The 57,671-nt window shown below is 40.6% G+C and carries 46 protein-coding genes (2 of these 46 only partly in view); 24 read left to right on the top strand and 22 right to left on the bottom strand.

The genetic code is table 11. The features are described from left to right. Positions 1 to 1,553, bottom strand: partial view of a TonB-dependent receptor gene (locus MP622_RS11645; protein WP_243791070.1) — the 5' portion only. 595 nt of this gene lie to the left of the window's left edge; the window shows 1,553 of its 2,148 coding nt (coding positions 1-1,553); its start codon is at positions 1,551 to 1,553; its stop codon lies beyond the left edge, outside the window. A gap of 260 nt (positions 1,554 to 1,813) precedes the next feature. Between MP622_RS11645 and tig the strand changes: the two genes are divergently transcribed. The 4 genes from tig (at position 1,814) to MP622_RS11625 (ending at position 6,161) form a co-directional block, all read left to right on the top strand. Next, a complete protein-coding gene (tig, locus tag MP622_RS11640; protein ID WP_243791068.1) occupies positions 1,814 to 3,145 on the top strand; it encodes a trigger factor in 1,332 nt (443 codons plus the stop codon). Positions 3,146 to 3,336: 191 nt separating this feature from the next. Then, positions 3,337 to 3,942, top strand: coding sequence for an ATP-dependent Clp endopeptidase proteolytic subunit ClpP (gene clpP / locus MP622_RS11635; protein ID WP_016168229.1), 606 nt, complete (start codon positions 3,337 to 3,339; stop codon positions 3,940 to 3,942). Positions 3,943 to 3,970: 28 nt separating this feature from the next. Beyond that, a complete protein-coding gene (clpX, locus tag MP622_RS11630) occupies positions 3,971 to 5,281 on the top strand; it encodes an ATP-dependent protease ATP-binding subunit ClpX (protein ID WP_243791066.1) in 1,311 nt (436 codons plus the stop codon). A 166-nt stretch (positions 5,282 to 5,447) separates the two neighbouring features. Continuing rightward, the gene (locus tag MP622_RS11625) at positions 5,448 to 6,161 is read left to right on the top strand and encodes a DUF2846 domain-containing protein (RefSeq protein WP_151504519.1); all 714 of its coding nucleotides are present in this window, start codon (positions 5,448 to 5,450) and stop codon (positions 6,159 to 6,161) included. A 5-nt stretch (positions 6,162 to 6,166) separates the two neighbouring features. Here MP622_RS11625 and MP622_RS11620 read toward each other — a convergent pair whose 3' ends face one another. The 3 genes from MP622_RS11620 to MP622_RS11610 all read right to left on the bottom strand — a co-directional run bounded on the left by MP622_RS11620 (position 6,167) and on the right by MP622_RS11610 (position 9,821). Beyond that, complete coding sequence (locus tag MP622_RS11620) at positions 6,167 to 6,715, bottom strand: DUF2059 domain-containing protein (RefSeq protein WP_016168226.1); 549 nt, start codon at positions 6,713 to 6,715, stop codon at positions 6,167 to 6,169. 107 nt (positions 6,716 to 6,822) lie between these two features. After that, positions 6,823 to 8,349, bottom strand: coding sequence for a fumarate hydratase (locus MP622_RS11615; protein ID WP_016168225.1), 1,527 nt, complete (start codon positions 8,347 to 8,349; stop codon positions 6,823 to 6,825). A gap of 602 nt (positions 8,350 to 8,951) precedes the next feature. After that, positions 8,952 to 9,821: an AraC family transcriptional regulator gene (locus MP622_RS11610; RefSeq protein ID WP_243791064.1), complete on the bottom strand. Its 870-nt coding sequence runs from the start codon at positions 9,819 to 9,821 to the stop codon at positions 8,952 to 8,954. 181 nt (positions 9,822 to 10,002) lie between these two features. On the opposite strand from MP622_RS11610, the gene MP622_RS11605 reads away from it, so the two are divergent. Continuing rightward, on the top strand, positions 10,003 to 10,908 hold the full coding sequence (locus MP622_RS11605; protein ID WP_243791062.1) for a DMT family transporter: 906 nt from the start codon (positions 10,003 to 10,005) through the stop codon (positions 10,906 to 10,908). Positions 10,909 to 10,966: 58 nt separating this feature from the next. Further along, entirely contained in the window at positions 10,967 to 11,575 is a 609-nt protein-coding gene (locus tag MP622_RS11600; protein WP_243791060.1) for a class I SAM-dependent methyltransferase, read from the top strand. A gap of 99 nt (positions 11,576 to 11,674) precedes the next feature. On the opposite strand, the gene pta is transcribed toward MP622_RS11600, so the two are convergent. From pta to MP622_RS11580, 4 genes are all read right to left on the bottom strand, one after another. Next, a complete protein-coding gene (gene pta, locus MP622_RS11595) occupies positions 11,675 to 13,834 on the bottom strand; it encodes a phosphate acetyltransferase (protein WP_151504514.1) in 2,160 nt (719 codons plus the stop codon). Positions 13,835 to 13,884: 50 nt separating this feature from the next. Further along, complete coding sequence (locus MP622_RS11590; protein ID WP_151504513.1) at positions 13,885 to 15,108, bottom strand: acetate kinase; 1,224 nt, start codon at positions 15,106 to 15,108, stop codon at positions 13,885 to 13,887. Positions 15,109 to 15,411: 303 nt separating this feature from the next. After that, a complete protein-coding gene (locus tag MP622_RS11585; RefSeq protein WP_016168218.1) occupies positions 15,412 to 15,813 on the bottom strand; it encodes a hypothetical protein in 402 nt (133 codons plus the stop codon). 128 nt (positions 15,814 to 15,941) lie between these two features. Further along, entirely contained in the window at positions 15,942 to 17,207 is a 1,266-nt protein-coding gene (locus MP622_RS11580) for a glutamate-5-semialdehyde dehydrogenase (protein WP_151504512.1), read from the bottom strand. Positions 17,208 to 17,514: 307 nt separating this feature from the next. Here MP622_RS11580 and MP622_RS11575 point away from each other — a divergent pair, with 307 nt between their 5' ends. Then, positions 17,515 to 18,840 carry an alpha/beta hydrolase gene (locus tag MP622_RS11575; RefSeq protein WP_016168216.1) on the top strand — a complete coding sequence of 442 codons (1,326 nt, stop codon included), beginning with the start codon at positions 17,515 to 17,517 and terminating at the stop codon, positions 18,838 to 18,840. A 71-nt stretch (positions 18,841 to 18,911) separates the two neighbouring features. On the opposite strand, the gene MP622_RS11570 is transcribed toward MP622_RS11575, so the two are convergent. Together MP622_RS11570 and nagZ are read right to left on the bottom strand one after the other, a co-directional pair. Beyond that, positions 18,912 to 19,787, bottom strand: coding sequence for a class I SAM-dependent methyltransferase (locus MP622_RS11570; protein ID WP_151504511.1), 876 nt, complete (start codon positions 19,785 to 19,787; stop codon positions 18,912 to 18,914). 109 nt (positions 19,788 to 19,896) lie between these two features. Continuing rightward, positions 19,897 to 20,916: a beta-N-acetylhexosaminidase gene (gene nagZ / locus MP622_RS11565; RefSeq protein WP_016168214.1), complete on the bottom strand. Its 1,020-nt coding sequence runs from the start codon at positions 20,914 to 20,916 to the stop codon at positions 19,897 to 19,899. Between the two features lie 225 nt (positions 20,917 to 21,141). Here nagZ and MP622_RS11560 point away from each other — a divergent pair, with 225 nt between their 5' ends. Together MP622_RS11560 and MP622_RS11555 are read left to right on the top strand one after the other, a co-directional pair. Next, complete coding sequence (locus MP622_RS11560; RefSeq protein ID WP_044738700.1) at positions 21,142 to 23,331, top strand: carboxy terminal-processing peptidase; 2,190 nt, start codon at positions 21,142 to 21,144, stop codon at positions 23,329 to 23,331. A gap of 274 nt (positions 23,332 to 23,605) precedes the next feature. Continuing rightward, positions 23,606 to 25,654: an EAL domain-containing protein gene (locus tag MP622_RS11555; RefSeq protein WP_151504510.1), complete on the top strand. Its 2,049-nt coding sequence runs from the start codon at positions 23,606 to 23,608 to the stop codon at positions 25,652 to 25,654. A 91-nt stretch (positions 25,655 to 25,745) separates the two neighbouring features. On the opposite strand, the gene MP622_RS11550 is transcribed toward MP622_RS11555, so the two are convergent. Continuing rightward, entirely contained in the window at positions 25,746 to 27,320 is a 1,575-nt protein-coding gene (locus tag MP622_RS11550; protein WP_243793524.1) for a sensor domain-containing diguanylate cyclase, read from the bottom strand. 322 nt (positions 27,321 to 27,642) lie between these two features. On the opposite strand from MP622_RS11550, the gene MP622_RS11545 reads away from it, so the two are divergent. From MP622_RS11545 to rfbC, 11 genes are all read left to right on the top strand, one after another. Further along, the gene (locus tag MP622_RS11545) at positions 27,643 to 28,905 is read left to right on the top strand and encodes a HAMP domain-containing sensor histidine kinase (RefSeq protein ID WP_243791058.1); all 1,263 of its coding nucleotides are present in this window, start codon (positions 27,643 to 27,645) and stop codon (positions 28,903 to 28,905) included. A 317-nt stretch (positions 28,906 to 29,222) separates the two neighbouring features. Beyond that, on the top strand, positions 29,223 to 31,982 hold the full coding sequence (glnE, locus tag MP622_RS11540) for a bifunctional [glutamate--ammonia ligase]-adenylyl-L-tyrosine phosphorylase/[glutamate--ammonia-ligase] adenylyltransferase (RefSeq protein WP_243791057.1): 2,760 nt from the start codon (positions 29,223 to 29,225) through the stop codon (positions 31,980 to 31,982). Between the two features lie 18 nt (positions 31,983 to 32,000). Beyond that, a complete protein-coding gene (locus tag MP622_RS11535) occupies positions 32,001 to 32,927 on the top strand; it encodes a branched-chain amino acid transaminase (RefSeq protein ID WP_016168208.1) in 927 nt (308 codons plus the stop codon). A gap of 74 nt (positions 32,928 to 33,001) precedes the next feature. Further along, on the top strand, positions 33,002 to 33,892 hold the full coding sequence (locus tag MP622_RS11530) for an ELM1/GtrOC1 family putative glycosyltransferase (RefSeq protein WP_243791055.1): 891 nt from the start codon (positions 33,002 to 33,004) through the stop codon (positions 33,890 to 33,892). Between the two features lie 13 nt (positions 33,893 to 33,905). Beyond that, complete coding sequence (locus MP622_RS11525; protein ID WP_026440907.1) at positions 33,906 to 34,715, top strand: polysaccharide deacetylase family protein; 810 nt, start codon at positions 33,906 to 33,908, stop codon at positions 34,713 to 34,715. A gap of 2 nt (positions 34,716 to 34,717) precedes the next feature. After that, positions 34,718 to 35,701 (top strand): glycosyltransferase, encoded by a 984-nt coding sequence (locus MP622_RS11520; protein WP_016168205.1) that lies wholly within the window; start codon positions 34,718 to 34,720, stop codon positions 35,699 to 35,701. 12 nt (positions 35,702 to 35,713) lie between these two features. Continuing rightward, the gene (locus MP622_RS11515; protein ID WP_243791053.1) at positions 35,714 to 36,751 is read left to right on the top strand and encodes an ELM1/GtrOC1 family putative glycosyltransferase; all 1,038 of its coding nucleotides are present in this window, start codon (positions 35,714 to 35,716) and stop codon (positions 36,749 to 36,751) included. 131 nt (positions 36,752 to 36,882) lie between these two features. Further along, a complete protein-coding gene (rfbB, locus tag MP622_RS11510; RefSeq protein ID WP_151504505.1) occupies positions 36,883 to 37,950 on the top strand; it encodes a dTDP-glucose 4,6-dehydratase in 1,068 nt (355 codons plus the stop codon). Between the two features lie 2 nt (positions 37,951 to 37,952). Beyond that, positions 37,953 to 38,846, top strand: coding sequence for a dTDP-4-dehydrorhamnose reductase (gene rfbD / locus MP622_RS11505; protein WP_243791052.1), 894 nt, complete (start codon positions 37,953 to 37,955; stop codon positions 38,844 to 38,846). Beyond that, positions 38,843 to 39,733 carry a glucose-1-phosphate thymidylyltransferase RfbA gene (rfbA, locus tag MP622_RS11500; protein ID WP_243791050.1) on the top strand — a complete coding sequence of 297 codons (891 nt, stop codon included), beginning with the start codon at positions 38,843 to 38,845 and terminating at the stop codon, positions 39,731 to 39,733. The genes rfbD and rfbA overlap by 4 nt, the downstream gene beginning before the upstream one ends. Next, positions 39,723 to 40,271 carry a dTDP-4-dehydrorhamnose 3,5-epimerase gene (rfbC, locus tag MP622_RS11495; RefSeq protein WP_044738711.1) on the top strand — a complete coding sequence of 183 codons (549 nt, stop codon included), beginning with the start codon at positions 39,723 to 39,725 and terminating at the stop codon, positions 40,269 to 40,271. Before rfbA ends, rfbC begins: the two co-directional genes overlap by 11 nt. A gap of 26 nt (positions 40,272 to 40,297) precedes the next feature. On the opposite strand, the gene MP622_RS11490 is transcribed toward rfbC, so the two are convergent. The 6 genes from MP622_RS11490 to MP622_RS11465 form a co-directional block, all read right to left on the bottom strand. Further along, positions 40,298 to 41,317, bottom strand: a complete 1,020-nt coding sequence (locus MP622_RS11490) for a glycosyltransferase (protein WP_347881052.1) — start codon at positions 41,315 to 41,317, stop codon at positions 40,298 to 40,300. Positions 41,318 to 41,356: 39 nt separating this feature from the next. After that, the gene (locus tag MP622_RS11485; RefSeq protein ID WP_243791048.1) at positions 41,357 to 42,292 is read right to left on the bottom strand and encodes a glycosyltransferase; all 936 of its coding nucleotides are present in this window, start codon (positions 42,290 to 42,292) and stop codon (positions 41,357 to 41,359) included. Then, complete coding sequence (locus MP622_RS11480; protein WP_044738714.1) at positions 42,292 to 42,510, bottom strand: hypothetical protein; 219 nt, start codon at positions 42,508 to 42,510, stop codon at positions 42,292 to 42,294. Before MP622_RS11480 ends, MP622_RS11485 begins: the two co-directional genes overlap by 1 nt. A 153-nt stretch (positions 42,511 to 42,663) precedes the next feature. Next, the gene (locus tag MP622_RS11475; protein ID WP_243791047.1) at positions 42,664 to 43,548 is read right to left on the bottom strand and encodes a lysophospholipid acyltransferase family protein; all 885 of its coding nucleotides are present in this window, start codon (positions 43,546 to 43,548) and stop codon (positions 42,664 to 42,666) included. Positions 43,549 to 43,865: 317 nt separating this feature from the next. Beyond that, positions 43,866 to 45,653, bottom strand: coding sequence for an aspartate--tRNA ligase (gene aspS, locus MP622_RS11470; protein WP_044738716.1), 1,788 nt, complete (start codon positions 45,651 to 45,653; stop codon positions 43,866 to 43,868). A 161-nt stretch (positions 45,654 to 45,814) separates the two neighbouring features. After that, entirely contained in the window at positions 45,815 to 46,579 is a 765-nt protein-coding gene (locus MP622_RS11465) for a DUF4184 family protein (protein WP_243791045.1), read from the bottom strand. Positions 46,580 to 46,739: 160 nt separating this feature from the next. Here MP622_RS11465 and znuD point away from each other — a divergent pair, with 160 nt between their 5' ends. Beyond that, a complete protein-coding gene (gene znuD / locus MP622_RS11460; protein ID WP_243791043.1) occupies positions 46,740 to 48,803 on the top strand; it encodes a zinc piracy TonB-dependent receptor ZnuD in 2,064 nt (687 codons plus the stop codon). A gap of 105 nt (positions 48,804 to 48,908) precedes the next feature. Then, positions 48,909 to 50,372 (top strand): phospholipase D family protein, encoded by a 1,464-nt coding sequence (locus tag MP622_RS11455; protein WP_243791042.1) that lies wholly within the window; start codon positions 48,909 to 48,911, stop codon positions 50,370 to 50,372. Positions 50,373 to 50,454: 82 nt separating this feature from the next. Here the strand turns inward: MP622_RS11455 and MP622_RS11450 are convergent, their stop codons facing one another. Further along, positions 50,455 to 50,907, bottom strand: a complete 453-nt coding sequence (locus tag MP622_RS11450; protein ID WP_044738720.1) for a hypothetical protein — start codon at positions 50,905 to 50,907, stop codon at positions 50,455 to 50,457. Positions 50,908 to 51,078: 171 nt separating this feature from the next. On the opposite strand from MP622_RS11450, the gene MP622_RS11445 reads away from it, so the two are divergent. Next, positions 51,079 to 51,507 carry an RcnB family protein gene (locus MP622_RS11445; RefSeq protein ID WP_243791040.1) on the top strand — a complete coding sequence of 143 codons (429 nt, stop codon included), beginning with the start codon at positions 51,079 to 51,081 and terminating at the stop codon, positions 51,505 to 51,507. 80 nt (positions 51,508 to 51,587) lie between these two features. Here MP622_RS11445 and MP622_RS11440 read toward each other — a convergent pair whose 3' ends face one another. From MP622_RS11440 to MP622_RS11425, 4 genes are all read right to left on the bottom strand, one after another. Continuing rightward, the gene (locus tag MP622_RS11440) at positions 51,588 to 52,085 is read right to left on the bottom strand and encodes a phosphate-starvation-inducible PsiE family protein (RefSeq protein ID WP_016168189.1); all 498 of its coding nucleotides are present in this window, start codon (positions 52,083 to 52,085) and stop codon (positions 51,588 to 51,590) included. 116 nt (positions 52,086 to 52,201) lie between these two features. Beyond that, positions 52,202 to 53,983: an acyl-CoA dehydrogenase C-terminal domain-containing protein gene (locus MP622_RS11435; RefSeq protein ID WP_044738722.1), complete on the bottom strand. Its 1,782-nt coding sequence runs from the start codon at positions 53,981 to 53,983 to the stop codon at positions 52,202 to 52,204. A gap of 168 nt (positions 53,984 to 54,151) precedes the next feature. Continuing rightward, a complete protein-coding gene (locus MP622_RS11430; RefSeq protein ID WP_044738723.1) occupies positions 54,152 to 55,954 on the bottom strand; it encodes an acyl-CoA dehydrogenase C-terminal domain-containing protein in 1,803 nt (600 codons plus the stop codon). Positions 55,955 to 56,263: 309 nt separating this feature from the next. Next, a complete protein-coding gene (locus MP622_RS11425; protein WP_104441111.1) occupies positions 56,264 to 56,884 on the bottom strand; it encodes a hypothetical protein in 621 nt (206 codons plus the stop codon). 133 nt (positions 56,885 to 57,017) lie between these two features. Between MP622_RS11425 and baeS the strand changes: the two genes are divergently transcribed. Continuing rightward, on the top strand, positions 57,018 to 57,671 hold the 5' end (the start) of the coding sequence (gene baeS, locus MP622_RS11420; RefSeq protein ID WP_243791039.1) for a sensor histidine kinase efflux regulator BaeS. 1,008 nt of this gene lie beyond the right edge of the window; only the first 654 of its 1,662 coding nucleotides appear in the window; its start codon is at positions 57,018 to 57,020; its stop codon lies off the right edge, out of view.

Here is a 57,671-nt window from a genome sequence, read left to right as displayed (position 1 = left end):
TCTTTAGATATAGTTTTATCTTTAACAACATTAAAGAATGCAGTGGTATTAAAATCGAATCTATCCGAAGGCTGATAATTTAAGCCTACTTCATAATTAACCGAGGTTTCAGGCTTTAAATCAGGATTACCTAGAACTGGGGTGGTTCCTTGCCCACTAAAATTAATTATTCCATTGTGTAAAGCTTTAGCCGAAGGGGCTTTATAACCCGTACTCACACCACCTTTAAGGGTTAAGGCATCTGTTGTGTTCCAGACCAGATAAGCGCGTGGACTAAAATGCCCACCAAAACCTGAGTGGTCTTCATAGCGTCCACCAAAGGTAAAATGCAGACTATCCATCAGGTTCCACTCATCTTCTGCATAGAATGAGTAGGAATCCTTCTCAAACTCAGCTCCTAGACTTGCTATATCATCCACACTTTCAGCTTTTTTATACTCTGTACCCAAGGTCAATTTGTGATTTCTGAGAGTTGTAATGATATGGCTATCCACAACTAAATCTGTATTCTCTAGTGTACGATCGCGCCCCGCATAAGCATTACTAGGGAAAGTATTGGTCGGAATGGTACGCCCAATTGTTTCCGTTTTGGTTTGGCTAATATAAGTGTTCCATGTCCCGAAGTCATAATTACCATCATGACCAAGTGAATATTGTTCGCGGTTAAATTTTAGCTCATCTTTATAGCCACGTGCGCGCGCAGAAGTATCTTGGGTGCCTAGGCGGTTATCTGCATTGCTATAAGTTTGATTTGAATGGAAGGCATCGAGCCAAAGCGAATTTTGGTCATTCAAACTTAGATTTAATTTACCGCCAACATCATAGTTATCCGCTTCACTTGGACGAGGATCGCGTGAAGTCGAGCCAGCAACGATACGTTCAGAACTTTGGCGATCTAAATAGCTGCCACGAAGTTGTAGTCCAAGACGATTTTCAATAAGTGGGCCGTTGAGAAGAAAACTGGTTTTCCATGAGTCAGCTTCAGCTTTATGTTCCATTAAATTGCCACTTACTGTGACATTACCATGCCATTCATTGCTGATTTTTTTGGTAATAATATTAATAACACCACCCATCGCCTCGGAACCATAACGAGTCGCCATAGGGCCTCGAATCACTTCGATGCGTTCAATCGCGGAAAGAGGTGGAAGGAAGCTATTTGATGTTTCTCCAAAGCCGTTTGGCGTAACGTCAGAAGATGTAGTTTGGCGGCGTCCATCAATCAAGACGAGGCTGTAATCATTCCCCAAACCACGCATTTTAATGTTTAAGCCTGCGGTTTTACCTACGCCCGAGCGAATATCAATTCCCGGTACATCAGCCAATAGGTCTGCAATACTTGTGGCATTTTTCTTTTCAATATCTTCTTTGGTGACCACGCTGATGCTGGCAGGTGCATTTTTAATATCTTGTTCAAACCCCGCTGCGGAAACCACAATAGTTGAAAGTTGATGCATCGAAGAGGAGGTTTCTGAACTGCTTTCCGCAAAAGCAGAACTGGTGGATAAACCCAGTAGTGCAAGACTGAGTGGGCGAAGGTTGAACTTACTCATAAATAGAATTCCATAGTTGGACGAGATAAATAACTGAAAATAAATATAAATGTGATATTTTTGCATATAATAATGATAAGACTTATCATTTGCAATAAAAGCCGTTTAAAAAGAGAAAAATGATCGGAAATTTAGAAAGAAAAACAAAAGAAATCAGATAAAATCTTGTGGTTTAACCATCCAGTTTTGTATATCTTTAAATGTTGTCATATAATGTGGCACTTTTTTATAAACTGTTATTACTAAATTTCGAGGAAGCCATGCAAGTAACTTCTGAAGCGGTTTCGGGCGTTGCCCGTCGTTTAAATGTATCTGTACCGACGAGCCGTGTGAACGAGCAATTTGAAGCACGTTTAAAACGCACTGCTAAAACTGTAAAGATTAACGGCTTCCGTCCAGGTAAAGTGCCATTAAATGTAGTTCGCCGTGAATATGGCGCGGGTATTTACCAAGAAGTGGTAAATGACGTTATCCGTGACACAGTATTCGAAGCAATTCAACAAGAAAAAATCAATGCTGTTGGCATGCCAAACATTGATAAAGTAGAAAACAAAGACGACGTCCTTGTATACGAAGCGACTGTTGAAGTTTATCCAGAAGTTGAAGTGAAATTTGACGGTCTAGAAGTTGAACGTAAAGCATCTTCAGTAGAAGACAAAGACGTTGATCAAATGATCGAAAACCTTCAAAAGCAACGTGCTTCTTGGACTGAAACTAAAGGCATGGCGAAAAAAGACATGCAAGTAACTTTCGACTTTGAAGGTACTGTAGATGGCGAGAAGTTTGAAGGCGGTGCTGCTGAAGACTTTAAACTAGTTTTAGGTTCTGGTCGTATGATCCCTGGCTTCGAAGACGGTATCGTTGGTATGAAGAAAGGCGAAGAGAAAGTAATTGACGTTACTTTCCCTGAAGATTACCAAGCAGCGAACCTTGCAGGTAAAGCAGCACAATTCAAAATCACTGTGAAGCTTGTTGAAAAGCAAAAACTTCCAGAAGTTGACGCTGAATTCCTTCAAATCTTTGGTTTAACTGAAGAAGAAGGCGTTGAAAAGTTAAAAGCTGACGTGCGTAAAAACATGGAACGCGAAGTAAAAAATGGTCTTCGTAACCAAGTTAAAGGTGCGACTTTTGATGCATTAGTTGCTGCTAACGAAGTTGAACTTCCTGCTGCAATGGTTGCTCAAGAAATCGACCGTCAACGTCAACAAATGATCCAACAATTCACTCAACAGTTTGGTGCTCAAGGTGCTAAAGCATTTGACAGCAGCATGCTTCCAGATGAATTGTTCAAAGAACAAGCTGAAAAATCTGTAAAACTTGGCGTATTGGTAAGCAAAGTATTGGCTGATGCTAAACTTGAAGTTGACCAAGCTCGCGTTGAAGCTTACATCGAAGACATGGCTTCTTCTTACGAAGATCCAGCTGAAGTTATCGAATACTTCAAAAATGACAAGCAACAACGTTCACAAATTGAAGCTGTTGTATTAGAAGATCAAGTCGTTGATCACATTTTAGCAGCTGCAAAAGTAACTGATAAAACTGTTAGCTATGAAGAATTGTTGAAAGAGCAACAAGCTCGTCAACAAGGCTAATTTAGCTTGAGTTAAAAAAGGCGCTTTGAGCGCCTTTTTTTATCTCATCAAGATATTAGCTTGTCCTATATTCACAAAGCTTATGCAAAAAATATCTGTTATTTAATGGGGAATATTTTGCAATTTCGGTCATTATCCCTCATATTGTGGATATGGGTTAAGTCACAAAAAATCTAGGAATAAATAAACGTATGTATGTTCCAACTATTGAAAACGCGTTAGTCCCAGTTGTAGTTGAGCAATCGTCTCGTGGTGAACGTTCATTTGATATTTTTTCACGCCTTTTGCGTGAACGCGTTATTTTTTTAACGGGTGAAGTGGAAGACAACATGGCTAATTTAATTGTGGCCCAGATGTTGTTTTTGGAAGCAGAGAACCCAGATAAAGATATTCACCTATATATTAACTCACCAGGCGGTTCGGTGACAGCAGGTATGGCAATTTACGATACCATGCAGTTTATCAAGCCAGATGTTGTGACTTACTGTATGGGTCAAGCTGCATCAATGGGTGCATTCTTATTAAATGCAGGTGCGAAAGGGAAACGTTACTGTTTAGAAAATGCGCGTGTTATGATTCACCAACCACTCGGTGGTTTCCGTGGACAAGCATCGGATATTGAAATCCATGCACGTGAGATTCTTTTCATTAAAGAGCGTTTAAACCGTTTGATGGCAGAGCATAGTGGTCAAGACTATGAAACTGTGGCAAGAGATACAGACCGCGATAACTTTATGACTGCACAGGCAGCAAAAGAATACGGTCTTGTGGATGAAGTGCTTAGCAAACGTCCATAAGTTTTAAGATTTTAGTATTGGAGTAAATATGTCCGAACATCCTCAAGGACAAAAGCATTGTTCATTTTGCGGTAAAACGCAGTCTGAAGTCGGGAAACTGATTGCAGGTGAGGACGCATACATTTGTAATGAATGTGTGGACGTATGCTTAGACTTAGTGCAGACCAGTCAACAGGTTGAATCTGGAGACTGGGCTGCGAAGCCTTTGCCGAAACCTCAAGAAATTCGTGCAGCATTAGACCAGTATGTGATTGGTCAAGATGTTGCAAAGAAAACCCTGTCAGTTGCAGTTTATAACCACTATAAACGTCTTAAGGCGACTCATGGTGGTCATAAGCACGACGACGCAGTTGAGATTGCGAAAAGTAATATCTTGTTGGTTGGACCAACAGGTTCGGGTAAAACTTTGCTTGCTCAAACCTTGGCGCGTTTACTCGATGTTCCATTTGCGATGGCAGATGCAACAACACTGACCGAAGCAGGTTATGTTGGTGAAGATGTTGAAAACATCGTGCAAAAGTTATTGCAAAAAGCCGATTACGATGTAGAAAAAGCTCAAAAGGGCATTATCTATATTGATGAGATTGATAAAATCACGCGTAAATCTGAGAATCCGTCAATCACGCGTGATGTGTCGGGTGAAGGTGTACAACAAGCTTTGTTGAAAATGATTGAAGGTACGGTTGCTTCGATTCCACCGCAAGGTGGGCGTAAACATCCGCAGCAAGAATTCATTCAAATTGATACGTCTAACATCTTATTTATCTGTGGCGGTGCATTCTCTGGCTTAGAGAAAATTGTGCAACAGCGTCAAGAGAAAGGCGGTATTGGTTTTACCGCAGATGTGAAGAAAAAAGATGAAAGTAAACAGCTTTCAGATTTGTTCCGTCAAGTGGAAGCAACAGATTTAGTCAAGTTCGGTTTAATCCCTGAATTCATTGGTCGTTTACCTGTTATTGCAACATTGGATGAGCTAGATGAAGAAGCATTAATGCAAATTCTGACAGAACCAAAGAATGCATTAACGCGTCAGTATCAGCATTTGTTCGATATGGAACATGTAGATCTTGTGTTTGAAGATTCGGCATTACGTGCGGTTGCGAAAAAAGCGCTTGAGCGTAATACGGGTGCACGTGGTCTGCGTTCAATTTTGGAAAATGCCTTACTTGAAGTGATGTATGATTTACCAAGCCGTACAGATGTGGGTACTGTTGTGGTGAATGAAGCCGTGATTAACGGTACTGCTAAACCTGAATTACTGCCTGAACGTCAACCGAAAATAGCGACTGAAGATGCAAACAAAGTTGATTTAAAAGTGCTTAACTCAAAATCTGCTTAATTTGTTATTCGTCTGAAACGTGCGGAAATTTATGATTTCCGCACGTTTTTTATTTGCAAGCCAAAAACTGAATGTTAATCTTGGGCAAAGGCGAGGATGCCTAAAAAATGGAATATATCCAAGATCCACCCTAATAAATAAAAGAAATACGCGGTGAGGGAAAATCATGCGTTCGTTTTATCTTATCTTATGCAGCAGTTTATTTTTATTCGGATGCCACAAGCAAGCAGTTTTAGAACACCCTGAATTAAGCTCGACACTCCATCCCGTGGATACCAGTCAGGCTCCTGGAATTGTCGAGCAGTACCGATTTGGGATGACTTCGGTGGGTGGTTGGGTTAATCAAAAATTAGGTCAACGTTACCATCCTGTGCAGGCGCAGCATAATCAGGCTGCTGTGGTTTATCTCTATCGTCCCGACAGTCGTTGGAATCGTCAGGAAATTGTGGCTTCCAGTCTTTTTATCAATAAATATCGAATTCCGAGTTTGCTGAATAATCATTATTACTGGTTGGAACTTCCTGCGGGAACTTATCGTTTATCGAGTAGCCGACCTTTGGGTATTCAGCATTTTCAAAAACCTAAATATTTAGATTTCACCGTTGAAGCGGGTAAGAGTTATTACGTGAAATATGATGAAGAAAATCTGAGTACACGTAAGGAAGTCTCGGGTCCCTTAATTTTGATGCCTAACTCGATTGGGCAAAATGAAATCGCATTTACCCAACTGAAATCTGCAAGTTATAACTTTGTTGCGCAAGACCAACAAACAGGCGAGTTGCGTCATAAAGCACAAAAAATTAAAGCAGCAAAATATGATACTCAATCTGATGTACAACTTACACAACCCTTTAAAATTTGGGATATTCGTACATGGTAATCAGCTTATTTGTTCTTTTTCAACTGTTTGAATAATGGCTCAAGTGTTTTTGCAACTTGCTGATTGATTTCGTTTTGCGTTGCAGGATCTTGCATCATTTGAGCCGACATCTCGATACTGTTGCGCATGATTTCACTCATCATTTTGCTACTTTTCTTATTAATTGATTGTCCAATCGGGGTTTCTAGGAACTGAATATTGGCAAGTACTTCTTCTTCAGTAAAGGTCTGCATATAAACATCTTTTAGCATTTGCATAAATTTTGGATCAGAAATCAATTTATTGCTAAAAGATGCAGTGATATCCGCAATTTGCTGGGCGGCTTTTTGTTGTTCTGTATTCAGCGCGGTTGTTTTGAACATATTTTTGAGCATTTCTTCTGCTTGTTGTTCATAAACAGGACGCATTTCTTGTTGGGATTGAGCCAAAGTCCCTTTAATGTCACCAAGTAGTAGGGCTTTTTCGACAGATGCTTCAGTTGCAGGTTTTGCGAAAGTGCTGAAACTGAGCGTGCAAAGTGTAAGTGTCGTCAGGATGTGGCTTAATTTTTTCATGATATTTAGAATGAACGATAGTTTTAGAAAGAGAAATTTTGGGCAAAAAAATACCCTTAACAAGACCTTAGCATGTTAAGGGTATTGAAAAAAGCAAAACTTAGGGTTTAGCCTGCTGCAGCATCCACTACAGGAATTTTACCAATTTTCGCTTGCCAGATTTTCGGTGCAGTTGCATGTACCGATGTACCATTCACATCAACAGCAACCGATACAGGCATATCTTTCACAACAAATTTGTAGATTGCTTCCATACCTAAGTCAGCAAAGGCAACCACTTCGGCTTCACGAATTGCTTTAGAAACAAGGTAAGCCGCACCACCTACAGCCATAAGGTAAGTTGCTTTGTTATCTTTGATGGCTTCAACTGCCGCTGGACCACGGTCAGCTTTACCAATCATACCGAACATACCAGTCGCTTCTAAAACTTGGCGAGTGAACTTGTCCATACGCGTTGCTGTTGTTGGACCAGCAGGACCAACCACTTCATCGCCTACAGGATCGACAGGGCCAACGTAGTAAATGAATTTACCTTTAAGGTCAACTGGAAGCTCTTCACCATTGTTCAACATGTCAACCATACGTTTGTGCGCAGCGTCACGACCTGTATAGATTGTACCGTTAAGCAATAATGTGTCGCCTGGTTGCCATGCGTTCATTTCTTCTTGAGTAATCGTATCTAGGTCAACACGTTTAGAACTTGAAGAATCCCAAGTCACAGAAGGGTAGTCTTCAAGTTTCGGTGCTTGAATGTGTGCAACACCTGAACCATCTAATTGGAAGTGCGCATGACGAGTGGCTGCACAGTTTGGAATCATGCCGACTGGTTTGCCTGCAGCGTGGCAAGGGTAGTCTTTGATTTTAATATCAAGAACGGTAGTTAAACCGCCAAGACCTTGAGCACCAATACCAAGCGCATTCACTTTTTCGAAGATTTCGATACGAAGCTCTTCAAGTTTGTTCTGTGGACCACGACGAAGTAATTCGTCCATGTTGAGTTCTTCCATGAGTGATTCTTTTGCAAGCATCATGGCTTTTTCAGCAGTACCACCAATACCAATACCGAGCATACCTGGAGGACACCAGCCTGCACCCATAGTCGGAACAGTTTTAAGTACCCAGTCTACAATTGAGTCAGATGGGTTAAGCATTGCAAGCTTAGATTTGTTTTCAGAACCGCCACCTTTGGCTGCAACAGTAATGTCCACTTTGTTGCCTGGAACAAGTTTGTGATAAATCACAGCAGGGGTGTTGTCTTTGGTGTTTTTACGACCAAAAGCAGGATCAGCTAAAACAGATGCACGAAGGACGTTTGAGTTCTCTAAGTAACCTTGGCGTACACCTTCATTGATTGCATCATCGAGGCTCATGGTTAAATCAAATTTAACATCCATGCCCACTTCAACAAATACGTTAACAATACCAGTATCTTGGCAGATTGGACGATGACCTTCTGCACACATACGAGAGTTAATCAAGATTTGTGCAATGGCGTCTTTCGCAGCTTTGTTTTCTTCACGGTCGTACGCACGGCTCATCGCTTGGATGAAGTCTTGTGGGTGATAGTACGAAATGAATTGAAGCGCGTCCTTGACCGAAGTGATCAAGTCATCTTGCTTGATAATAGTTGTCATATCAAATATCTCTTGAGCGGGCTGTTAGCTAGCGGGCTAAATTATAAGGTATAACGTTACGGTTGTGGGTGTTTTGCTGAATTTTTGGGCTAAAGTTTAATGGATAAAATCGGTTATCAAGAACACCATCTTTCACATGAGATATCTCAATCAACGGCTTTATTCATTTAAAAAGTAGCATGATGGATGGGTGATTTAAATTTAACCTATTGAATTGATTGTTTTTAGTGTGTTGATGATTTGAGTGAATTCAAAAATGACAGGATTGTCATAAATTTGTCATAAAAACTTCACATAATAAGTGCATTCCAAATAGAGCATTTTGTTATGATATCTGCAATTCTAATGGTTGTTGGTTTTAGTTGTTTTATTGCGGCAACTTGGTTTTACGGTCAAAAAGAAGATCAGGCTTAAGCTTTATCTTCTTTTTTTGTTTTAAGCTATCTTCAAATCTTCAAATCTTCAAATCTTCAAATCTTCAAATCTTCAAATCTTCAAATCTTCAAATCTTCAAATCTTCAAATCTTCAAATCTTCAAATCTTCAAATCTTCAAATCTTCAAATCTTCAAATCTTCAAATCTTCAAATGTCTCTTTTAAAGACTAGGTTTTTCCCATTTTCAGCATTTGCGAAGGCGAATAGCCAAAGTGGTTTTTAAAACGATGACTAAAATGGCTGCTGGAACTAAATCCATATTGCGTAGAAACTTCTGTGATCGTGGCAGTGGTGGTTTGTAATGTCTGATGTGCCAATTCCAGTCGTCGTAGCATCACATATTGATGCGGTGGCATATGCATAGACTGTTTAAACATATGAGCAAAGTGATACTCACTGAGCTGGGTTTGTTCTGCTAAATCGGACAGGGTTAAACTTAAATGTAGATGCTGATCAATCCATTGTAAAAGTTGTTTAAGGATATAAGGTGATAGGCCCCCTTTGACTTCAGGAGCTTGCCACTCAGTATGACTATAATTTTTAATTAAATGGTTAAGCAGCAGCGTGGTAGCTGTACTCATCTGCAAATGATTTTCACGGTTTTGCCAAGCACTATTGAGTAAAAAGTGTCGATAAATCATCGTAATTTGTGGATCGGCGACAAAACTTTGTGGATTTAATTGTATTTGGCTCGGTTCACGGTCCCAGACTTGTTCTGCTACACGTTTTAAATGTTGTTCAGTGTAGTATAAATGCACGAAGGTCAGTGGATCACGTAGATCCCATGTTGAGTCAAAATCCTGTGGTAACAGACACATATGGTCGGGTCCACCACCATTCTGCCAACCGCGCGCGGTCTTTTGATAACTGTGATATCCACCCTGAATGTACATACTTAAAGTGTGGTGATTGCTACAGACCTGTACACAGTCTTGGTTGTTTTGCCACATGGCGAGCTGCATGCCTGAACCCAATTCTACTGAGTCGAGAAGTTGGGCTTTGTGTTGCTGTAATTGATCTAGAATCTGATATTTCATCTTCTACACGCAGTGCCAAATTGAGTAACTAGTGTAGGACTTCTATTCGGTCTTGTCATCCGTAGGCAAAATTCGGTAAAAAAATCACAAGTTGATGATAGTGACCGCAAGAAGCTGCAAGTATTGAGTGTCTTTGTTTCGAGATAATGTGCTTAAGATCATTAGCTTGGGTTGAAATTGAATGAATGCGCTGTTATATGCTTTGGTTGTGGTAATTTGGGGCACAACATGGATTGCCATTAGCCTGCAACAACAAAGCGGTATATCTGCCAATGTGGCGGTGTTCTGGCGTTTTTTTATTTCAGCAATTGTCTTGTTTGCTTTTATTGCCTTTTGGCGTAAATTGCAAAAACTGACAGTGAAAGATCATCTATTTTGCATGTTACAGGCCTGCTGTATTTTTGGTTTTAACTTTGTTTGTTTTTATTATGCAGTGCAATATGTGAGTAGTGGTTTAGAAGCAGTGATTTTCTCCATGGCAGTCATTTTTAATACCTTGAATGCCAAACTGTTCTTTGCACAGCAAATTCCGTCTCGATTCTATCCTGCGGCTTTACTTGGAGTGCTCGGGATTGTTGCTTTGTTTTGGCAGGATGTGATTGGCACTACATTAAACAGTCAAACCTTACTTGGGATATCACTGTGTATGATCGGAACTTATGGCTTCTCGCTGGGTAATATGATTAGTACACGCCATCAGAAAAATGGATTGGATATTTTTACGACCAATGCCTACGGCATGTTCTATGGTGCTTTTCTAATGGCATTCATTTCATGTGTACAACAGGATGACTTTTTTCCAACGATGCCTTTAAGTGCAATTTCGTCTTTAATTTATTTAGCAATTTTTGGTTCAGTGATTGGTTTTACTGCCTATTTCTATTTGGTGGGGCGTATTGGTTCGGGCAAAGCAGCCTATAGTACTTTGTTATTTCCGTTGGTGGCTCTGGTGATTTCAACAGTGTGGGAAGGCTATCAATGGCATTGGAATGCAGTGATTGGTGTGGTGCTCATTTTATGTGGTAACGCAATTTTCTTTGTTAAAATACCACAGTCAAAGGATGTACAACTTTCTAAACAAAGCTGAGTTGTGGTTAGACCACTAAGCAGATCATTCATGTCTTTAACATAAAATAAGAAACGTGATGCCAAACAATCATTTATCAGAAAATATTATTGAGCTTTATCGGAAATACGCCCGCGAATGGGTGGCATTACGTGGAGAGTGGCTATTTGAAAATGTGTGGTTAGATCGCATGTTGGCTTTGCTGCCAGATCCAGCCAATGTTTTGGATTTAGGTTGCGGGTCGGGGAAACCGATCGCTAGTTATTTAATTGAACAGGGTTGTGCAATTACTGGGGTAGATAGTTCCGAGCTAATGTTACAAATGGCACGAGCAAACTTTCCTGAACAAGCTTGGCTTCAGGTGGATATGCGGCAGTTCAATCTAGAACAAAAATTTGATGCAATCTTGGCGTGGGACAGCTTTTTCCATTTGACACCAGATGATCAACGACAAATGTTTATGCAATTTGCACGACACGCCAAACTAGGAACCGTGCTGATGTTTAGCAGCGGTCCTGCATATGGAGAAGCTATCGGAGAGCTATTTGGTGAACCTTTATATCATGCCAGTTTAGCTCCAGAAGAATACCGTCATCTATTGGCTCAATATGGCTTTGAAGTACTGAATATGGTGGCAGAAGATCCTGAATGCACGGGGCATACGGTTTGGTTGGCAAGAAAAGTTTGAACCACTGTAGATATTCTGGAGTAAATGGGCAATGGGATTTATTGATCAAAGCAAAAAAAACCACTCTCGAAAGAGTGGTCTGGAAAATCGAAAAATTGTTTAAGAAGCTTTGCTGGCTTTGGCTTCAACTTGCTGTTCTGCTTGAATCGCAGTCAGTGCAATTGTGAACACAATATCATCCACCAACGCACCACGGGACAAGTCATTCACAGGTTTGTTCAAACCTTGCAACATTGGGCCGACGCTTACAACATTGGCAGAACGTTGTACTGCTTTATAAGTGGTGTTGCCTGTATTTAAATCTGGGAAAATAAATACATTGGCGCGACCCGCAACTTTAGATTCTGGTGCTTTCGAGCGACCAACACTTTCAACAGATGCAGCATCGTATTGTAAAGGACCATCAATCAGTAAGTCAGGACGGCGTTGTTTTGCAATGGCAGTTGCTTGAGCAACTTTCTCGACATCTGCACCTGCACCCGAAGTTCCAGTAGAGTAGGAAATCATGGCAATACGCGGGTCAATACCAAAAGCTTTTGCCGAGTCTGCGGATTGAATGGCAATTTCCGCCAGTTGCTCTGCATCTGGATCTGGATTAATTGCGCAGTCACCGTATACGTAGACTTCATCAGGTAACAGCATAAAGAACACTGAAGAAACTAAAGAGTATTCAGGTGCAGTTTTGATCAACTGGAATGCAGGGCGAACTGTATTGGCTGTGGTATGTACTGCACCAGAAACCAAACCATCGACTTGATCGAGTGCTAACATCATCGTGCCTAAAACCACGGTGTCTTGTAGTTGTTCACGGGCTTGTAATTCGTTGATTTTGCCTTTACGTGCCTCGACCATAGGTGCGACATAGTTTTCACGAATCAGGTCTGGATCAATAATTTCTAGGTCAAATGGCAATTCGATATTACGTGCTTTCGCGACCTCAACCACAGCTTCTGGTTTAGCCAAAAGAATACAATGGGCAATGCCACGTGATTGGCAAATTGCAGCGGCTTGAATCGTACGTGGTTCATCACCTTCAGGTAACACAATACGCTTTTTGGCATGAATAGATTTTTGTACCAGTTCATGGCGGAAAGCAGAAGGAGACAGACGTGGATTATAAGCACCCTTCAGGAGCTGAGCTAGCCATTCTTCATTAATATGACTTGAGACAAAGCGGGTGACTTGCTCTGCACGCTCAGTGTCATCCACTGGAATTTCATTGCTTAAGTTCATTAAGCTTTGCGCTGTTTCAAACGTACTGAGTGGAGTATGTAAGATTGGTAAGCCTTGTTTAATTGCAGCTTGGCAGAAATCTAGAATTTGGCCATTAGGCGCATGGTGTTCAGTTAATAGTAGACCTGCAAGCGGCGTTCCATTGCTGCTGGCCAAGCTACTTGCCAGCAAAACATCAATACGGTCTGAAGCACTAATAATTAATTCGCCTGCAACAAACTTATCCAGTTCGTGTTCAATATTGGCTGCAATCAGGCTGCTGTGTAGAACACGGCGTTGTAAGGCTTCACCTTGGCTAATCCATTCAGCTTGTAAATTGGCTGCCAAATCAGACATGCGCGGTACACTCAGTGTGTTGCTGAATGGTACCAGACCAATCACAGGTAACTGCGCTGTACCAATATGGGCATGAGTTTTTTGAATATCTGCCACAAATTTGTTGGTATCACTTACTAAGCGTAGGCTTGGATCGAAGGTTAATGGAATTTGCGCAGAACCTTCAGGCAAGCCTTTGGTGCGCATAAATAGCACCCCAGCAGTACGGTCACTTGATGCGCCACCAAAATGACGTAGTTGAGCTTCAACTTTTTCCGCTGATGCAGAGGCTTTATGAATGTCTGCATTACTTACGATGATGACTTTTGCATCTAAGGCTTTTGCTAAAGCAGAGTTCAGTTCAGAGGCAAAAGCATCACGTGCATTTGGTAATAACCCTTCAACAATAATGATGTCATGCTTTTTTGCAATTTGACGATGTAGACGAACGGCTTCTTCGAGTAATTCATCACTTTCGCCACAGTTCAATTGCTGAGTGACGGTTGCATAAGGAATAGGTTCAACTGTTTCACTTTTGGTAAGATGCTGAAAAAGTGCACTGGTGCGATCAGCTTCAATTTTAGTTTCTTGAGAAAAAGGTTTAAGAAAGCCCGCTTTAACACCTTGGCATTCTAAAGCATAGCTTAAACCTAAACATGCCGATGTGAGGCCAACGCCTTCACCAGTTGGGACTAAAAGAATGGTTTTCATAGTCGTTATGTATTCATTAAAAAAAGGAAAGGCAGTCAAGGCGCGATTGCTTAAGCAATCGCGGCAGTTGATTCAGGCTTTTTTGCAGTTGTCTGATTAACCTCATTGTCGACAACACTTGCTGTTTCTTTCGCGATACGACCTTCTTCATCGGTTGGAATCACCCAAATTTGTGGGCCAGTCCCTGCATCAATGCGGCCTTCAGTACCACGTTTGAGGTTGTTATTTTGTTCTTTGTTCAAGTTAAAACCGAAGTGCGGTAAGTAAGCCATGGTTTTTTCACGAATATACGCAGAATTTTCACCAATGCCACCAGTGAAGAATAAACCATCTAAACGAGGTAAGCCACAGCTAAGTCCAGCTAAAGATTTTGCAAGGCGATAGCAGAACACTTCAATAGCCAAAGTCGCATCTTCATTGCCTTGTTCAGAGGCTTCAATCAAGGTGCGCATATCGTTAGACAAATTGTCAGATAAACCGAGTAAGCCACTTTCTTTGTTTAGCATCTTGTCAATTTTATAGACATCCCAACCAAGGTTAGCTGCCAAGAAGCTGTGTAAACTTGGGTCTACATCACCACTACGGGTACCCATCACAATACCTTCGAGTGGCGTTAAACCCATAGAGGTGTCAACACTTTGACCATTCCAGATGGCACAAGTCGAGCTACCGTTACCTAAGTGAGCTGTCAACCAGCCGCCTTGTTTTAAGCTACCTGCCAATTCTGAACCACGTTCAGACACATAAGCATGGCTGGTGCCATGGAAGCCATAGCGACGAACATTGTGTTCAGTGTATAAGAATTTAGGCACTGCATAGCGGTAAGCATGTGCAGGCATAGTTTGGTGGAATGCAGTATCAAATACTGCAACTTGTGGCAATTCAGGGAATAAACGCATCGTTGCATCTATGCCAACAAGATGTGCAGGGTTGTGAAGCGGTGCAAGCGGCGTCGCTTCACGAATACGTTCAATAATTTCTGGGGTGAGTAATTCAGCTTTGGTCAATGTACCACCATGTACAACGCGATGACCAATGGCTTGAGGGTTATAGTGAGAAAGACGCTCTAAAATTGTTTCTAATGCTTTTTCGTGATCAGCATGGGGAATAGACAGTTCTAGTGGTGCGCCACCAACAGTGACACCTTTAATGCGGGCTTCAGCAGAGCCTAAGTTTTCTGCCAAACCAAAAATACGATCTTCACGGCGCTCTGAAACAAGAGCATATTTAATTGAAGATGAACCGCAGTTAATTACTAATACTGATGTAGACACGTTTATATACCCGAATTTTAATTGAAATAAGTCGTCCCTAAAGTGATCTTTATGCAGTACTTATCAATGCAATCCAGATCAGTAATAATGTTTTATCATGTGTTGATTTTCTGTCCTAGATAGACTTTAGGAGATTAGACTTAAGCACTATCGACCAGTGAAATAATAATAAATAAAATTTATAGGTTGATAGTTTTCATTTATTAATGAAATAGTGCTCAGACCTAAATTTTCCTCGCTGTACATCTTTAACACTAGCATGAGAAATGAATTTTGAGCAGGAGCTAAGTGTTGTTTTTATGCTTAGTTTTGATACTTGATTTCTGACCAGCGTACAATGACATAGGCAATTAATGCCACCATAAAAAAGACCAACATCATCCAAGCCAGACCTTGTAAGGTTTCGATGATCGTACGGTAAATTTCCAGTACCCAGCGTTCTTGAGTCAGTTCAATCACAATTTTTTTATCATTTTCGGTATAAGTCAGCGGCGTGATGTATTTTTCCATATCGTAAATACGAATGCCTGAAGATGTTCCGACCACCATACCGGCAAATTTGGTGTATTTTGCCCAAGCTTCATGGATTGGATCGTGAATAATGCGCGCCAGAATAGCATTAATCGAATTGGAAAAAATTTTCATTACCGTAAAAGAAACCAGTAATGCCAGTAAAAAGGTACAAATGATCAAATAGTAAAACATGCGATTTCCCTTTTATCTTTTTCAATTTTTTTATCATGTTACAAGATTTAGGGTGGGGATAGTGTAGTCGCTGTGTTCAGCTTCATGGCTGAAACTGAACACTTAAAGATACTTTAGTTAGACAGGAATTATTGGCGAATTTGTCCATCACCTAACACAATCCATTTTTGCGAAGTCAAACCTTCCAGACCGACTGGGCCACGCGCATGAATCTTGTCGGTGGAAATGCCGATTTCAGCGCCTAGACCATATTCAAAGCCATCAGCAAAACGAGTAGAAGCATTCACCATGACTGAGCTAGAGTCAACGCGAGCAAGGAATTGACGCGCCAAGCTGAAGTTTTCGGTAATGATGGCATCGGTATGATGCGAACCATATTTGTTGATATGGTCGATGGCCTCATCCATTCCTGAGACCACTTTGACAGCCAAAATGGGACCTAAATATTCGGTATACCAGTCTTCTTCACTTGCAGGTTTAACCCCTGAGCCTAAAATACGCTGGGTTTCAGCGCAACCACGCAGTTCAACATTTTTCTCTGCATACAGCTCTGCAATGCGCGGTAAAAACTCTTCGGCAACGTTCTCATCAACCAAGAGGGTTTCCATGGCATTACACACGCCATAGCGATGAGTTTTTGCATTGAGTGCAATCGGTAGCGCCTTGAGTAAATCTGCTTGTGCTTCAACAAAAACATGGCAGTTGCCATCTAAATGTTTAATTACAGGAATACGGGCTTCATTGGTAATACGTTCGATTAACCCTTTGCCTCCACGTGGAACAATCACATCCACATATTCCGACATGGTGATCAAATGACCTACTGCTGCACGATCTGTTGTATTAATCACTTGAACTGAAGTTTCAGGCAAACCTGATGCTTTAAGTCCGTGCTGAATAGCAGCTGCAATGGCCTTATTCGATTCTAATGCTTCAGAACCACCACGTAAAATAATGGCATTACCTGACTTCAAGGCGAGTGAAGCGGCCTCCAAGGTCACGTTTGGGCGCGACTCATAAATCATGCCGACCACACCCAGCGGTACGCGCATTTTGCCAATTTGAATGCCAGTAGGGCGGTAGGCTAAATCTGTGATTTCACCAATCGGATCGACCAGACTGATGACATCTTTCAGACCTTGTAGCATAGCCTTAAAGCGTGTGGGGGTAAGTTCTAAGCGATCAAGTAATGCATTGTCTAATTGATTGTTACGGCCTTTATCCATGTCTATTTGGTTGGCCGCTAAAATCGCAGACTCATTGTTCTGTAATGCTGTGTAAATTGCTGACAAAGCATTGTTTTTAGTTTGGGTAGAAGCGCTGGCTAACACGCGTGAAGCTTGGCGTGCTTGTTGTCCTACCGTTTGCATGTATTGTTCAATCGACTCTTGCATGGCGGTTTGATCACTTAGAAATTTCAGTTCCGATAGTAACAGCCTGTGTACTGACAATGAAGTATCTCAGTGAAAATAGATAAAACTTTAGCGTACAGGATGCATTCTATCGCTTTTAGGGCAAAAAAAGACAAGCGGTCATGGAATGAGTTGCAGCCAAAATCATCCTTTGTATATGATGACAAGCGATAATGACATTGACGTCTTACACAAAAATAGAATGAGTTTGTGCTTAAAAATAGGCACATACGTTGCATTAAGTAGTGTCTTGCAAAATAAAAATAAGACAAGGATGGAGGCAAGGAATATGAATTCCATTATCCAATTGGACGCGGAATTACAGTCATCAATAAACCGTCACGGTTTTTTTGATTTATATAATAAGCACAGCTTTAAACAGCCAGCTCGAACCACTTGGATAGATGGATGGAAAATCGAGTATATGGCGATTGCTGAACCTGAAACACTTCACCGTACCCCGATTGTGATTATTGGTGGCGCATTCCAAAATTTTAACTCTTATAAATATTGTGTAGAGCAACTGTTTGCCGCAGGACCTGTCATTTTAATCGATTTACCTTCTATGGGCGCAAATCAGCAAATTACTAATGTTGACACAGGGCTTTCGGCAGGGACATTAGAGTTAAGTGATCTCGCAGTCATGTTGGGACAGTGGTTGGATATTGTCGGGCTGAAGCGAGTTTCGGTCATGGGGATGTCTTTAGGTTCAGTATTGGCATCGGGTTTGGCAGATTTACGTCCAGAATTGATTGATCGCATGATTTTGATGGGGGTGATGCAAAAAACACGTAAAAGCTGGCGCATGTTACTCGAAGAATCCTTATTTTTAATGCAAGAACAGCGTATGGAGGAATTCGGTCAGGCAGTCATTTTGTATTTGGTGAATCATGCCAAATTAGATGTGACGCGAATGTCACCAACGGCAAAACGGTTGTTCTTTCGGCAGATGGCAGAATTTACTGCGACCGAGCAAGAACGCTATGAAATTAACTGTAATCGCTTGCTGCGTTTAACTGATGTGCCTATTCCAAGTTGTAAGGTTTTGGTTGCATGTGGTCAATATGACAGTTTCACCTTGCCTTATGAAAATGCCAATTTTGCCTTGCAATGTCCTGATATGGAATTTGCCATGATTGCCAACGCGGATCATGTGCCACAATTACAACGCCGTAAAGAAACCATGCATTTATTCGCAACTTATTTGCGTGGCGAATCTATTCAGCAGTTAGATGGTATTCTGAATATGACTCGAGCGCAGTTATTAACCATGGAACGTCGAGGCGAAGCAAGAATTCAGGTGAGTCAACCATTTACTCATTTAACTCATCGTCATTCAGATTTACAGTTATCAACTGAAATTGAAGATATGAATTTCTTTGGTTTAAAACTCAATTTTACCCAAGGTGACAGTCAAATCGCTGCGCAATATCCACGTGATTTAGCTTTACATCTGCACGATGAAGAGGGTTCTTTTACGATTGAATGTTTAATCTTTGAGATAGGTGAAACACATGTTCGCGCTTTATTTAAGCATGGCAGTTTTGACGTGGCAGAACGTCTACTGCGCTATATTCAACGCCAGCAAGCCTTGATGATGTCGGCAAGTGCTTAAAATCTTGTGACCCTAAATTTGCAATCAAGGATCAATGAAAGGGGGAGCTATAAACAGCTCCCCCTTTTGTTTTAATGTTTTAAATCGGGATGTAAGGTACGGGGTTTACTTGTGGCGTGTAGCATCCAGACCAGATCGCCAAGATGTTCTTCCGATGTGGTTTCATCTGTTTGCACTTGGAAATAGAGTTTGGGTTGAATGACAGATGATGTTTGAAAACCCGCATCTTGCAAAAAAATCTGAAGCTCATTTGGTTGAGTAAAGTGAAAACTAAAGGCACTACGAGACATCATTTTTAACAGTTTGCTGCTGCTCCAAATGATATGTGCTAATTTATTTTTGACGGGTTCAGGATAAATATCGCTGAGATAGTGGATTTCGGGAAAATGCTTCCCGTTGTTGCTGATGGCTTGGAATAATTGTGCCAATGAGGTTTTATCAAAATAGTTAATCAGCCCTTCACTAATGACTACCAGTGGAAAGCGCGTGTCAAATTTTTGAAAAACCTGGGAAAATTCATCGCTAAAAATATCAGCACTTAGTACCTGAGGGCTATTGGATTCAAGTTGTTGCAGTGCTTGAGTTTTGACGTGTGCCATTTCGGGTAAGTCTAATTCTCGATAGACCAAATTAGGAAACTTGCGACGGAAACTCCAACCGCGCGGTGAAAGCCCACATGCAATTTCTAAGACTTGTAGTTGCGGGTGCTGGGCAATCAATTGATAAAGATGTTCATCAATCATGCGGTGGCGTTGCTTTAAGGTGCTGCGCATACTCCCCCCTACATAGCGTTCTGCCCAAGACTCTAATGGATGCACCAGTTTTGCTAAAAATTTACCTTTGGCAGTGGCAAAAACTGCATTTGAAATCCCCATTTGATACCAAATATAACCTGTGTAATGGGCTGTAAAAGAGATATGGCGATGTTGTGAAAGTCCTTCTGACATGTCTTCCTGACCTACTTTTTTGTTTTGATTTTAGTACAGCAATCGTTGCTGAAAGTGCTTACATCATAATGAAAAAGGAGCACTTTGTGGTGCTCCTTCCGTCGAATAGTTAGTTAGCATTTCTAAAGGCGGTAATGTTGTCTCTGACACGTTGCCATTCAGCACCCAGCGCTAAAGTTTCACCAATTTGAATATTCGGGATTTTCCCGCGCATACGTTCTAAACGTTGCTGATTTGGTAGAGGCAGTTCAGTCATGCCTGCCAAAGCAATACATTGTGCAGCACGATCATTACATACCAGCCCCATATCACAGCCTGCTTTCAGTGCAGCTTGAATGCGAGCATCGGCACCGCCCGCAACACAGGCCGCTTGCATGCTTAAGTCGTCAGAGAACAGTACGCCATCAAACTTTAACTCTTGGCGAAGAATGTTTTGAATCCAGAACTCAGAGAAGCCTGCTGGGTTCGGATCGACCTGATCATAAATTACATGAGCAGGCATAAGGGCATCGAGTTGCGGCATCAGTTGAATAAAACTTTGCATGTCTTTAGCAAAGATTTCGGCATAGGGACGTGAGTCAATTGCCGCCGCGACATGTGAGTCTGCCTTCACTGAGCCATGCCCAGGAAAGTGTTTGCCTGTTGATGCCATGCCTGCACGTTTCATCCCTTTCAGAAAAGCACTGGCAAGTGGCACAATGTCTTGCATGTTCTTGGCAAAACCACGGTCACCAATCACATCGCTAATGTCGTTTAAGTCGAGTACAGGTGCAAAGCTAAAATCAATCCCAACAGCCAAAACCTCAGTTGCCATGAGCCAGCCGCATTGTTCAGCAAGGTCTAATGCCTGCTCAGCATTAGTCTGGTATAACTCACCAAAGCGGCCCATTGCAGGAAGTAGGGTAAAGCCTTGTTTTAAACGTTGTACACGACCGCCTTCCTGATCGACCGCAATTAAAATTTCAGGACGAATTTGACGCATATGATCGGTCAGTGCACGGACTTGTTGTGGGGACTGAATATTTCGTGCAAATAAAATAACGCCACCGACTTGCGGAGCTTGCAATAGTTCAATATCTTCTTGGGTAAGTTCTGTGCCAGCGATGTCTAGCATCAATGCGCCAATCATATCGGTGTCCGTGTTTGAATTATTTAAATAAAGAGGCTGAAGGGATCAGCTTCCGCGAAACAATACCCGAATTTTGCAATGATTTGCTACATTTTGTCAGCATAGATTATGATAAAACTACACGACATAAACATATTTAGTTGTTTAAGATGTTGAATCTGCACCATTCATGTTGAATAACGAAGCAGTAATTTTGGTCAAAAACCAAGGAAGTACAAATTATTTATGAAACTTCAAACAATAGCTTGTGCAGTTGCCATTGCGACTGGTGGTTTGTTTTTCACACACGCAATCAATCAAGCAATTGCAGCCAACGATACCGCTGTAGTCTCAAAATCTGTCGTGCCAACAAAAGAACAAGCGCTGGTTTCACGACAATTGGCAACCTTAGTTGACCGTCAACATTATTTAAATATGCGTTTGGATGCAGATACTTCGAACCGCATTCTCGATTTTTATCTGGACAGCTTAGATCCAGACCATACGATTTTCCTGAACTCAGAAGTCGAGCAGTACAAAAAGCAATATGGTGCGACCTTTGGTGCGGCATTAAAAGCGGGGGATTTAACGGGTCCCTATGCGATTCATGCCCAATATCGTGAGCGTTTGGCACAGTTTTATGAGTTTATGTTGGCAGAGCTGAAAAAACCGCAAAACTTGAATCAGCCAAATGTCTACATCGATGTTGATCGTGAAAAAGCGGCTTATTTTAAAAATACTCAAGAGCAGCGTACTTATTGGCACAAAATGCTGGTGTCACAACTCATCAATTTGACCATCAGCAAACAAGAAGAACTGGCTAAGCAAAAAGTGTTAAAAGATAATCCTGAACTTGCCAATGGGCAGGATTTAACCAGCCCAGAAGATTTAACACCTGTTCAGACGTTGACCAAACGCTATACCCGTCAATTGGAACGAATTAGCCGTACCAAAAGTGATGATGTTCTAGATAAAACCTTAAATGCAATGATGCTGACCTATGATCCGCACAGCAACTATTTCCCACCTGTCGATGCGATGGAATTGAACCGTCAAACGACTTTGCAGTTGGAAGGGATTGGGGTATCTATTCGTCCAGAACGTGGTAATGAAGACTATACCAAGATTGAAACTATTGTAGATGGTGGGCCTGCAAGCAAAACAGGACAAGTGAAGTCGGGTGACCGCATTATTGGTGTGGCACAAGATGGCGAAAAAATGATAGATGTTGTGGGTTGGCCAAGCAATGAAATTGTGGGATTGATTCGTGGTAAACGTGGAACCAAAGTAACTGTACGCTTGTTGGCAACAGGTGCTTCAATGAGCCAAGCACGCAATGTGACGATTGTACGTGATGTGATTCAGGAAGAAGATGCAGGGGTGCGTTCACGCGTGGTCGAAGTGAAACGTGATGGCAAAGTGCACCGTATGGGTGTCATTGAAATTCCGTCTTTCTATTTGAATTATCGCGCACGTCGTGCAGGCAACGAATATCGTTCAGTGTCTGAAGATACCAATAATGCCCTGAAAGACCTACAAACGAAAAATGTAGAAGGTATCATTATTGATTTGCGTAATAACCCAGGTGGTTCTTTAGAAGAAGTAGCACGTATGTTAGGGCAGGTGATTAAGTCGGGTCCAGTGGTACAAATTCGTGATGGCAATGGCAATGTAAGCGTGTTTGAAGATGATGATGGTGGCGCGCAAACCTATGCTGGTCCACTGGCAGTATTAGTTAATTTGGCTTCTGCTTCGGCGAGTGAAATTTACTCTGCTGCGATTCAAGATTATGAACGTGGCATTGTGATTGGTAGCACCACCACAGGTAAGGGAACTGCGCAAGTTCAACTGGACAGTTTGGCTTATGGGCAGGCGACCTTGACTCAACGTAAGTTCTACCGTGTTACAGGTGGGAGCACACAAAACAAAGGTGTCATTCCAGATGTAACGTTGGTGGATATTTATAACGAAGAGTTTGGTGAGCGTAAAGCGAAGAATGCCTTGAAATGGGATACAATTCCAACAGCACCATTCAAGCGTGAAGGTTCGGTTAAACCTTATGTACAACAACTTGATCAAGCTTCTGAACAACGCGTGAGTGTCGAGCCACAGTTCAAATATTTGGAACAGCGTAAAGCGATTGCGAAAAAGTCGGATGAGCAAAAACGTATCGTGTTGGACATTGAACAACGTAAGGCTGAGTTGATTGCACTAGAGCAAGAAACTTTACATGCAGAAAATCAGCGTCGTCAGGCAACAGGTCAAAAGCCATATGCAAATTGGGAGAGCTATCAAGCATCTCTAGATGCATTAGCGGAGTCTCGTGCTAAAATGAAAGCAACACAACGTCCTGCATTGCCTGAAGAGGAAGCATTTGTGACCGAAGCTGCGAATGTATTACTTGACTATGCGAAAATCCAGAAAGTGAAGTCCTAATTCTTTAGCAGCACAGATCAGATTTAAAGCCAGTCCAATTGGGCTGGCTTTATTGTATTTTAAGTATAAAAAAGGCATAAAAAATAAATGGATAACGGTTAATTGTGGCACGCTTTTTTTTAAAATAATACAGAATAAACACTTGACCAAAACGACAGAGTATTAGATTCTAAACAAGATTATAAAATTTGAAAAAACTTTACGTTTTTTATCGCTTGAGAGCTCGACTTTGAATGTATTGATAAAAAAAAGATGACCTAAACGGAAGCTTTATATGGTTCATATACATTATGATTTAAGCCTAGTTATAGGTTCTATTTTATTTGCTTTGTTGGCATGTTTAATGGTCGTGTCACTCGAACAATTGTTATTTCATGGGCCGCAGCAGAAGCTTCACAAGGTAATTTTGGTGACCAGTGGGTTGGTGCTTGGGGTTGCCATTTGGTGTATGCATTTTATTGCTATTTTCGCTTGCCATTTTCCAGAATCATTTAGCATAGATTTTTGGCTAACTCTAACTTCATATTTAATCGCATTTACTGCATCCACATTTGCTATTTGGTTAATTACACGTCCAACTTTGTCATTTGCACGTCTCATTATGGGGGCGGTGTTGATGGGATTAGGAATCTCTGGTATGCACTATACAGGGATGCTTGCACTTGAATTACCGTCTTATCATATTCAATACGACGTCATGTTGGTGGTGTTCTCGATTATTTTTGCAATTTGTGGTTCGGGTTTAACATTCTGGTTAACCTTTAAATATAAAGCGGCAATTAAATATAAATTCTGGTTAAAACTGGGTATTGCATTATTGCTGTCAACCACAATTGTGGGTATGCATTTTAGTGGTATGGCAGCAACCAAGTTTGTGAAACATCCGACCGATCTAATCAACTTAAATCAATCAGGTTATAGTCTCATTTTATTTACCGTATTATTGGTGACTTCCCTGATTTTTATTGCTGCATTTTTTGTGGCGATGCTAGAGCAACGCTTAGAAGAGCGCAACTTACAATTATATATTGCAAATCAAGAGTTGGCGAAACAAGCGGTTAGAGATAATCTGACTAAGCTGCCGAATCGGTTGTATTTAGCTGAATATGCACATTTTCTATTTACCAATCACCGTTACAATGACCAAAAAATTGCTTTTCTTTTTATTGATTTAGATCGTTTTAAAGGGGTGAATGATGTCTTTGGTCATCACGTTGGCGACCAATTGTTGGTACAGCTTTCAAGCCGTATTCACGCCCAATTGAATGAACACCAAAAATTACTCCGTATTGGTGGTGATGAGTTCTTGATGGTGATTGAAGATGCAAGTTTGGAACAAGCCGAGCGTATGGCAAATATTGCACTTGAACAAATTCAAAATAGCTTTTTGATTGCAGGGAAGGAAATTAATATCTCGGCAAGTGTCGGTATCGCGATGTTCCCGGAACATGGCAATAATCTTCAAGATTTATTAATCAATGCCGATGCGGCAATGCTTTCCTCGAAATATCAGGGACGCAACACCTATTCAGTATTTAACTACACAGTAGATCAGCAAGAAACTAAAAGTTTAACCAAATTAATCAATGATTTATATAAGGCTGTAGAAGAGCAGCAATTTATCTTATTTTACCAACCTAAATTTACTACACGTGATCATCAAATTTGTGGCGTGGAAGCATTAATTCGTTGGCAGCATCCTAGTTTGGGGTTATTAACCCCGAATATGTTTATTCGTGGCGCGGAAAAGACGGGACTCATTATTGAATTGGGCTATTGGGTGCTTGAGCAAGCTTGCCGTCAGATTCAAATTTGGGAAAAAAATAATGCCCCATTTTTCCCTGTTGCTGTAAACCTATCTGCCGTGCAATTTGAGCACAAGCATTTATTCACCAACCTTGAGCAGTTATTTGAAAAATATCAAATTGATCCAAGCCATTTGATGATTGAAATTACAGAAACGACGGCTATGCATCACATTGAGTCTAGTATTTTGAGTTTCGAGCGTTTGCGCCAAATGGGCATTAAGTTGGCAATTGATGATTTTGGTACAGGACATTCAAGTTTTCTGTATTTAAAAAATCTTCCTGTAGATGAGCTGAAAATTGATCGTGAGTTTATTTACGATTTAGAAGTTGATTCTAAAGAAGAAATGATTTTAGAAAGTATTATTCAACTTGCGATTAAACTCGGTTTGGTGGTGACCGCTGAAGGGGTGGAATGTGCCTCACAAGCTGAAATTCTATCGCGTTTAGGTTGCCAACAGCTACAAGGCTATTTACTTGCTATGCCAATGGAAGTTGAGCAACTCGAACGTTTTTAACTATTAAACTAAAGTACGTTGATGTATTGGTCGGATTTTTGATTGTACAAGATGGTTCCTTGGGCAGGATTAAATTTTAAAGTACCTTTAGTCACATACAGATACGGTTGCGTCCATCAGCTTTGGCTTGATAGAGGTTTTCATCGGCCAGTTTCATTACCGCTTTAATATGTATGGAAGAGTCGGGCCAATGTGCAAGACCAATCGAAACAGTGATAGGACCAATGCCTTCAATTAAAGTTGATTCTAATTTGAGTCTTAGGCGTTCTGCTAATTTATAACCAATATTTAAATCAGTACTAGGTGTTAGAACAATAAATTCCTCGCCACCAAAACGACAGCACACATCATTATCACGGAAGTTGGCCTGAATCAGTTCAGCCACTTTTTGTAAAACCACATCACCCTTGTCATGCCCATAGGTATCATTGACTTGTTTGAAATGATCAATATCAATGGCAATCACACAAAACTGGGTTTTGGCATTAATCAATTCTTGGGTAAATACATCCATACCTCGACGGTTATAAAAGCCTGTCAGTGGGTCAGTGTTGACGTGGTAATTTAGCTCATTAATCCTCTTTTTAAAGTTTTGAGCACTTAGTAGTAAAGAGAGGCGGAATTTTAAAACTTCAAAATACCAAGGTTCAATGCTATTGATTCTTTGATCGATATCTGGAGTATTCAATACACTGGCCATTTTTGCCAGTTGTTCTAGTGGGTTGGAAATAAGATAAGCAATACGCCAGACGATAAAGAAAATAACCAGATAAAAGATCGACATACCGAATAAAGTTTTATAAACAATACTGGTGGCTTGTTCTAATAATACTGCTGTGGGCTGCTGAGAAATGATGATCCATTTGGTGGAAGGTACATAGGCAAAACCCGCGAGATTTTCTCGCCCTTGACTATTTATCAATTCAATTTTTCCATACTTGGTTGCTTGAATTTGAGCAAGCCCTGAGTTGTGCGTGACTGTTTCACCAATACGTTTAGCATCAGGATGAAAAATAATGCGATTGTATTGATCAAGCACATACATATAACTGTTTTGATAATTATATTTGATACTGAGTAACTCTCGGATTAAATTATTTTTCTTTAAATACAACGCTCCGCCAATAAAACCGAGATATTGGTGGTTTTGGTCAAAAATCGGTTGGGAGATAAAGACAATTAAATTATGTCGAATGGAATAGTAAGGATGTGTGATAACAGGAGCTTTTTTTTCTAATGACAGTTGAATGCCATAGGTTTTATTGACTTGCTGTTTATTAAATGCCAATTGTTCAGGGGCATAGCTGACAAAACGTCCTTCTTTATTAATCACCACGACACTATCAAAAAAATCTGATTGATAACGTAGACGATTGACTTCATTTTGTAGAGCGGCAGGGTCATCAAAAGAATGCCCCAAAATTTCTGCACTATATGCCAGTTGCTTAACTAGACTTTTAAATTGTAAATCCGTTCCTTGCGCAATTTTTGAAGCATAATCAAAATTAACAGATAATGAATTTTCAATCAGTTGTTGACGCTGAATGTAATAGCTGACTGCCAATGAAATCACGAATAGGCTAAATACACTAAACATCGCAAGAAAAAGAATTAACTTTCTCAAATCTAGATTGAGTTTTGAAAGTAGCCTTTGCAGAGAGGTCATCACAATATGGGTCAGGTGCTGTTGAAAATGTCGTATATGCTAAATGCTGTCGAGTGACGATATTGGATTGAAAGTCAGTCTGAATAAAACTTGTTTTACATAGGACAATGTATAGAGAAACGAGATAAAAATCTAGTTTTGATGAAATTTATCTATGCGTTTAATACGCGTATGACTGGTCAATTCAGAGATTAAGTATTATATTGTTTTTGTAAATATATTTTAATTTTTTGTATCATAATTAAAAAATCGGTTCTTAATTAAAGGTTTAGCCCAATCTGTACAATCTACCTTCGCAATGTTTGATTTTTCCGAGGCAATTATGAACATACAACTCTTAGAAATTGGCTCAGAAACCGAGCAGTTAAGTGCTTGTAGACTTTCATTGCTGTTGGGGATTACCTCATCACAGAATCAGATTGCGACTTATCTCAGATTGGCGAGGCAATTGTTGGCAGTAGATTATGCTGTTTTACAATTTAATAATGAGCCTTATGCGTGGGTGTCAATGCAGTCAGGTTTAAAAGCTTATACCAGCCCTTCATTGTTTCCAAATTTGGTTAGACATGCGTATATCGATGAGCGACATCCTGATTATTCAAAATTTTTAACAGTGATTTCGACTTTAGGCTTAGTATCACAACCCCGTTTAGTTATTTTGAATTTACAAAACAGCCAAGGTGATTCGGTTGGCCATGTGGCTTTGTTTGGCCCTCAAACTCAAGTATTTTCGCAAGATCAAATCCAGATGGTGCAAGAGTTATTCGCTAGTTTAATGAAGCACATTGAACTTAAAATCGATTATGCAGAACTAAAAGAAATGTATGAGCAGCAGTCTGCATTAAATTTTAGTAAAACCAAGTTTTTTCAAATTATTGCGCATGATTTACGTGCTCCATTTCATGGCTTGCTCGGATTTTCAGAAGTGTTAGCCCAAGAGCGTGGCAGTTTGGATGAAGATAGTATTCAGAATATTGCCGACTATTTACATGACACGACGCAATCTACGTATAGCTTATTGGAAAGTTTGCTTAATTGGGCGATGGCAGAAGGTGGTCGTTTTGTCTTCCATCCGATTAATTTCCAGTTAAAACAAGCTTCAAAAATTGTTTTTAATGTGTTGAACGGCTTAGCCATTAAAAAGAAGATTCAATTGATTGATGCTATACCCGAAGAAATTAAAGTTTTTGCTGATATTAATATGGTCACTTCGGTGATTCAGAATTTAGTTTCCAATGCGTTAAAGTTTACTCATATGGATGGTTCTGGTGTAGTCAAGATTTCTGCTGAAGTCACAAGCAAAGGGGTCGAGATTGCGATTCAAGACACAGGTTTGGGTATGACTTCGCAACAAATTGAACAGCTATTTCAACCACGGTTAACGGTCAGTTTTAAAGGCACTGATGGCGAAAAGGGCATGGGGCTTGGTTTAGTGCTGTGTAAACGTTTTGTAGAAATTAATCAGGGCGAAATCCAAGTCCAATCCAAAGAGGGGGAAGGTACTTTATTTAAAGTGACTTTGCCGCAAGCGGAATCTTATTTAGCCCTGAGTCAAAACCAAAAGAAACAAGAAATCTCGTCTTAATCACATATCTTTTCCAGATGATTCATATTGTTCTAAAAAAATTGTTCAAAATGACATGCATTCGGTAGTATCCCAGCATTTGATTGAGTACACTCGAAATGAAGTCGAATTCAGACTTATGCCCAATATCGGCTCAGCATATTTCGAAATATGCTGAGTATTCGGTCAGAACTTCACTGATTCAAAGTGTCCTTCATGCTTGAATCTGGGTGAAAACTGGAATGATTATCTGTAGATGAAAATTAAGATGTCATGAATTTCGATCGTCGAAAAATAAATTGAATGAAGCATGTGCTAAAGCAGGAGAAAAACGCTTGATGAACGCTGAACAATTGCAGAAAACGTTGTGTGCGAGCCAATATGCAGAACAGGTTTTGGCAATTCATAAGAGCTTATTAGAACAAGATTATGGCGTTGATCAGTTTCAGACTTCACTCACCACCTCGCAAATTTTTTTACACGTTCACCAAGAATTAGACAATGTAGAAGATGAAACCACATGGCTACGCTTAAGTCGAATTCTGCGGGCACGTTTGATGTTTCGCTGGATTTGGCAAGATGCGAACCAATTGACCGATGTTGTGACCTTAACACGCGAGCTATCCGATTTTGCGGATGCGATGGTTTGTGCAGCGAAAGATTTTGCACGTAAACCTCTGGTTGCCAAGCATGGCGAGCCAATAGGCTATAGCGGTAAAGTCCAAGACTTGATCGTGATTGCCATGGGAAAACATGGTGCACAAGAGTTAAACCTATCGAGTGACATCGATCTGATTTTTGCCTTCGATGAGCAAGGCGAAACCAATGGGCGTAAATGTATTGAGGTCCAGCAGTTTTGTATTCTTTGGGGGCAAAAGCTGATTTATTTACTGGATCACATGACTGCCGATGGTTTTGTATTCCGTGTGGATATGCGTCTGCGTCCATGGGGAGATGGATCTGCGCTCGCAATTAGCCATGTGGCTTTGGAAAAATATTTGAGCCAGCACGGACGCGAATGGGAGCGTTATGCTTGGATTAAAGCGCGTATTGTGACGGGTGGCAAGGAAGGTGATGAGTTGCTTGTCATGACGCGTCCATTTGTGTTTCGACGCTACGTTGATTACACCGCATTTGAAGCCATGCGCGAAATGAAAGCCATGATCGAACGAGAAGTGGCGCGTCGTAATATTGAAGATGACATTAAACTGGGTGCAGGCGGGATTCGTGAAGTCGAATTTATCGTACAGGTATTCCAATTAATTTATGGCGGTTCAAAACTCGAGTTGCAAGATCGTCAATGTCTGGTGAGTCTGCATCATTTGGGTGAAGTCGGATTACTTGATCCACAAGTTGTAGTTGAACTGGAAGATGCCTATTTATTTTTACGTCGAGTTGAACATGCTATTCAAGCGTTAAATGATCAACAAACACAATCTTTACCTCATGAGCCTGAGTTACGCCAACGTATGGTAGAGACTTTGGGTTATGCTGACTGGCAAGCATTTTTGGATGTACTCAATCAAAAGCGTGCCAAAGTCATTTATCAGTTTGAGCATTTGATTAAAGAAAAAGAACCTGACCCATTGGTCGAGAGTTTTGGTCAGTTAGAACAACGTTTACAAGCCGTATTGGATGACGATGCTAAAAATTTGGTGCATGAATTTTGGTATGGTAATGCTTTGAAAAAGTTGCCTGCAAAAGCGGTTCAGCGTTTGAAAATGTTCTGGCCACATTTGATTGAAGCGATTTTAGAGTCGGATAAACCACAAACTGCCTTATTGCGTTTAATGCCTTTGGTCGAATCGGTAATGCGCCGTACTGTGTATCTGGTGATGTTGATTGAGAGCAAGGGTGCGCTACAGCGTTTAGTCAAAATGGCGACTGTTAGTCCCTGGATTTGTGAAGAATTGACGCATTATCCCGTATTGCTAGATGAATTTTTATCGATGGATTTTGAATTGCCTCGCCGTCAGGATTTACAAGATTCATTACGTCAGCAATTGCTGCGTATTGAACTCGATGAAGTCGAAGACCTGATGCGGGTGTTACGTCTCTTTAAAAAATCTAATGTTTTGGCGGTAGCAGCCAGCGATGTTCTAGCTGAAAGTCCACTCATGAAAGTCTCTGATGCCTTAACCGATATTGCGGAAGTATCGGTGAATGCAACCTTGAACATGGCATATCAAATGGTTGCGAAAAGACATGGCTTTCCACTCGATATTGAGGGGCAGCGCTGTGCCATTGACCACATGGCTTTTGCCGTTGTGGGCTATGGTAAGGTGGGCGGCATTGAGTTGGGCTATGGTTCGGATTTAGATTTGGTGTTTATTCATTATATGGATGAACAAGCAGATACAGATGGCCCGAAATCCATTAGTGGCTTTGAATTTGCCATGCGGGTGGCCCAAAAGTTTATCTCATTGATGACGACACAAACCCTCGATGGTCGAGTCTATGAAATTGATACACGTTTACGCCCTTCGGGTGAGGCTGGTGTTTTGGTTACCAGTCTAAAAGCCTTTGAGCAGTATCAACTTAAAAATGCTTGGTTATGGGAGCATCAGGCATTGGTTCGTGCACGTTCGATTGCGGGCGAAGAAACGCTGCGGGAAAAGTTCGAGCAACTGCGTTGCCGAATCTTAACCTTGCCTAGAGAAGAGGCCAATGTGCGTGAAGAAGTACTCAAAATGCGTCAGAAAATGAAAGACCATTTAGGTTCTTCTAAAGAACAGCAAAAAGATGGAATTTTTCATTTAAAACAGGATGCAGGTGGTATCGTTGATATTGAATTTATGGCACAGTATGCTGTGTTAGCCTGGAGTGGGTCGAATCCCGATCTCGCCCACTACTCCGACAATGTACGAATCCTTGAAGACGCTGCAAAAGCAGGTTGCTTATCCAGTAACGATGCAACAGCATTGATTCAAGCTTATCTCAGTGAACGAGCCGAGAGCCACCGTTTAGCGCTTGCGAATCAATCCATGCAAGTCAATGCTGCGGATTGGCACAATACCCGCGTGATCGTTTGCAAGTTATGGCAAAGATTAATAGATCCAACTGCTACGGCTATGTTGGATAAAAATGACAGTATATAAAAATTTGGAGTGTGTGCCATGAATTTGGCTGATCGTGATGGTTTTATTTGGCAAGATGGACAATTGGTTGATTGGCGTGAAGCGAAAGTTCACGTTTTAACGCATACTTTGCACTACAGTATGGGAGTCTTTGAAGGTGTGCGTGCTTACGAGACACCAAAAGGTACAGCGATTTTCCGTTTACAAGACCACACTAAGCGTTTGCTTAATTCTGCAAAAATTTATCAAATGAAAGTTCCATTTGATCAAGCGACGCTAGAACAAGCTCAAATTGATGTGGTTCGTGAAAATAAATTAGCATCTTGCTATTTACGTCCGTTAATCTGGATTGGTTCTGAAAAACTTGGTATTGCAGCGACGAACAACACGATTCATGCAGCAGTTGCAGCATGGGGTTGGGGTGCATATTTGGGTGAAGAAGCTATGGCGAAAGGGATTCGCGTAAAAACTTCTTCTTTCACGCATCACCATCCAAACGTGACGATGTGTAAAGCAAAAGCTTCGGGTAACTATACTTTATCGATTCTTGCTCACCAAGAAGTTGCACATTCTGGTTACGATGAAGCAATGTTAATGGATCCTCAAGGTTATGTTTGCCAAGGTTCTGGCGAAAATGTATTCCTTGTGAAAGATGGCGTGTTACATACCCCAGATATCGCTGGTGGTGCGCTTGATGGTATTACTCGTCAAACCGTGATGACCATTGCCAAAGACTTGGGTTACCAAGTTGTAGAACGTCGTATTACTCGTGATGAATTCTATATTGCGGATGAAGCATTCTTCACAGGCACTGCTGCTGAAGTTACTCCAATTCGCGAATATGATGACCGTCAAATTGGTTGTGGTGCACGTGGTCCAATTACAACTGAAATTCAAAAAACCTACTTTGATGCAGTTCAAGGTCGTAACGACAAATATGCACATTGGTTGACTTACGTAAACTAAGTTGATCGGTTAAGATCAAAAGGCGAGACTTCGGTTTCGCCTTTTTTATTGAAATTTTATCATGGTTTAAGTTTATGCATATTGTCTATGTTAGTGATGGAAAGGCGGGACACCGTTCACAAGCACTCGGCTTGTTTAAAGCTATACAAAGACAATCTTCAGAAACGGTCAGCTTTGAAGAAATTTCGATCGATGACTTGGCCATATTCCCTTTGTTGGCAGGACTCTTTCGTAGATCTATTCCACAGCTCCAAACCACACCTGATTTTATTTTTGGTGTGGGCAGTCATACCCAATTACGTGTGTTTTTGCTTGGAAAAATTTATCCTCAAGCCAAAACTGTGATTTTAATGAAACCGAATTATCCATTCGCTTGGTTTAATTACAGTGTGATTCCAGAACATGATGGCATTCCAGCATCTGATCGGGTGATTGTGACCCAAGGGGCACTGAATCCGATTGTGAATGAACAGCGCCATCAATCAGGGCGGATTTTAATTGCATTGGGTGGTTCATCTAAACGTCATCAATGGAATGAGGATAAAGTCTTTGCATCGATAGAACACATTGTGAAGCAACATTCCGAGAATGAAATTATTATTACAACTTCGCGTCGAACGCCTGAGCAGTTTGTTGAACGCTTGAATACATATCCTTTTTTACCTCATGTGCACTTTTTCCCTGTAGAACAGACGCCACAAGGTTGGATTTTTGAAGAAATGCAACAGGCAGAAGCTGTCTGGGTCACGGAAGACAGTGTCTCGATGATTTATGAGGCACTGACAGCAGGTTGTAGAGTTGGCGTGATTGCCATAGATCGGATGAAGCAGGATCGTATTACAACATCGGTAGATGGATTATTAAGGAAAGGAATTATCTCGGAATCGCTCTTGTTAGCTCAGTTGCCTGAACCAAATGCTTTTAAAGAAGCAGAGCGTGTGGCAACATATCTTTTAGCTCAATAAGCAGAAGTTGCCTGTGATTTACTTATTTCTTGTTCTGTTCGTGATGGTGGTACTGTTTAGTTACAAGTTTGCGTGGTGGAAACCTGCAGTAGATTGGAAACGACCACGTGTGTTGATGTATCACATGGTACGAGAGCATATAGATGGGGCAAAATTTAATAAGCTAAGAGTTACACCTGAACAATTTGAGCAGCAAGTGGCATGGATGAGTGCACAAGGTTTTCATTTTGTTACGATGCAAGAATTACAACAGAATTGGGGGCAACACCCTGAAAAAACCGTAGCGATTACTTTTGATGATGGTTATTTGGATAACCTAGAAAATGCGTATCCGATTTTGGAGAACTATCAAGCCAAAGCCACCATTTATGTAGTGGTTGATCGTCATGATCGGGACTGGTCGACGTATAAAAAAGCACATCATAACAGTGGCGAATTGGCACGTGAGCTAAAGCTTAATGATGAACAAGTGAAGTTCTTGGCGAATAGTGGTTTGGTGGAAATTGGCTCGCATACCATGACCCATGCCAATTTAGATAAATTAAATGATGCTGAATGTCTAGCAGAATTAACCAAGTCTAAACAGCAGCTTGAACAATTAATTCAACAACCAGTGACCAGTTTTGCCTATCCTTTTGGGATTTATTCTGCACGTGATGTGGCGTTGGCCAAACAGGCTGGTTATCACAATGCGGTGACAACCGTTGAAGGAATTGATGGCGAGCAACCTGATTTTATGCAATTGCAACGTATTAAAATTAGTGGGAAAGATTCACTTTTTGCGGTGAAGCTAAGACTTAAATTAGGCAAGCGTGAGGGCTAAACATGAACATTACGCTTGTGATGGCCAGTGATGAAGAAGGTGGTTTAGAAAAGCATGTGTTAGAACTTGCTGAAGGGCTTGCAGAGTTTCACCAAGTTTCTTTAATTGCACATCAAAAATATCAAAGCCAATTGTCTAAGAAGGTCAATTTTGTTGTCTTTGATATGAGTGGTAGCCGCTATAATCCATGGACAAAATATCAACTAAAAAAAGTCATTCTGGCAACTCAGCCTGATATTTTACATGCGCATGCTTCTAAAACTGCGAAGCTGTTACAAGGTATGCTCAAACAGTTTAGTTTTCCAAGCGTGGTGACTGTTCACGGCAAAAAGAAAAGTAATCAGGCATATTTTGCATTTGATCACATGATTGCCGTGAGTCGTTCGGTTGCAGAGACTTTAAACCAACCGAATAAAACTACAGTTATTTATAACGGAACTAAAATTACTGTATCGCCAACACCTTTTCAGAAAAACCGAAAGTTTATTGCGATTGGGCGTTTGAATTCGGTGAAAGGTTTTGATCTGTTATTAGAGGCTTGGAAATATATTCCACATTCACTTTCAATTGTTGGAGAAGGTGAGGAACGGAGCAAGCTTGAACAACTGATTCAGCAGTATCAATTGTCTAATCGGGTTTCTTTGCTAGGCTATCGTTCAGACATTCATACGTTGATCAATGAACATGAAGCATTAATTGTTTCTTCATTGCGTGAGGGTGGTCCTTATACTTTGGCAGAAAGCCTATTATTGAATCGACCTGTATTGGGTACTGATGTTGGAATGATGGCAGAATTTGTTCCAGCGGAATTCTTATGTGAGGCAGGGAGCAGTAATGCTTTAAATACCTTGCTTCAGCATTATTTACAAGTCGAAGCCCCTTTTATGGATTTCGCATCAGCGTATGCAATGGCGCAAGAACAGCTTACTTTTCAGAAAATGATTGAACATACCTTACAAATTTATCAATCTTTGCTTGTGTCATAAATGGGATTTAATATGAGCCAACAGCCGATTATTCTTGCACTTACCGATGGCAAAGCAGGTCATGAAACCCAGACACAGGGAATTGTACAGCTTTTAAATCAACAGCAAACTTATCAAGTAGAATGGCTCAAACTTGAATTGCCTAGTAAATGGCAGTATCGAATATTGAAATTGTTGATGAAATTCAGCCCGAATACAGCATGGTTGACTGCATTTTTGTCCCGTGAGCAACTGGTCAACATCAAGCAGAAAAAAGTTGCTTATATTGTATCCGCTGGTGGAAATACACTTTTGGCCAATGCATTGCTTAAACTGGAACTATCTAAAACACAAGCTGTAAAAAATATTGTCGCTAGTTCTTTGCGTGGCATTAAGTCTCATTATTTTGATGTTGTGTTTACCATACAAGCTGAACAAGAAAATTTAGCACATTATTTATACTATCCGATTGCCCCAAATAAAATGTGTGCTTTGTCTTCGACTCAAATGCAGGCAAGAACAAAATTAGGTATTTCATCATCTGCTCAAGTCATAACAGTGTTGATTGGTGCTGATACCAAGACTGTTAGTATTGGTTCTGTAGAGGAATGGGGGGCTGTTCTTCAAAAAGTCCGTAGTGAATATCCTGAGGCATGTTTCTTGTTGACGACTTCCCGAAGAACATCAGTTGAGTTTGAACAAAGTTTGGCAGAGTTGTGTTATGCGCATGATATTTTGCAGGCCACTGATCAGATCACTTGGGTTGCACAAGGTCAACAATGTGATATTAAAGATTATATTTTGGCGGCAGATTGGGTTTTATCGAGTGCAGATTCAACTTCGATGATGGCTGAAGTTGTTATGTCAGGTCAGCCATTAATCGTGTTTTCTGATGCGACTAAAATGCATGATGCTGCGATTCAGCAACAATTACAATTTCTGGAACAGCAAAAATGGATCACTTGTTATGATCTATCGAATTCCTTTCAGTTTAAACAAGCGCTACAGTTCCTTGAACCTAAAAATCATTCCAAGGCGATGGCGAGTGAACTGGAAAAAAGATTGAACTAACTTTTGGGGAAACTGGTTTTCTTTTGTAATATGACTACGATATTGCTGCATATTTGCAAATGAATCAGTAAATTTAAGTTTAAATCAATGATAAAATTTCCCACTAAGAATGTGGAGTCAAAAAATTCATTATGAAATTCTTAGTTACTGGCGGTGCTGGTTTTATTGGGTCGGCAGTTGTTCGTCATATTATTCAAAATACTGAACATGAAGTATTAAATGTAGATAAATTAACTTATGCGGGAAATTTAGAATCTTTAATTTCTGTTGCTGATCATCCACGCTACCATTTTTCTCAAACTGATATTTGTGACCGAGCTGCATTAGACCAACTCTTTTCAGATTTTCAGCCTGATGTTGTAATGCATTTAGCAGCAGAATCGCATGTAGACCGTTCTATTTCTGGTCCTTTTGCTTTTATTGAAACCAATATTATTGGAACCTACCAGTTATTAGAGGCAAGTCGTTCTTATTGGGGTAGCCTAGCGGAAAAAGGTAAAGCGACATTTCGATTCCATCACATTTCGACAGATGAAGTTTATGGGGATTTGGAAGGTACGACAGACTTATTTACGGAAACAACGTCATACTCACCGAGTTCACCTTATTCTGCCAGTAAGGCAAGTTCTGACCATTTAGTGCGCGCATGGAATCGTACTTATGGACTGCCTGTAGTGGTGACGAATTGCTCGAATAATTATGGGCCATATCATTTCCCTGAAAAATTAATTCCATTAATGATTTTGAATGCACTACAAGGTAAAGCATTACCAGTTTATGGTAACGGTCAGCAAATTCGTGACTGGCTTTTTGTGGAAGACCATGCGCGTGCATTGTATGTTGTTGCGACGCAGGGAGTCGTCGGAGAGACTTATAATATTGGCGGACATAATGAAAAAGCCAACCTTGATGTTGTCCACGCCATTTGTCAATTGTTAGAAGAATTGGCACCGAATAAACCTGAAGGTATTCAGTCTTATCAGGACTTGATCACCTATGTAAAAGATCGCCCTGGTCATGATGTGCGTTATGCAATTGATGCTTCAAAAATAAAAGTTGAACTGGGCTGGGTGCCTGAAGAATCTTTTGAAACAGGCCTCAGAAAAACAGTTGAATGGTACTTAAGCAATACTGAATGGGTAAATCACGTGCAAAGTGGTGAATACCAATCATGGTTAAGCACACAGTATCAAGGCTAGTTATGAAAATATTATTACTCGGGAAAAATGGGCAAGTAGGTTGGGAACTGCAACGTGCACTTGCTCCATTGGCAGAGGTGACTGCATTAGACCGTCATGGATTGAATGGTTATTCTGGTGATATGTCGCAGCCGCAAGCGATTCGCGAGGCAATCATAGCAATTAAACCTGACGTGGTTGTTAATGCATCTGCTTATACAGCGGTGGATTTAGCAGAGTCGGAACCAGAATTGGCAGATTTAATTAATCATCGAACTGTTCAGGTGATTGCAGAGCTTTGTCAGGCCGAGCAGATTTTATTTGTGCATTATTCAACAGATTATGTTTTTTCAGGAGAAGGCAGCCAACCTTTTGATGAAGCAGATTCTGTTGCTCCATTGAATGTTTATGGCAAAACAAAAGCCTTGGGAGAGCAAGCGATTCTTGAAAGTGGTTGTGCCTACCTGATTTTTAGAACCTCTTGGGTTTACGCAACAAAAGGCAAGAATTTTTTGAAAACGATGCTCAATTTGGCTCAGCAAAGAGAAGAACTCTCAATTATTGATGATCAAATTGGTGCGCCGACTTCAGCCGAGTTAATTGCAGACATTACGGCACAAATTATTCCTAAAGTCTGGGTTGATAGGCAAAAGTCAGGAATTTATCACTTGGTTGCAAGCGGTGAAACGACTTGGTTTGGTTATGCCAATTTTATTTTTCAGCAAGCACATATTTGGGGAGAAGTGTTGAAGGTGGAAAAAGTGAATCCGATTCCGACATCGGCCTATCCAACACCTGCAATCCGTCCTCATAATTCACGAATGCATAATGCAAAATTACAAAACACGTTTGGGCTTGTCCTACCTCAATGGCAAGAAGGCGTGAAACGAACTTTAGCGGAGCTACTAAGTCAATGAGCTTAAAACGTAAAGGTATTATTTTAGCGGGTGGGTCTGGTACCCGTTTACATCCAATTACCAAAGGTGTGTCAAAGCAACTTTTACCGATTTATGATAAACCCATGGTTTATTATCCGCTTTCAGTGTTAATGCTAGCAGGTATCCGTGAAATTTTATTAATTTCTACACCTGAAGATTTGCCGCAATATCAGAAATTATTAGGTGATGGTGCGCAATTTGGTATTGAGCTGAGTTATAAAGTCCAGCCATCTCCAGATGGCCTTGCTCAGGCATTTCTGATTGGTGAAGAATTTATTGGCAAAGATAATGTTTGCTTAATCTTGGGCGACAATATTTATTATGGTCAAAGTTTCGGTAAGCAATTAGAAGCTGCAAGCTCAAGAGAACAGGGCGCAACAGTTTTTGGTTATCATGTCACAGACCCAGAAAGATTTGGCGTGGTTGAGTTTGACCCAACGGGTAAAGTGCTAAGTATTGAAGAAAAACCGCTTAAGCCAAAATCTCCTTACGCAGTAACAGGACTTTATTTCTATGATAACCGTGTTATTGAGTTTGCTAAGCAAGTAAAACCTTCTGCCCGTGGTGAGCTTGAAATTACAGATATTAATAATGCTTATCTTAAAGATGGTTCACTGAATGTAGAGTTGTTGGGACGCGGTTTTGCATGGTTAGATACGGGGACGCATGAGTCGCTGCTTGAAGCGGGTCACTTTATTTATACCATCGAAAAGCGTCAGTCTTTGAAGGTTGCTTGTTTAGAAGAAATTGGTTTCCATCAAGGTTGGATCAGTTCTGAACAACTTTTAGAGAGTGCGACAGCATTACAAAAAACCGAATATGGTCAGTATCTGAAAAAGATTTGGGAAGAAGCAAATGCAGGTTGAAACCACGAAAATTGAAGGCTTATTGATTCTTCAGCCCAATGTTTTTGGAGATGATCGTGGTTGGTTTATGGAAAGCTTTAATCAACAACACTTTGCACAAGCCTTAGAACAATTGCAGCAAGCTGTACCGACTTTTGTGCAAGACAATCATTCGCTTTCACAAAAAGGGGTATTACGCGGTTTACACTATCAAAATGCACCCTATGGACAAGGGAAATTAGTCCGTGTAGTGCAAGGGCGAGCTTGGGATGTTGCAGTGGATATTCGTCCAGATTCAGCAACCTATGGACAATGGGTTGGAGTGGAGCTGAGTGCAGAAAATAAAACCATGTTTTGGATTCCTGAAGGCTTTGCACATGGTTTTTTAGCGTTGGAAGATAATACGCAGTTTTTGTACAAAACCACAAACTACTACAATAAAGAAAGTGAAGGCGCGATTATTTGGAATGATCCGACACTTGCAATTGAGTGGCCTTTATATGAAATTGAAAACGTGTTGGTGAGTGATAAAGATAATCAAGCCAACTTATTTAAATAAAGAAGAGGAGCAATAGCTCCTTTTCTTTATTTTGGCTTATTCAATATAGTTTTATAAGGTGCGACTAAGGCAACTGAAAGAATAAACTGCATACACAACTTTAGAATAAAAAAAGGTGCAACATAAAAAGGAAGGGTGCGTAAAGCAATCATGCTGGTTGGAATAATCCGATCATAATAGCGACGTCGAATAGCTAAAGAGGCATTTTTGCGTAGTTCTTTAGATAAGGCCTTTTTATTCTTTAAATAGATTTTATTTGCTCGTGGTTGTTGCTTTCTATGGTGATCAAAAAAAGCATTCATGCTTTCCCGAAATAGAATGACTTGCCGACGTACCTCAAAGTGATCTTTCTTTTTCTTAGCTTGGGCAATAACACTGGTATCGTGATAACGGAAATAATTTAAACATTCTGCCGTATAGAAAATATCACCTTGAGAGATGATTTTAGTCCAGATTTCCCAGTCGCCAATAAATCTTAAGCTTGGGTTGGCACCGCCAACATCAAGATAAGTTTGCTTTTTAAATAATACACCACTGGCATTCGGAACAGTATTTTGTGTATTTAGGAAATGATCAATATATTCAAGCCCAGACATTTCAAAATCATCTGCGAATAAGATTGGATCAACAGCATCCGTAAAGTCTTTCCAAGATCCAGTGACTTTACCTTGTGCATTCATTCGATGCGACTGACTATATGCTAGAACCAAATTGGGATTTTGAATGAAATGTGAAACGAGTTTTTCTAAAAAAGTCGCTTCGGCTACATCATCTGATTCTGCAATCCAAATTAACTCACCTTTGGCAAGGCTCATGCCTTTATTCCATTGGTGAAAGGTAGAACCAGAGTTTTTTTTATTAATAATACAGTGTGATACCTTTGTATGGTTCTTATATTTATTCAGGATTTCTGCACTATTATCAGGTGATAAATCATCTAAAAGAATAACTTCAAACGCTGTATAAGTTTGTTTGAGAATACTTTCGATTCTTTCTTCTAAATATTGTGCATGATTATAACTAGGGACAATAACGCTCACTAACACGGAGAGAAAAACCTTTTAATTTAATTTGGAAATAAATTGCTAGGATAATAATTCAATAATTGTAGCTAACCTATTTTTATAGGTATGGCTTTGTTGAACTTTATTCATCGCATCTAAAGGATTAATAACAGAATTATTCAGTTTATTTTGTAGTTCGGAAGGTTCTGTAAAACAAATGATTTCATTTTGGACATCGAATACAAATTCAAGATCCTTTACATACTCACTGACCAGAATACATCCGCAAGCAGGGGCTTCAAAACAGCGCATATTCATCCCTTGCCGGATGTTGGTTTTATTGATGACATTCAATACATAACGATGCTGTCGATATAAATCGGCAACTTCTAATAAACTAATATTCTGCGGGTGAATTGTACTATCTGCTTTATTTAGCTTATCCCAACCTTTACCATAAATCGTCATAGGTAAGGGAATTTGTTCCAAGAGATGTTGACGATCTGGAGACCACGCACCTACAAATAATAATCGGTCATTTTTTTCAGTTGTTGAATGAAAGAAAATATCTGGATTATAAGCCAAGGGTAAATACGTGGTTTGAGTGAGTCCAAGTTTCGCAGCATCATCTAGGAAACTTGAGTCCGTGAAGCAATATAGATCAATAATATCTTTAGATCGGAGTAATCGATGATCGAAGAAATCACCAATCCAATGTGCGATTTTGCCTGAATATTCAGAAAAAACCTTTAATAAAAAATCATTAAAATAAAATAAATCTGCAATTAGAATCAGGTCTGGCTGAAATTGATGAATCTTTTTTTTCAATAAATTCGCAGTATAACGGTCTTTATTTGGCAGAACTTTCTTTAAAAATCGTTCCGTACTATTGTTGTGATTAAGTGCAAATCCTTGGATTTGAAAAGGGGAGTCTGGCTTTTGAATGGCTAACAGGTTTTCATACCATTGTAGAATTCCGCCACGTTTTCCAATAACAAGGATTTTATACTCAGACATCATTCGCGATCCGGATTGCCTTTAAGCACCATGTAAATCAAACCGACAAAAATCGCAAAGGCGCCACCTAAACTACTCACGCAGAAATATAAAATACGGTCAGAGGTGTCTAGGTTAAATAAACCATTGGCAAGAATATAGCGCATGAATAACCACTGGACGACTGCAAAAACAATTACCACAAGACCACGACGGCGGACTTCAGGACGCATAGCCATAAGCTTGCTCATCTATTAATATTAAAACTGCGGGCTATTATGCCACTGCTCAGAATTGATCTCAAATGAATAAAAACAATCAGCTCAATGCGATACAAATTCATATAAATTTGAGCTTTTATTTTTATAATCCAAACAAATTCTTAAAGAATGTCAGATCGTGGGTTGTTTGCAGTAAACATTACCATTGCCATAACAATTCCTGAAGCGTTTATATGACCAGATATACTGTTCGGGCGCGAGCTGAATCATCTCTTGCATTGCCAGATTTAAGCTATCCACAGATTGTTGTAAATCTTTTGAAAGAATTGTTTGAGGCAATTCAGTGCAATATACATCAAAACTGGATAATTCAGGATTACGGATACAGCTTAAGCCAATGACGTTGCATTGCGTCTTGGCCGCCATTTTCGAAACCAATGTTGCCGATAGTGTATTTTGCTGGAAAAAATGTGAATAAATTCCGCCAGAAGCCTTGGGTAAATGATCTGGTAAAATGACAGTCAAACCACCTTGCTTTAGATGTTTAAAAATTTGACGTATTCCTGTTTCATCTGTTGGTACCAAGGTAGCGTTAAATTTCTGTCGGGCATTTAAAATATACTGATTCACACCTTTTATTTTGTCAGGTTTGTACATGATCATGGGTTGCGTATAAATATTTAACCAAGCATTTAACAGTTCCCAACAACCAAAGTGAGGAACGACCACAATCACGCCCTTTTGATTGACTAAAGCCTTTTCTAAGAGCTCTGCACCATGAATATTCTTGAGTAAGTTGAAGTTGTATTGCGGTGACATTCCCCAGCATTTTACAAATTCGATATAGGTCATGCATTGGCTTTGAATGCTGAGACGAAGACGCTTTTGTAAGGCTTGTTCATTTAATTCAGGATATGCCAATCGGAGATTAATCGCTGTAATTCGTTTGATGGAGGAGTTTGTCTGAAAGAGTAGATAGGCAACCCAAAGTGCGATTCTTTGTAAAAATGACAAAGGTAAAATTGCGATAAATTTAAGCAGGAAATAAATAGCCATATTTTGACTCAAGAATCTTTTTATCAGAAAGGATGAGAGAAAATTTTGCAAAGAGACTTAAAAATCTAAGATAGATAGAATCAAAAAAAGATGAGCATCTTAAGAACAAAATGAATTTTTGAATAGAATAATTAAGGCAAGAACTGTTGCAACAGAATATAGGCTATCGTTGCTTACTCTAAGCGGGATGAAAGAAAAGTTCAAAAGAAAATTTAAAGAATAGTTAGTAAAGATGTAATTTTCAAAAATGTGATTGATTGGAATATTTGAGCATAAAAAACCCTGCACGAGTGCAGGGTTCTGGGTGAAGTTAAAGATTATGCTTCTTTCGCTTCAGCTTTTTGTTTTTCACGTAAACGAATACCTAAGTCACGCAATTGGTTTGCTTCAACTGGTGCAGGTGCTTGCGTCAATGGACATTCAGCAGTCTTCGTTTTCGGGAATGCAATCACATCACGAATAGAAGATGCGCCTGTCATTAACATGATCAAACGGTCAAGACCAAATGCTAAACCACCGTGTGGAGGCGCGCCATAACGCAATGCATTCAATAAGAAACTGAATTTCTCTTCTGCTTCTTCTTCGCCAATACCTAATGCTTCAAAAATTGCTTTTTGCATTTCTAAAGTATAAATACGGAGTGAACCACCACCGATTTCAGTACCATTGAGTACCATGTCGTAAGCAACAGAAAGTGCAGCACCAGGATTGTTCTTCACTTCTTCAACACTAGATTTTGGTAGTGTGAATGGGTGATGCACAGAGGTCCATTTGCCATCATCAGTTTCTTCAAACATTGGGAAGTCAACCACCCAAAGTGGCGCCCACTCGCAAGTTGCAAGTTTCATGTCATGACCAATTTTCACACGAAGTGCGCCCATTGCATCATTTACCACTTTTGCTTTGTCTGCACCAAAGAACACGATGTCGCCATTTTCAGCACCAACACGTTTTAACAAATCAAGCACGATTGGCTCGATGAATTTAACGATTGGTGATTGAAGACCTTCGATGCCTTTTTCAAGTTCGTTGACTTTGATGTAAGCCAAACCTTTCGCACCGTAGATGCCAACGAATTTCGTGTATTCATCAATTGCACTACGTGGAAGAGAACCTGCACCTGGAACGCGTAAAGCTACAATACGACCTTTAGGATCTTTAGCAGGACCTGCGAATACTTTGAACTCAACGTCTTGCATTAAGTCTGCAACATCAACTAATTTCAATGGAATACGCATATCTGGTTTGTCAGATGCATAGTCACGCATTGCGTCTGCATAGGTCATACGTTCAAATTTATCGAATTTTACATTCAATAATTCGTTGAACATTTTAACCGTTAAGCCTTCCATTAAATCCATGATGTCATCGTCACTCATGAACGATGTTTCAACGTCGATTTGGGTAAATTCAGGCTGACGATCTGCACGTAAATCTTCGTCACGGAAACATTTCGCGATTTGGTAGTAACGATCAATACCACCTACCATCAACAACTGTTTGAACAATTGTGGGGATTGTGGAAGTGCATAGAAGCTACCATTTGAAACACGGCTTGGGACTAAATAGTCACGTGCACCTTCTGGGGTCGCACGGGTCAAGATTGGTGTTTCAACGTCAAGGAAACCATGATCTTCGAAGTAATTACGAATTAAGTTAGTCACTTTAGAACGGAAACGTAAACGCTCTAACATTTCTGGACGACGGATGTCCAAGAAACGATATTTCAAACGAATTTCTTCTGAAATATTGGTATTTTCGTCATTTAATGGGAATGGCGGGGTTTCAGATTGAGCAAGAACTTCAATTTCTTTACCTAAAACTTCGATTTGACCGCTCACCATATTGGCATTTTCTGTGCCTTCATAACGGCGACGTACACGACCTGTAATTTTTAATACGAATTCTGAACGTGCTTTGTCCGCAGTTGCGAATGCTTCAGGGGTATCTGGATCAATAACGACTTGAACTAAACCATCACGGTCACGCATGTCGAGGAAGATAACACCACCGTGGTCACGGCGACGATGTACCCAACCGCAAAGGGTTACTGTTTCATCAATTTGGGCTTCGGTTAAAGAACCGCAGTAATGAGTTCGCATCATAGCGTATAAAATCCAACTATATGGGTTAAGGAAGCGTATACGTAAACAGCGTACCGCTCGTAAAGGAAGGATTATGCCTCGTTGAGGATTTTGTCACAAGGACTAGATCCAAATTCCTCTGTATTTCATGGCTTTTCGGCGCAAAATATAGGGACAAATTGTTATTCAAAATACTGTTTTTGATCGAAGAACATAAAAACAAGACAGCCTGTGCTGAAGATGACTAAAGCGGCTTGACTAAATTCATTGATGCTTCGTCCTGTAAAATAGTACAGATTGGAGACCCAGATATCATAGGAAAAATAACGAGCGTAATCCCAAACAGAATAAATGCCGCTCAGCAATGTTAAGCCAAGTAAACTCCATGCATAGCGTTTAATCTTGCTTGATACAGGTGAGGGTTGTCGGAACTGTTGAAAATAATGAATACACATCCAAACAAGAATGGGCAATGCCACGATGGATGTGCCAATTTGAAGCACACGATGCACAGGAAAACTCTGTCCGAAGAGGGAAATACTTTGACTCAGGAAATCCCGAAAGGCAAAGGTTCTGAAGTCGACATGAGTCAGTCCATCCCAAACGAGATGGGTACTTACCCCAACCAAAATGCTAATGACAACCCCTATAACAAAACCCATGCTTGTTTTGAATTGTGTGAGCCGTAATGGATCTTGTAATCCCATAAAACGATATAGCACAGGTCGATAAATGAAATACCACAACAGACAAAAAATCAGTCCAATTGCCAAATTTGGATAAATTAAAGCATTCCAGAGATGGGTTTTTCCGCCATCTTGTTGGGTAAAAAGCCGAATTAGATCAGGTGTCATACAGCCAATGGCTAGGGCAGCAGTGGGTAAATACCCTTTGCTGAGTTTGGCAAGCGGTGGTGCGAGAACAGCATGAGACAGAGTAAAGGGCATGAAATCTGGTTAATCCCATAATTCGAAATAAGGCGATAAAATGGATATTGCGCTAAAAACAGGATAAAGAACTTAGCAGGTAGATTCTGTTTTTTATTGCAAAAAAACAGTAATGTTATATTATAACAATTAATGACTTTCACCAGACCAAACCTGACTCATGTTATTTCATAAGAATTTACTTTCCGTTGCGATTCTTGCGGTAATCGCGCCTTCCGCATTTGCACAAGATGATGAATCTACGCAAAAATTAGACACCATTCAAGTCACAGCACATCCTTTGGTACAGACCGCTGTAGATTATTCGGCTGCCGATAACGTCATTAAAAGTGATCAGTTGGTACAAGGTGGTACCACCATCGGTGAAGCACTGAGTGATCAGGTCGGGGTCTATTCCAATCAGTTTGGTCCAGGTGCTAGTCGCCCCGTGATTCGAGGGCAAGATGCAGCACGTGTGAAAGTCTTGGCGAATGCCTCTGAAACTATGGATGTATCTACTTTATCGCCAGATCATGCAGTTACCGTAGATCCTACTTTGGCCAAGCAAATTGAAATTGTACGTGGTCCGTCAACCTTATTGTACGGGGCTGGAAATGTAGGTGGTTTAGTCAATATCACGGACAATAAGATTCCCACCCAGATGCCAGAGAACGGCTATGAAGGAAGACTTGGTGTGCGTTACAACACGGGCAACGATGAAAAGTTAGCTACAGCAGGGGTAACAGTTGGTTTGGGTGATCAAGTTGCATTACGTGTTGAAGGCCTGAAACGCGATGCAAATAATTATATTGCCCCAGATTATGTTCATGAAGGTGAAAAAGAACGTCGCGTAGATAACACTTTTGCGGAGTCTCAAAATGTGACTTTAGGACTGTCATGGATTTATGATCGTGGTTTTACGGGAGTTTCTTATACCAATCGTCAAGATCAATATGGATTGCCAGGTCATAATCATGAATATGAAAGCTGTGAAGCACATTTAGCAGGACAACCACATTTACACTGTGGTGAGCATGATCATGACCATGAAGAAGATACACATGAGGCACATGACCATAGTCATGCGGGACCTTGGGTAGATCTAAAATCCGAGCGTTATGATTTTAGAAGTGAGTTGGCAGACCCATTTGCAGGCTTCCAAAAACTACGTGTACAAGCGAGTTATACCGATTATCAACATGATGAAATTGAAGAAGGTCAAGCTGCCACAACCTTTAAAAGCGAAGGTTATGACACGCGTTTAGAATTGCTGCATAACCCGATTGGGGCATGGGAAGGGGTAATTGGCACTCAGTTTGGTCGCCAAAAACTCGATATTACTGGAGAAGAAGCGTTATTTGCAGGGCCAAGTACCACAGATAAATGGAGCTTATTTGCTTTAGAGCATCGTCAATGGAACGATGTGCATTTTGAACTGGCAGCACGTTTGGATCAGCAAAGTATCGATATTGATTCACCACAAAAAGATTATGACGATCACGCATTTTCTTATTCTGGTGCAGCGAACTGGGCATTTGCACCGAATTATAAATTGTCTTTGGTGGCCTCCCATCAAGAACGTTTACCGATGGCGCAGGAGCTGTATTCACAAGGTAAGCATCTGGCAACCAATACCTATGAGTTGGGCAATGAAAATTTAGCCGTTGAGAAATCGAATAACCTTGAATTGGGTTTCCATTACGATACTGATCGACTGAACTATCATGTTCATGTGTTCCATAACTGGTTTGATGATTATATTTATGCGCAAACGCTGGATCGTTATGAAGATTTTCGTTTAATTCAGTATACGCAAGATAAAGCACGTTTTTATGGTGCTGAAGGGGAAATCTCCTATCAACTTTCGCCAATCTATACTGCCACGTTATTTGGTGACTATGTACGTGGAAAAATTGATGTTGAAGGGGATGCACCACGTGTTCCTGGTGGCCGTGTAGGAACACGTTTTGACGCCGATTTTGGTGATGGTTTCTCAGGAACTGCGGAATATTACCGTGCCTTCAAGCAAGACAAAATTGCAGTCTATGAAACAGAAACTGATGGCTACAATATGGTAAATCTGGGTTTAGCTTATGCCGCCCGCCTTTCGGATAAAACAGATTATCGTGTTTATGCCAAAGCCAATAACTTGTTAGATGAAACTGTATATAACCATGCGTCATTCTTATCGACACTTCCACAAATGGGGCGCAACTTCACTGTTGGGTTGGAGTTTGGTTTCTAAGAAGCCATCAGCTTTTTGAATGGATTCAAGGTGATGTCACACAAAGTCACTTGAAAAATGTGTTAAGAAAACCTAGCCTGAACCTATTGGGTTAGGTTTTTTCTTATGCGTATTTTCCGAAAAATTCATCATAAATTAAATTGGACACCGCGGCGTTATGTTGCGGTCATTGTTAGTTTCTTGGCACTGGGTTATTTGGCTTCAGGGATTTATCACACACTAAAGCCGCTACCTGAAGGTCTAAATTACACAGGAAAATTACGGCATGCCCAAGTGAAGTTTTTAGCGGATCAAACGTATTTAACCCGTGATGGTAAACAGCAGCAACAGCATGTCATTTTTAAAGAAATGCTAAAAATGATTGATGAAGCCCAAACCACCATTGTTTTGGATATGTTTTTATTCAATAAAGAGGTGGGTGAGTCAAAACTGCAACAGCAAGCTCTAACCCAACAATTAACCGATGCCTTAATTTCAAAACGTCGTCAGTTTCCGCAGATTGAAATTAAATTGATTACCGATCCCATTAATTCAGTTTATGGTGGCGTAGCACCTGAACATTATCGTCAACTGCGTCAGGCAGGGATTGATGTGATTGAAACTGATTTGCGTCCACTACGGGCATCAAATCCTACTTGGTCAGGTTTCTGGTATTTGTGCTGTCAAAATGCAGGCAATAATCCTGAAAAAGGTTGGTTGCCAAATCCATTTGGTAAAGAACGCATTACCTTACGCAGTTATTTTAATTTATTTAATTTTAAAGCCAATCATCGTAAAACTTTGGTGGTGGATACTGCACAGGGATGGAAGGCTTTGGTTACTTCGATGAACCCACATGATGGCAGTTCACGACACTCTAATATCGGTTTAGTGGTGACAGGCAATACCGCGATCGATATTTTAAAGACTGAGCAAGCGGTAGGTCGAATGTCTGGTGGTGACATGCCTGTGATTATTCTGGGTGAGTTTGAAGCCGCCAAAACAGAACCCCAAGTGCAAGTCTTGACGGAACAAGCAATTTTAGATGTGACGTTAAACTTAATTACGACTGCAAAAAAACAAGATCAGATTGATTTGGCAATGTTCTATTTATCTGAACGACAAATTATTCAAGCCCTCATTGCAGCACAAGAACGTGGTGTGCAACTGCGGGTTTTACTTGACCCGAATAAAGATGCTTTTGGACGTCAAAAAAATGGCATTCCAAACCGTCAGGTAGCGTCTGAGTTACATGCGGCAGGCATACCCGTGCGCTGGTGTAATACCCAAGGTGAACAATGCCACAGTAAAATGATTGTGAAGCGTAGTGGCAATAGCAGTGAAATGATTTTAGGTTCAGCCAATTTTACCGCGCGAAATATTAAAAATTATAATTTAGAGACAGATTTACGTGTACTGGGTTCGACTCAGACTCAAGTGTTCCAAGATGCGAATCAGTACTTTAATACGGCATGGTCAAACCTCGAAGGGAAACAAATGAGTGTGGACTATACCCAGTATGCGGATGACTCAAAGTTGAAATATGCGTTGTATCGTTTTATGGAATGGAGTGGTTTATCAACGTTTTAATTTTTAATCCCAGCTCACCTCCCTTGAATCAATAAAGGGAGGCGATTCCTGATTTAGATCAAGAATTGAGAGGAGGTGTTATTTATACCTGAGGATTTGGTGGAATGATTTGATCCAGCTCTTTGTCGGTCATATTGTCTAATTCATGTAGATCAGTTTTGATTTTCCATTGTGTTTCATCTTCGACAGGCTGTGGTAAACGCGCTTCAAGCCAGTCGCAAACCACATCGGGCGGAAAATCTGGGTGATTACATTGAATGACCCAAGATAGAAATTTTTTAGCTTCACCATTCATATAAGGCGGAGGTGAAACTGGAAGAAATTGCGTTGGTAAACGCTCATGGGTCGAAATGTAATTGAGTACATGCCCCAGTTCTTGTACGGTTTGCCATGCTAGCGGGTGGTCGATATTAATTTGGAATTTAAACCACCACGCATGTTGACCATCCGTTCCATAAGAATCGATAAACTCTTGTTGCACACTTGGAACTTTAGAGAAAAATTGATGCAGTCGTTCAAAGCTTAATTCCGCCACAATGTTCAGCCTAATCCATGAAAAGGCTTATATTAGCATAAAGTGTGAAAAGCAAAATCGAGAATAGGTGAATGTAATAGCGCTACAAATCTTTGCGCAGCCTTCTATTTGTATGCATGTTTGGGGAAAGAATTAGGTTAAAATATCAACAAAGAACATTGGAAATAGCAGATGAAAGTAAAGTTCTATTTTGCATGTGGGATGATCATCTTGATGCTGAGTTCTAGCTATGCTTCAGCAGATGCCAATGGCTGGTCAAATTATCAGGGCACCAGTACAAAACGCCCGAATTATCGACCTTATCCACCGCAACCCCCATATCCGGATCGACCTTACCCGAATCGACCCTATCCGCCGCATGATCATCGTCCGCCAAATTGGGACCGACCACAAGCCAATGTCAGTATTAATTTACAGGCACCTACTTATACTCAATACAATCATCAAAGTACCAGTTATGTTTTTGGTGATGCCAATTCGCGCATTGAAAGTTCAAATTATCGGATTATCAATGATTGGCAACGTTTAGGGTTACCTGAACCGCCACAAAATATGTACTGGATCTTTGAAAATGGTCGCTATGTATTAGTCCCAAGATAAAAAGCTTCCCAACTTCCGATTTGAATGCAGACACAGAGGTCATGCTACGAAAGTAGGGAAGCTAGATTTAAAAGATTTAATTAAGCCAATTCATCATCTTCTGGACGTGGAGTTTTACCTAGCGGTAAGGGTTTATCATGATGTTTATCGCGTATGACGGAAGGAAACGTCCACGACGCATAACGCACAATTAAAATGGCTAGCGCAAGAATCAAAATTGAACCTGTAATAATTACCAAGTCCATATCGGCTTTATGATCATGTTGAATATCTGAAATCAAAAGACGGGTGAGGGCGGTAATTGCCACATAAATCAGAAAGCGGACAGGCATATGATTGGTTTTAAAATAAATCCCAACCATGGCACCCAATTCCAAATAGATAAATAACAACAGAATATCGTCAATGGTGGCGTATTGTTTAACGGTAAGAATTTCAATGACGGTATGCACGGCTGACCATGCCACCATACAGCCAATAATAAATAAGGCAATATAATGAAAGCTTTCAACCGCTAAATTACCTAATCGGTCGAGGAGGGTTTCAATTTTAACCACTTTAGGATCTCGTTCAGACATCTTTACCTCCTATTATTTGAAATAACAACTTATTCAATCATAAGCAAATTTCATGCACATGAACATTAGGGCATAAAAAAACGCCTGACAGAGCAGGCGTTTTTTATACTTAACGATTATGCTTGGCTAGTGAAGTAATCTTCGCTGAAGTTCATGATTAAATCAGAACCTGCTTTTACTTTAGCAATACGCATGTCTAATTCTGGAAGAATACGTTGTGCGAAGTATTGAGCAAGCGCCAATTTGTTTTGGAAGAACTCGCCATCTTTATCTTTTGCTGCATTGGCAATACGAGCAAACATGTAAGCGAAGCTTAATAAACCAACCGCGTGTAAGTAGTCAACCGCTGCTGCATTTGGGAATTCTACATTTTCTGCTGCTTGCGCAAGTACGAATTGAGTCAAATCAGCTACTTCTGTCGCGGCATCTAAAGTGGCATCTTTAATGAAGTTTAAGTCTGCATCTAAACCGTTGGCGAAATCACGAATTTCTTCGATGTATTCTGCAACGTAGGCGCCGTTACACTTAATAGTTTTACGACCAATCAAGTCTTGAGATTGAACGCCGTTTGTTCCTTCGTAAATCTGTGCAATACGTAAGTCACGTACACATTGCTCCATACCCCATTCACGGATATAACCATGACCACCGAAGCACATTTGAGCATCAAGCGTTGCTTGGAATGCAGTATCGGTTAAGTAAGCTTTTGCAATTGGTGTCAAAAGCGCAACGCGATCATTGGCTTTTTTCACAGCTTCAGCATCGGTAGAGAATTTGGTGATGTCTAACTGTTGACCCACATACACTGCAAATGCACGCGATGCTTCATTGTTCGCACGTACGTTTAACAACATACGACGTACATCACCATGCACTAAAATGCTGTCTGCTGGTTTGTTTGGAGATTTCACACCAGAAGCACTACGACCTTGTAAACGATCTGTCGCATATTGTGCCGCATTTTGGTAGGCAAATTCAGAAGCACCAAGACCTTGAATACCCATTGATAAACGTTCGTAGTTCATCATGACGAACATCGCCGCAAGCCCTTCGTTTTCTTTACCCACGAGGTAGCCTTTTGCACCGTCAAAGTTCATCACGCAAGTTGCTGAAGCTTTGATTCCCATTTTATGTTCGATTGAACCAGGTCCTGCGGCGTTACGCTCACCTACTGAACCATCTTCGTTCACAAGAAATTTTGGTACGATGAATAATGAAATACCACGTGAACCCGCAGGTGCATCTGGAGTTTTCGCCAACACCAAGTGAATGATGTTTTCAGCTAAGTCGTGGTCACCGCCCGTAATGAAGATTTTAGTCCCTGTGATGTTATAAGTACCATCTTGGTTACGTTCGGCTTTAGTTTTGATAATGCCTAAATCTGTACCTGAGTGTGGTTCAGTTAAGCACATAGTACCTGACCATTCACCTGAGTAGATTTTAGGTAAATAGGTTTCTTTTTGCTCTTGAGATGCATAGCTGTTTAACGCCATACCTGCACCGACTGAAAGTAATGGGTAAAGCATGAAAGACGGGTTGGTTGCGAACAGCATTTCATCAGAAAGTACAGTCAGCATTTTTGGCATGCCTTGGCCGCCCCATTCTTCTTCTGCACCTAAACCAATCCAACCACCTTGAGCATATTGTTGGAAGGCATCTTTGAAGCCAGCAGGTGTCGTCACTGCGCCATTGTTATAAGTTGCACCTTCTTCATCACCTGTACGGTTCAGTGGAAGCGTTACATTTTGCGCAAATTTCGCCATCTCTTCTAAAATAGCTTCTGCAGTCGCTGCATCTAAATGCGCTAGATTTTCGTTCGACTGCCAGAATTGTTCTGCGTTAAAAACATCATTTAAGATGAATTTCATATCTGCAAGCGGTGCATTATAAATTGGCATAGTTAGTTCACCTTTGTTGTATACATCATGTGCCGAGTGTGGAATAACACGCGATCACACGTATTATTGATAGAATTAAATTTAGCATTGATTACATAAAAAAAGGACCGTCAAAACCGACCAGTCCTTTTTTTTCAAATTAACATTGCAAGCAACATTAAAGTGTGATTAGAACGCGAAGTGTTCCGCATCTAATGACATTAATGGCTCTACACCACCAGCAATCACGTCAACGTGTGAACGAACACGTGGCAAGATTTTCTTGAAGTAGAAGCGAGCAGTGGTCACTTTAGCGTTGTAGAAATCTACATCAGTTGTACCAGCAGCAAGGGTTTGCTGTGCAACCAACGCCATTTGAGCCCATAGGTAAGCAAGCGTTACATAACCAGAGAAGTACAGGTAATCAACCGCGGCAGCACCAACTTCTTCTGGGTTTTGCATTGCACGCATACCAATTTGCATGGTGAGGTCGCCCCATTCTTTGTTGAGTGCAGCAAGTGGCTCAACAAATTCTTTCATTGCTGCATTGTCTTTGTTCGCTTCGCAGAATTTGTGAATAATCTTGGTGAAGTCTTTCAACATTGCACCTTGAGTACCCAAAACTTTACGACCTAACAAGTCCAAAGCTTGAATTTCTGTCGTACCTTCGTATAGGCATGAAATACGGGTATCACGAACAATTTGTTCCATACCATGTTCAGAAATAAAGCCGTGACCACCAAACACTTGTACGCCGTGTTTTGCAGATTCAGAACCTGTTTCAGTTAAGAAAGCTTTTGCAATCGGAGTAAGTAACGACAAAATGTTGTCAGAGTATTTACGCTCTTCTTCAGTTGCACCTTGCTCTACGATGTCGGCATGGAAAGACAATAAGTAAACCAATGCACGACCTGCTTCAGCAAAAGATTTTTGCGTTAACAGCATGTTACGTACAGCTGGGTGAACAATAATTGGATCAGCTTCTTTTTCAGGTGCTTTAGGACCAGAAAGTGAACGCATTGCTAAACGATCTTTCGCGTAGGCAAGCGCACCTTGGAAAGAACCTTCAGATGCAGCAAGACCTTGAACCGCTGTACCGATACGTGCTGTGTTCATGAAGGTAAACATACAGTTTAGACCACGGTTTTCAGGTCCAATCAAGTAACCTTTTGCGTTGTCAAAGTTGATGACACAAGTTGCGTTACCATGAATACCCATTTTGTGTTCAATTGAACCACAACGAACAGCATTACGTTCACCCAATGTACCATCAGCATTCAAGTTGAATTTTGGTACGATGAATAAAGAAATCCCTTTGGTGCCTTTTGGTGCACCTGGAAGGCGTGCAAGCACGATGTGAATAATGTTCTCTGCCATGTCATGTTCACCAGCAGAGATAAATATTTTCTCGCCAGTAATTGCATAGCTACCATCAGCATTCGGTTCAGCTTTAGTGCGGATAATACCAAGGTCAGAACCTGCATGAGATTCTGTTAAGCACATGGTTCCTGTCCAAACACCTGATACAAGGTTTGGTAAGTAAGTATCTTTTTGTTCTGGTGAACCGTGGTGTTCTAAAGTACGTACTGCACCGTGAGAAAGGCCAGGATACATACCCCAAGCCCAGTTTGCAGTACCGACCATCTCAGAGATTACGTTAGCCAAAGAAACAGGTAAGCCTTGACCACCGTATTGTTCTTCAGCAGAAAGAGAAGGGAAGCCTAACTCGATATATTTTTGGTACGCTTCTTTAAAACCAGTAGGTGTCGTAACTACACCATCATTCCAAGTACAACCTTCACGGTCGCCGCTTTGGTTGATTGGAGACAATTCATTTTCACAGAAATCAGCCGCAGCTTCTAAATATTGGTCAACCAATTCACGGCTTACGGTTTCTTGGAAAGCAGGAAGTTTTGCATAATGTTGTTCAGCATTTAGTAATTCATGCAAAACGAACTGCATATCACGTAAGGGCGCTTTGTATTGTGGCATGTCGGTTTTCCTCAATACTGGTTTTAACCAGCGTTATAATCCTAATAAACATGGTGACGTGCCTTCAATGACACGTTTTTAAGTACAAGTTAATCGTGCAACATCTTGTTATAAGGTACAAGCACTTGCCCCCCATTTCTTAGTGACTGTAAAGTCAAAAAAAGGTGGCTTGAATTTTCTAAGTACATTGAGTGTAAACGTTTTTATGTTTTTTTTAATGATACAAATAGTCAAAAAACGTAAAAAGTTATGTCCTCCATTTAGGCATAAAAAAAGACGCTTGCGGCGTCTTTTTTGTTGTAAATCTGCTTATGCAGCTGGAGGAGGTGCAATATTTGCTGTTGGTGCTGCATTCGGTTGTGGTTGATTTGGGAAGAAGCGTACTGAACATTTGCCTGAAAGCGTTTGTTCACCCGCTTTAATCTGAACGACTTTGCCATCGGCTTGACCATTACATGCAGTTTCAACCGCTTGTTGGAAGGCTTGTTTTTCTCTCAAGCGTTGATCGAACTGTTGCACCATTTGTTGACGCTGAGCATCTGTCAGTTTTTCACCACGTTGTGGACGCATCATGCCTTCATCACCTTGCATGGGAGGTTGCCCCATATGCATACCATGTCCACGTTTATGGTCGGGCTGGAATACCATATGACATTGACCATCAATGGTTTGTGTGCCCGCTTTAATCTGAACAGTTTGCCCAGCAGCTTTGCCATCACAGGCTTGTCGCATTTGCTTAAACATTGCTTTGTGTTCAGCACGCATTTGATCATGTTCAGCACGCTGTTCGGGCATCAAACGATCTGCATAACGACCATCCATATGATGATGGGAGTGTTCTTGAGGCTCTGGTGTTGATTGGCAAGCTGTTAAGGCCCCGACACTTAAAATACCGCAGGTTGCTAATACAATTTTTTTCGTCAAGTTCATTACAAGTTACCCCAGCACGCTATTTTTCATTTGTGCTTAAAGATTAAATAATAAAGATGAAGAAACAATGGAGGGTTTTTTGAAAAGAGGTTGGTTACAATAGTCCCAACAAAATAACAACTGAGCACCGCTGTTGAATACTCGACGTGTCCCGATTGCGTTACGCCTATTCTTAACTGTATTACTGACCACCTTAGTGATTATCACGCTAAGTCTGGGAGTATTGCATTGGACCATGCAAAAAAACTTTACTAAGTATGTAGCAGATGTCGAAATGCAAAAGCTCGATCATCTGATTTCCAACTTGGCGGGAGTCTATGCAGTTTATCATGATTGGGGTAATGCCATTCAGGCCCAGATTTTACAAATTGAAGGTCAGGCCGACCCTGATGATTATGACCGACTGTCGCATTGGTGGTTACGTCGACAATATGATATTGCCTTACAGCAGCGTTATTTTGAAGAACATACTTTTGTAAATTTACCACCAACACTGGCACGGGCAGATCAGGGGAAACCTTTGCTCGACCAAGAAGAGTTACGTTGGTTAGAGTTAAATTTACCTTCTGAATACCAACCCTTTGAAGGTTTAAAATTTCCTTTAAAATCGAATGAAAATGCATTCCGACCACCTGATCGTAAAGATGGACAGGCGCAGAATAAGTTAAAAGATAGCAACCAGAAAAAGCAATTTATTTCGATGCCAGACCGTTTAGGGTTGAGTTCGCGATTATCTTTGTATGATGCCAAACGACAATTTGTCGTGGGTGAACCATCTTCAGATCAG

It is taken from the genome of Acinetobacter sp. PK01, assembly GCF_022819285.1.
In the GTDB taxonomy this organism is placed as follows: Bacteria; Pseudomonadota; Gammaproteobacteria; order Pseudomonadales; family Moraxellaceae; genus Acinetobacter; species Acinetobacter tandoii.
Note: the sequence above shows the minus strand (reverse complement) of the source record. Positions and strands in the feature narration are given on the sequence as shown.

What these genes read in the sequence shown, in the direction of transcription:
- tig (WP_243791068.1), top strand. Translation starts at nt 1,814, where the DNA reads ATGCAAGTAACTTCTGAAGCGGTTTCGGGCGTTGCCCGTCGTTTAAAT.
- clpP (WP_016168229.1), top strand. Translation starts at nt 3,337, where the DNA reads ATGTATGTTCCAACTATTGAAAACGCGTTAGTCCCAGTTGTAGTTGAG.
- clpX (WP_243791066.1), top strand. Translation starts at nt 3,971, where the DNA reads ATGTCCGAACATCCTCAAGGACAAAAGCATTGTTCATTTTGCGGTAAA.
- MP622_RS11625 (WP_151504519.1), top strand. Translation starts at nt 5,448, where the DNA reads ATGCGTTCGTTTTATCTTATCTTATGCAGCAGTTTATTTTTATTCGGA.
- MP622_RS11620 (WP_016168226.1), bottom strand. Translation starts at nt 6,715, where the DNA reads ATGAAAAAATTAAGCCACATCCTGACGACACTTACACTTTGCACGCTC.
- MP622_RS11615 (WP_016168225.1), bottom strand. Translation starts at nt 8,349, where the DNA reads ATGACAACTATTATCAAGCAAGATGACTTGATCACTTCGGTCAAGGAC.
- MP622_RS11610 (WP_243791064.1), bottom strand. Translation starts at nt 9,821, where the DNA reads ATGAAATATCAGATTCTAGATCAATTACAGCAACACAAAGCCCAACTT.
- MP622_RS11605 (WP_243791062.1), top strand. Translation starts at nt 10,003, where the DNA reads ATGAATGCGCTGTTATATGCTTTGGTTGTGGTAATTTGGGGCACAACA.
- MP622_RS11600 (WP_243791060.1), top strand. Translation starts at nt 10,967, where the DNA reads ATGCCAAACAATCATTTATCAGAAAATATTATTGAGCTTTATCGGAAA.
- pta (WP_151504514.1), bottom strand. Translation starts at nt 13,834, where the DNA reads ATGAAAACCATTCTTTTAGTCCCAACTGGTGAAGGCGTTGGCCTCACA.
- MP622_RS11585 (WP_016168218.1), bottom strand. Translation starts at nt 15,813, where the DNA reads ATGTTTTACTATTTGATCATTTGTACCTTTTTACTGGCATTACTGGTT.
- MP622_RS11580 (WP_151504512.1), bottom strand. Translation starts at nt 17,207, where the DNA reads ATGCAAGAGTCGATTGAACAATACATGCAAACGGTAGGACAACAAGCA.
- MP622_RS11575 (WP_016168216.1), top strand. Translation starts at nt 17,515, where the DNA reads ATGAATTCCATTATCCAATTGGACGCGGAATTACAGTCATCAATAAAC.
- MP622_RS11570 (WP_151504511.1), bottom strand. Translation starts at nt 19,787, where the DNA reads ATGTCAGAAGGACTTTCACAACATCGCCATATCTCTTTTACAGCCCAT.
- nagZ (WP_016168214.1), bottom strand. Translation starts at nt 20,916, where the DNA reads ATGATTGGCGCATTGATGCTAGACATCGCTGGCACAGAACTTACCCAA.
- MP622_RS11560 (WP_044738700.1), top strand. Translation starts at nt 21,142, where the DNA reads ATGAAACTTCAAACAATAGCTTGTGCAGTTGCCATTGCGACTGGTGGT.
- MP622_RS11555 (WP_151504510.1), top strand. Translation starts at nt 23,606, where the DNA reads ATGGTTCATATACATTATGATTTAAGCCTAGTTATAGGTTCTATTTTA.
- MP622_RS11550 (WP_243793524.1), bottom strand. Translation starts at nt 27,320, where the DNA reads ATGACCTCTCTGCAAAGGCTACTTTCAAAACTCAATCTAGATTTGAGA.
- MP622_RS11545 (WP_243791058.1), top strand. Translation starts at nt 27,643, where the DNA reads ATGAACATACAACTCTTAGAAATTGGCTCAGAAACCGAGCAGTTAAGT.
- glnE (WP_243791057.1), top strand. Translation starts at nt 29,223, where the DNA reads ATGAACGCTGAACAATTGCAGAAAACGTTGTGTGCGAGCCAATATGCA.
- MP622_RS11535 (WP_016168208.1), top strand. Translation starts at nt 32,001, where the DNA reads ATGAATTTGGCTGATCGTGATGGTTTTATTTGGCAAGATGGACAATTG.
- MP622_RS11530 (WP_243791055.1), top strand. Translation starts at nt 33,002, where the DNA reads ATGCATATTGTCTATGTTAGTGATGGAAAGGCGGGACACCGTTCACAA.
- MP622_RS11520 (WP_016168205.1), top strand. Translation starts at nt 34,718, where the DNA reads ATGAACATTACGCTTGTGATGGCCAGTGATGAAGAAGGTGGTTTAGAA.
- MP622_RS11515 (WP_243791053.1), top strand. Translation starts at nt 35,714, where the DNA reads ATGAGCCAACAGCCGATTATTCTTGCACTTACCGATGGCAAAGCAGGT.
- rfbB (WP_151504505.1), top strand. Translation starts at nt 36,883, where the DNA reads ATGAAATTCTTAGTTACTGGCGGTGCTGGTTTTATTGGGTCGGCAGTT.
- rfbD (WP_243791052.1), top strand. Translation starts at nt 37,953, where the DNA reads ATGAAAATATTATTACTCGGGAAAAATGGGCAAGTAGGTTGGGAACTG.
- rfbA (WP_243791050.1), top strand. Translation starts at nt 38,843, where the DNA reads ATGAGCTTAAAACGTAAAGGTATTATTTTAGCGGGTGGGTCTGGTACC.
- rfbC (WP_044738711.1), top strand. Translation starts at nt 39,723, where the DNA reads ATGCAGGTTGAAACCACGAAAATTGAAGGCTTATTGATTCTTCAGCCC.
- MP622_RS11485 (WP_243791048.1), bottom strand. Translation starts at nt 42,292, where the DNA reads ATGTCTGAGTATAAAATCCTTGTTATTGGAAAACGTGGCGGAATTCTA.
- MP622_RS11480 (WP_044738714.1), bottom strand. Translation starts at nt 42,510, where the DNA reads ATGGCTATGCGTCCTGAAGTCCGCCGTCGTGGTCTTGTGGTAATTGTT.
- MP622_RS11475 (WP_243791047.1), bottom strand. Translation starts at nt 43,548, where the DNA reads ATGGCTATTTATTTCCTGCTTAAATTTATCGCAATTTTACCTTTGTCA.
- aspS (WP_044738716.1), bottom strand. Translation starts at nt 45,653, where the DNA reads ATGATGCGAACTCATTACTGCGGTTCTTTAACCGAAGCCCAAATTGAT.
- MP622_RS11465 (WP_243791045.1), bottom strand. Translation starts at nt 46,579, where the DNA reads ATGCCCTTTACTCTGTCTCATGCTGTTCTCGCACCACCGCTTGCCAAA.
- znuD (WP_243791043.1), top strand. Translation starts at nt 46,740, where the DNA reads ATGTTATTTCATAAGAATTTACTTTCCGTTGCGATTCTTGCGGTAATC.
- MP622_RS11455 (WP_243791042.1), top strand. Translation starts at nt 48,909, where the DNA reads ATGCGTATTTTCCGAAAAATTCATCATAAATTAAATTGGACACCGCGG.
- MP622_RS11445 (WP_243791040.1), top strand. Translation starts at nt 51,079, where the DNA reads ATGAAAGTAAAGTTCTATTTTGCATGTGGGATGATCATCTTGATGCTG.
- MP622_RS11440 (WP_016168189.1), bottom strand. Translation starts at nt 52,085, where the DNA reads ATGTCTGAACGAGATCCTAAAGTGGTTAAAATTGAAACCCTCCTCGAC.
- MP622_RS11435 (WP_044738722.1), bottom strand. Translation starts at nt 53,983, where the DNA reads ATGCCAATTTATAATGCACCGCTTGCAGATATGAAATTCATCTTAAAT.
- MP622_RS11430 (WP_044738723.1), bottom strand. Translation starts at nt 55,954, where the DNA reads ATGCCACAATACAAAGCGCCCTTACGTGATATGCAGTTCGTTTTGCAT.
- MP622_RS11425 (WP_104441111.1), bottom strand. Translation starts at nt 56,884, where the DNA reads ATGAACTTGACGAAAAAAATTGTATTAGCAACCTGCGGTATTTTAAGT.